The sequence below is a fragment of the Roseateles sp. GW821-FHT09H11 genome, from assembly GCF_059415845.1.
In genome coordinates, this window is the sequence record NZ_JBWKOA010000006.1 from 57,672 (window position 1) to 115,342 (window position 57,671).

Here is a 57,671-nt window from a genome sequence, read left to right on the forward strand (position 1 = left end):
GCTTGCACTGTTCTTGTCCTGCTGCTGGTTCGGCGGAGTCGCCGGTTCGGCTCGTTGGCGGTGCGTGGCGTGTGTCTGTCGCCGCGCCGGGGGCCGCCCCAATGGCGGCATCCGCGCAAGGTAGCAAAACTACACACATCGCACAAGAGCGAAGTCACCGGGTCGTCGCTCGCCCGCCGCACGATATCAGAGGACGGTTCGACTCCCGTCCGCAAGTGATTGTCAGGGATGGAGTTTTTATTCCACCCGATCCGGCCGCGACGTGTTTATATTGCTGTAGTCACACTACAGCACCGACCGATCCAAGCTGGCAAACCGCAGGCCTGCGGGCGCCTCGCCGCCGCTAGGGCGAACCCTTCCGATCCATCCAGGGCGGCGCGCCATAATCGCCTCCCGGTCACCGCCCCTCCTTCATGCGTGAATTCGACAGTCCCCGGTTGATCGCCGACATCGGCGGCACCTTCGCCCGCTTCGCCCTGGAGACCACCCCGGGGGAGTTCGAGCACATCGCGCTGCTGCGCTGCGCCGAGCACGCCGACTTCCACGCCGCGGTGCGCGCCTACATGGACCGGCTGCCGCGCCAGCTGAAGGTGGCCCACGCGGCGATCGCGATCGCCAACCCGGTCGAGGGCGACCTGGTGCGCATGACCAACTACCACTGGCAGTTCTCGATCGAGGAAGCCCGTCAGCGCCTGGGCCTGGACACGCTGGTGGTCGTCAACGACTTCACCGCGCTGGCGATGGCCCTGCCCCGGCTGCACGGCAGCGAGATCCGCCAGATCGGCGGCGGCGAGCCGCGCGCCCACAGCGTCATCGGCCTGCTGGGCTCGGGCTCCGGCCTGGGCGTCTCGGGCCTGATCCCCGCCGGCGACGGCTGGATCTCGCTCGGCTCCGAAGGCGGCCACACCAACTTCGCGCCGCGCGACGAGCGCGAGATCGCGCTGCTGCGCTTCGCCTGGAACGAGTACGAGCACGTCTCCTTCGAGCGCCTGCTGTCGGGGCCAGGTCTTGAGCTGATCCATCGCGCGATGGCGGACTACCTGAAACGTCCGTCGGAGCCGCTGAGCGCGCCCGACATCACCGCGCGCGCGCTCGAGGCCGCCGACCCGGTCTGCGAGGCGACGCTGGACCTCTTCTGCACGCTGCTGGGCACCGCCGCGGCCAACCTGGCGGTGACGCTGGGCGCGCTGGGCGGCATCTACATCGGCGGCGGCATCGTGCCGCGGCTGGGCGAGTACTTCGACCGCTCGCGTTTCCGCGAGCGCTTCGAGGACAAGGGCCGCTTCACCGACTACGTCGCCGCGATCCCGACCTTCGTGATCACGGCCGAACACGCGACCTTCAAGGGCGCCTCGGCGATCCTGGAAGCGCAGCTGCGCAGCCTGCAGACCAGCGGCGGCGCCTCGGCGATCGTCAGCCAGATCCGGCGCGCGCGCGACGGTCTCTCGCCGGCCGAGCAACGCGTCGCGGACCATGTGCTGGCGCATTCGCGCAAGGTGCTGAACGACCCGATCGCGGAGATCGCCCGCGCGGCCAGCGTCAGCCAGCCGACGGTGATCCGCTTCTGCCGCTCGCTGGGCTGCGAGGGCCTGTCCGACTTCAAGCTGCGCCTGGCCTCGGGCCTGACCGGCACGGTGCCGGTCAGCCACACGCAGGTCACGCAGGACGACTCGATGGTGGAGCTGGGCGAGAAGGTGCTGGGCAACACCGCCTCGGCGATCCTGCAGGTGCGCAGCCAGCTCAACCGCGACATGATCGACCGCAGCATCGAGCTGCTGCTCAAGGCCTCGCGCATCGAGTTCTTCGCCATCGGCCATTACGGCGTCGTGGCGCAGGACGCGCAGTTCAAGTTCCTGCGGCTGGGTGTCGCCTGCAATGCGTATGTCGAGCCGCGGCTGCAGCTGCTGGCCGCGCAGACGCTCAAGGCCGGCGACGTCGCCGTGCTGATCAGCAGCAGCGGCAAGCTGCCCGAGCTGATCGCGGTGGCGGATGCCGCGCGCGAACGCGGCGCGCATGTGCTGGCGATCACGGCGAGCCAATCGCCGCTGGCGAAGAAGGCCGACGCGGCGCTGATCGTCGACCACGTGGAGGATGTCGCCACGCATCTGCCGATGATCAGCCGCATCCTGCACCTGCTGGTGATCGACATGCTGGCGGTGGGCGTCGCGATGCGACGCGACAACGCCGGCGCGGCCGGACTGGCGCTCGGCGCGGCGCATCCGGAGCTCGACGAGACCGACGCGGACGGCCGCCCCAGCGCGCGCCGTGCCGCGCCCGGGATCAGCCTGGCCTCGCCGCTGGCGAAGCTGACGGCGCACAGCCGCTGAGCCTGCGCGGACGCCGCCGGCCGGGCGGCGGGGGTTGTCATGCCCCCTCGCAGGCGGTGCTCACTGAAGCGTCTCACTCCTTCGCGTGAGACGCCATGATTCCCTTCTTCCCTGCCTCCCACGATCACGCCGGCCCGTCAGCCGATGCGGACGGCCTGGCCGCCAGCAAGCAACGCGCGGCCGCCATGGCCCGGACGCTGCAGGGCGAGCTCCAGGACCCGCCGCTGCGGGACACGACGGCGGAGCAGATGCGTCGCCTCGGTGCCCCGCTCGGCACGATCGCCCGGCGGATCCTCGTCAGCGACAGGCCGGATCTGCTGGCCAAGGCGGCGGGACATGTCGCGGTCGGCATGCTGGACGGGTCCTTCGCGCAGCTCGCGCGGGCCTACGACGACCTGCTGGACGCCTTCACGCGCCCGGGTCTCTCGCTGTCCCAGATCGAAGCGCAAGCGCTGCGGGGGATCGAGCGCCTGAAGGACAAGCTGGTCGAAGGCCTGGACGACCTCCCCGCCCACGAGCGCGAAGCGTCGAATGCCCTGGCGGCGGCATTCCTCCGGCGGCTGCGTGAACCGGCGGCGCCGTCCGCGGGCGTCACGCCGCGGCGGTCGAGGTCCACGCCGCAGGACGATCCCGGGCGCGGGGCGGTGATCGCCGTCATGCTGGATCAGCTCACCGATGCATGGCCCGACGACGAGGCCCTGCTGCCGTCGCTGAGGATCGGGCTGCGCCAGGCCTTCGACCGCCTGCCGCTGTCCGGCATCGACTCGCCCCTGGGCTCCACCGACCTGCGAGCGTTGGCGGGGCGCTTGTTCGACGCGATCCTGGACGAGGGTCCACTGGGGCTGGGTCAGGTCTACACCGCGCTGCTCGAGGCCGAACGCCAGGACCAGGGAGACGCCGGCGCCGGCGCGCGCGCGACGAAGGTCTTCCAGACCCTGGTCGAGGAGGCGGGCGGGCTCCTGGTCGGCCATGCCGATCCGACGGCCCGGACAGGGACGGTCCGGGGCCGCGAGCTCGCGACCTTCTTCGGCGAACTGCTCGAGGCGAATGGTCCCGACCGACCGTTCACGGTCAGGCTCGATGACCTCCTCCGGGCGCGCCACCGCGGCGTGGCGCAGCCTTCGCGGTTCCGCGCGGGCCTGCGGCTGGCTGCACTGGACCGTCTGCGCCTGCTGGAGGCCACCGGCGTGATCGGCCCGCTGCGTTTCGTGGCGGCGCCGATCCTGCCCGGGACGCAGGCCGCGGGAATCGACTGGACCCGTGGCCCCGGCGGCTACGAGACCAGCCCCGCCGGCGCCGCGCGCGTGCTGGCGGGTCGCTTCTTCGATCCCGTCCGCGAGCGGATCACCCGGCTGAGCGATTCCGAACTCATCGCGATCCTGCGCGAGCCGTGGAAGAAGTTCGTCGCCTTCACCGACAGCATCGCCCCGCCGCCCGGCACACCCTCGCGGCAGGGACTGTCCCGACTGAGGGCCCTCGCGAAGGCGATCCTCGCCGACATCGACGGCCTGGACCGGCTCCCGCTGCTGCAGCGGGCCGTCGTCATGGGGCCGCAGGCCTGGGAGCGCCGGCAGGCCGAGGCGACGGAGCAGATCAACGCGCTGCGCGCCGAGCCCGCCGTGACGCCGGAGGTCCTCGCCCGCGCCGAGCGGCTGGAAGCGTTGATGACCGACTTCCCCGATCTCTGGCTGGGAGAGTGGGTGAGGCAGTCGGCGCTCGGCTGGCACGCGTTGGGCGCCCTGACGGACACGCAGCCCCTGCCCCTGTTGGCCGCGCTGGCGCCGCAGGTGGGCCAGCGGCTGGATCGGACCACGGGCACCCTCGAACTCGACCTGGGCGCGACCGGCACGCGGGTCTGGCAGGTGCGGGCCTTGAGCGATCCCGCCGACACCGCGGCCCGGGTGGCGCAGGACATGGCGCTGCGCCGGATGGATGCATCGATCATCCGTCGCCATTGGCGCGGCGACGCGGGATCGCTGCAGGACCTTCCCGCCGCGCTGCGCCTCGTCGACGACGCCCTGGAGGTCGACGGCGTCGTCATCGAGCGGTTCGCGCCCGTCGTCGACGCCACCATCCTGGCCGACGCGCTGCCGCCTGCCGATCCGACGCGTCCGCAAGAGGACGTATCGACGACAACGACCGAGTCGGAGTCGGAGTCGGAGTCGGAATCGGAATCGGAATCGGAATCGGGCTCAGGCTCAGGCTCGGGTTCGGGCTCAGGTTCGGGCTCAGGTTCGGGCTCCGACGCGGACTCCGCCTCCGAGGCCACCGGGATCGATCCGGCAGCCGACGGCCACACGACGCCGAGCGACGCCGATCGCGGGCGGGCCGGCGGGTCCGGCGTGCCGCGGCCGTTGTCGCGCTGGTCGCCGGATCCCACCGGCGCGCTGACGATCGAGCAGCGCGCCACCACGATCGCGGCGGCATTCCAGGCGGCCACCGCCGACTGGCACCTGGCACTTCCCCAGGCCGCCTCACTGCGCGATCCCCTGCTGAAGGCGCTGCGCGCCGCGGCGGCGGCCCAGCCCAAGGCCCTGCCGGCGGCCGTTCTGGACGCCGCGGCCGCGCACCTGCTGGACGCCCTGCTCCTGGGCTCGCCGCTGCGCTGCCGCGATGCCTACCTGACGCTGCTCGACGCCGTCGATCCGTCGCGACGCCGCGCGCCCGCCCAGCTGGCGGAGGCCTCTTCCCGTTTCGCCGCGCTCAAGCGCCTGGCCTGGGACCAGGTCGCGCAGGCGAGCCCGGCGTATCAGGCGTCGACCTCCCAGGCGCTGGCCGACCGCTACCTCTCGGCGATCGACGCCGGACCGGGCAAGCCGCTCAAGCTGGGCTTCGACGAGATGAACTTCTCCTCGATGGACAACCGGTCGCGCTCGAAGGACGTCGCCGCCGGCGTCGCCTTCGAGCTCTACGACGTGCTGCGCCAGCTGGAACACGCGGGGCTGATCGGACCGGTCACCTGGACCTCCGGCAAGCGGCAGGCCGAAGGGCATTGGCAGCCTGAGCCGCAGAGCACCCGCTTCCTGTCGACCGACGACATGCGCGGCCTGCGCAGCCGATGGCGTTTCGAGCCCACGGCCGGCCTGCTGGAACTGCTCGAGCGCCGGCCGCTCGAGCCCGTGCCGGTCGACGCCTCCCGACCGCTGCGCACCCTGGCCGCGCTGGCCCCCGACCTGCGGCAGACGCTGGACCGGGACGCGGGCACGGTGCGACTGGCCTGGACCTCCCGGGGCACGCGCGGCTACGCGCTGCTGGCCTTCGCCTGCAAGGATCCGCTCACCGCCGCCGAGGCGGATGCGCAGCTACGCCAGCTCGACCTGCTGGTCTCGGCCCACGTCGCACGCGCCGATGCCGCCGACCTGAACGCGCTGCCGGCCCGCCTGACCTTGTCGGACAGGCAGCTCGCCGACAGTACCCACGTCATCGCCCGCGGCACGCCGTCGGGGTGGACCTTCGAGCACGCGCCCGAATCGTCGGGAGCGAGCGGCGCCGCCAGACCGATGCCGGTGGACGGCGCCGGCCGCGTCGAGGTGATCGCCTCGCTGCTGCACGGGGCCACCGCCGCCTGGTCCGCGCCGGACGGCTGGACCGAGGACGGCAAGATCGGCCTCATCGACGCCTTCGGCCTGAGCGCCTTCGATGCCCCCGCCGGCAAGGACAGCCGCACGCTCTCGATGCGCCCCGTGGCCGAGACCCTGCTCGCCGGGATCCTCGACGCCTCCGTCCCCACGCTGCGCCGGGCCCATGACCTGATCATCGGTGCCGCCAGGCCCGGTCGGGATCCCGCGACCGTGCATCGGCAGGCGGCCCGGGTCTTCCGCGAACTGGTCGACCGCGCGACCCCCTTCCTGGCCGCCCAACCCGACAACGGGCAGGCGGCGATGCGCAGCCTCCCCGGGCGCACCCTGGCCGGCCTGTTCGCCGACCTGTTGACGTCCGCCGCCGGCGATGCGCCGCTCACGCTGGACTTCGAGGCGCTGAGGACCGCGCTGGAGCGCCCCTACCGCAACGATCCCGCGGCCACGCGGTACGCGGGCCTGGTGCTGTCCTTGCGCGACCAGCTCCGGCTGATGTCGGCCACCGGCGTCATCGGTCCGATCCGCTACGTCGCCGACAGGGTGCCTCACGACGACAACACGCCGGGCTGGACCTTCGAGGACGCTCGCTGGACGACGCGGCGCGACATGCTCGCCAAGTGGCCGACGGCCGTCGCCGATCCGGTCACCGCGGCGGTCGAGATCCTGCCCCGCGACGACCTGCGCGAGACCTGGCAGGACTTCGTCGCCGAGCTGGACAGCTGGTCGTACGAGGATGCCGACGACGCCGCGGCGGCCCTCCGGCTCACGGACTGGGCCGACGACCTCGGCGACGAGCTCCATGCCTTGTCCGCCAAGCCGGCGGCCGACCGGTCGGCCGCGATGGGCGCCGCCGCCTGGACCCGTCGCCTGGCCCGGGCGCGCGCGCTGCGCGACGAGATCCACGCGATGGACGTGGGCACGGAGATCTCCGGTTTCGCGAACCAGTTGGTGGAGGTCACGAAGGCCGCCGAGCGCCTCGCGGCGACGCCCACCCGGCAGGCCGCCTTCGGCCGCGGCACGCTGCCCGCGATCGACGAGGCCGCGCCGCTGCCGCTGCTGCGACGGATCGCGCCGGGGGTGTCGCAGCGGCTGGACCGCGCCGCCGGCGTCGTCCACCTGAGGGAGGGCGCGACGACCGTCACCTGGCGCCTGCCCGCGGCGCCCACGACGTCCGTGACGTCCGTGACGTCCGCGACGCCGGAGATCGACGTGGCCAGGACCTGGCAGCAGGACGAGGCCCTGCGCGAACTGGACGTCTTCGTCGCGGTCCGGCACTTTTCCCCCGCCGGCCCGCTGTCCCTGGACGGTCTGCCGCCGTCCCTGAGCTACGACGGCAGCGACCTGCGTTCCGGCACCGGCGACCTGCTCGCCCGACGCCAGGCCATCGATCCGGTGCGTCCGCCGCCGACGCGCACCGCCTTGCCCTCGCCCAACGACACCGGCGCCGAGGGCGACATCAGCATCGTGGAATCGACGCCGAGCCCGGACGTCATCAGGGTCGCGCGCCGCCGTCCTGCCCCCCGCGAGCGCCCCACCGTCGACAGCCCGTCCGGCAGCAGTCGCGACACGGCCATCGATGTCGACGCGGAGCCGGACGGACCGCGCGCGCCGACCGGCGACCAGGCCCCGCACCGATGGGGCCTCTCCGCGATGGATGTGCTGATCGAGGCGTGGCTCAACAAGCAGTGGCAGGTGGCCGCCAAGGTGCCGGGATGGAGCGCCATCAGCGGGGACGCCCCCCTCCCCCCGCTCCACAAGGTCGCGGCGGCGGCCAAGGACCTGGGCCTGGAAGGCGCGCCGAGGCTCTTCTCGGAGTGGGATGCGTTCACGGCCACCTCCAGCAGCCTGCTTGTCCTGGACGAGAGCCTGCGTCGGCTCGCCGTCGCGCGGCGACGCTCGCAGCCCTGGACGAGGGACGACACCGTCGCGCTGCTGGACGCCGTCTACGACACGCGCCGCTCGCCGTCCGCCCCGGGATCCAGCGCCGGCATGCGGGCCAGGATGCTGTTCGACGTCATCGACGCGGCGCGCCACCGCACGGCCCTGCGGATCGACGTCGACCGTCTGAGGCGATGGCATGACGAGGGCGGCCACCTCGGGCAGCAGATCGCCGCGCAGGTCGCCGACCTGGGCCCCGTCTTCAGGGAACTCTCGCGCCGCGGCGTCATCGGCGACGTGCTCTGCGTGTCGTCCGAGGCCGGCTCCCGGCAGCGCGGCCGCTGGCGCCAGGAGGGCGACCGCCAGGTCTCCGACAGCCCCTTGCATGAAGTCCTCGGCTTCGGCGAGGAGCTGCCCCACGTCTACAGCCGGGACGACGCGCTGCCCGGCGCCCACCTGACGTCGAAGATGGATTGGACGTCCCGCCAGGTCGGCTTTCCCCGCGCGCGGCTCCGGCCCTCGGGACTGCTGAGAATCCAGATCACCCGCACCGGGAAAGTCAGCGGATTCGACTTCGAGCCGCGGGACCGTGGCGACCTCGGCGCCTCGGCGATGGATCTCGACGTGGCGATCGCGCGCCTGATCGGCAACGGGCCGGCGACCCGGCGCCTGCCCCGCGCCTTGTCGTGGGACGGAGAGGATCTCCTGCCGGCGAGATCGGCGCAGCGGCGCGGGAACGCGCCCCCGCTGCTGAGGCGCCAGCACACCGGGGCCCTGGTGGCGGACGAGACCGCGATCCGGGGCTATCAGGCGTTCGCGGACGACACCGGCGCCCCGGTCGAGCTGCTCGCCCGCCCCGTCGCCCGATGGCGCGACGAACTGACGCCGGGCAAGCAGCTGTCCACCGCCTGGACCCTGCTGAAGCACGAGGTGATGTCGGCGGAGCCGGCGGCCAAGCAGGCCCGCCGCGATCTGAAGATCGTCGTGCTGCAGATGGACGATTCGCCGCAGGCCTTCGAGGCCAGCCTGCGGCATGCCGCGCAGTCCATCGAGCGCTGGCGCGGCGTGCTCTGGCTGCAGGTGGACCGCGAGGGCGGATCCCGGATCGTGACGGGCGAAGGCTTGACCCGGCCGACGACAGCGGGCGACGAGATCCAGCTGGTCGTCGTGGGTCAGGGGTCCACCGACGACGCTCAGTCGCGACGCCTGAGCGGCTACAGCGGCAGGCAGTTGTCGGAGCGCATCGACCAGGCCCTGCGCCGGCACCTCGACGGCCCGGCGGCCCCGGCCCGCAAGGTCACGCTGCTGGCCTGCGACCTGGAGTCGCCCTATGCGCGCCGTCGTTTCGTGGAGGACTTCGTCGACCACTTCCAGCCCGGCGCCACCTACGAGGTCACCACCTTCCGGGGCCGGGTGCTGTTCTCCGCCGACGACCCCGCCGACCCCGCGCTCACCCGGCGATGGACGCTGGGCTTCGGCGACAGCCAGGCGCTGAACCGCGCCAAGGACGGCGTCTTCGTCACCCGGGTCCTGTCCGATCCTGTCGGGCGGGCGGGCGACACGGTCGCCAAGTACGCGGGCAACACCCGGCCGGACCGGCTGTCGGAAGCGGAGACCATCGCCGCGCTCGAGTCGGCGCTGGACGTCGACCCGCAAGCCGCCGCGGAGCGGGCCGCCAACCGGCTGACGCCGCGCCAGCGGGCCCTCGAGGCCCGACGGGTGCGGCTGGTGCTGGAGGTCCTGGGGCAACTCCGGCCGGAAGAACTCCTGCGCTTCCAACGCGACCGCGGAGAGCGCGCCTTCGCCATGTCCGACGCGGTCCTGGCCCAGTTGTCGATGGTCTTCGGCAGCACCGACGAGGTGGCCGCGGCGCAGTTGCGCCGGGTGGCCGACCACATCACGCAAGGCCTGCTCAGCGACCCCGCCCGATTGCTGGACGCCTACGAACTCCTCGGTCATCTGAGCCCGCGCGACAGGGCCTCGGTCGCGTCGCGCGGCTGGCAGGCCCGCGCGCAAACCTCGCCGCACGTCGCGCGGACCTTGACCGAGATTGCCGGCGGCACGTCCAGCATCACCACCGCGTCCGCCCTGTTCATCCACGCGCTCATCGCGGCACGGGACGGCCTGATCGGGGGCAACCGGACCGGCACCGAGTCCACCAACAGGATCTACGGCCGCACCATCCTCTTCATCGCCGCCGTCGGGGCCGCGGCCTCGGACAGCGCCCTCTACGTCGACCTCTCGGCCCTCCCGCCGGGCGCCGACGGATCTCCGGCGCGGGACATCGATCTCCTGCGCGCCCGCGCGGCGCTTCGTCATCTGCGGGACCTCGGCGCGCTGCAGGAGGTCGTCGCCCTGTCCATCGATGCCCCGCACGCGACGCCGCGCCCGATCGCGCAGGGATGGGGAGAGCCGGACCTCGTCCATCTCCGTTCCCACGGCAATCTGGCCTCGCTCGCCGTCGCCGTCCAGGCCGCGCCCCTCACGGACGCGCTGATCGAGCAGGCCATGCCGCAGGTGACGAGGATCCTGCGGGACGGACAGATCACCTGGTCGGGCACCAGCGCCGCCACGCTCGCCCTCGCGGCAGGCAGGCTGGCGGAGCCGTTCTCGGAGGCCTTCGAACGCCTGCAGACCTGGCAGCGGGAGGCCGAGGGCGCCGCCGCGGACCGGACCGAGCAACTCATCCTCAAGACCATGACCGAGGACCTCGAAGCGAGGCTTCGACGGCAGCACGGCGCCAATGCGCGCGCGTTGACATTGGAGACGCTGCTCCGCGAGGTCCTCGATGCTCCCGGCGCCGAGCACCTGAGCGGCCAGGCGCTCACCGTGGCGGATGTGGCGACCTGGGTCGAGCAACTCGGATCCGACCGGAGCACGCGGATCAACCAGGCCCTGGAGACCTACCGGGACGCCGTGCGCGTGCACGGGGAGCGGGTCGAGCAGCTCCGGGAGGCGCTGGCCGGTCACCTGCCGGGCACGTCCGCCGACGCGATGGACCTGCTGCCCGACGACCGGCCGTTCGCGGCACTGGTGGACCAGGCGTCGAACATGCGCCAATCGCTGGACCGCGCCGCGGGCCTGATCCGGCTCGAGTACCCGAACACCCCGATCGACACGACGCTGCAGCTCGACCCGCTGAGCGCCTATCGATCGGACGGCCTGAGCGAGCACGCCGCCAAGGTCCGGCAGGACGTCGACATCCGGACCGCGGAAGCCCTGATCGTCCGGCTCCTGCAGACGTCTCCGCTGGCGCCGCTCGACCATCTGGAAGCGCTGGGGAACCTGCCGCGCCGCATGAGCCTGCGCAACGGCGAATTCAGCGTCAACGAGCAGGTGGTCGCCCGGCGACGCAGCGGCGCGCTGGCCGTCGACGACGCCTCGGGCCCGGCGGCGTGGATCCCCGATCCCGACGGCATCGCCTCGGCGCTGCGTCCGCTTCGATCCTCGGACGGCTGGACGGCGTCGTCGTTCGACAGGAACGACTTCGGCCTCGATCCGCTGCCCGATCCCGAGGTCCATGGCGTGCCCTCGAAGCTGAAGCTGATCGTCCAGGTGGGGGCCGACCGCGACAGCACCGTCGCGGCCTGGCTGCTGGCCCGCAAATACGCCGGGATCGCGGCCTGGGTGCAGATGGAAGAGAGCCGCGACCTGTTCCAGCGGCCCCACTTCTACAAGGGGGTCGGGCAGGCGCTGCTGGCAGCGGCCACGTCGGCCACGGAGATCGACATCCTCGTGGTCGGTCACTCCGGGATGCAGCTGGGCGGGCACCAGACCTTGAGCGGCTGGGACCCCTACACGCTGGCCAAGAGCCTGCGCACGGGCGTGTTCGACCACGACGAGGACCCCGCCCTCCTGCCCCGGCTGCGACGCGTCAGCCTGGTCGCCTGCGACATGCACGCCCCGTCGATGGAGACCTCCTTCGCCGCCGAGTTCCTGAAGCATCTGGTCCGCCATCCCGGCTGGACGGACCGCGCCGAAGTGACGGCGCGAACGGGCCACGTCCATGTGGCGGAGGTCGAGGTCGACGAGGGCCCGATGCGGATCATGAAGCTGACCGGGCGCCTGGACGCGCAGGAACGGCTGACCCTGCGGCATCAGATGCCGGGCGATACGAAGCTGCTCCGCATGGACCCGTCCGACGGCGGATTCACGGTCACCGACGTGCATCCCGACACGGACGACTACGACGTCCGGCAGTGGCAGCGGCCGGCGGACGAGCTCCACCTGATGTTCGACTCGGTCCTGCGCGACACGGTGCCGACGCCGCTGATCCGGCTCTTCACCGGCGCGGACGGCCAGGTCGACGAGGCCCGCATGCGCCGCGTGGCGGCCGACCCCGCCGAGGTCCGCGTGCTTGCGGACGACCTCGCGTCGGCCCTCGCGTCGCTGCCTGAACCGGCGCGTGACGCCGTCCAGGCGCACGAGCTGCTGTCGCACTCGCTCGCCGGACGTGTCGTCGCGCTCGACGGCCGGGACGTGTCGGCGACGGCCGTCCTGCGCGACGAGCGCCTGATGGACGAGCTCGCGCGCCAGACGCTGGACGAGGACACGCTCGGCCTGGACGCGATCTCGCGCACGACGACCGAAGGGGCCCTGCGCGCGCTGCGCGACAGCGGCCTCGTGGCGGTCGATGCGCACGGCCATGCGCGACTGGTCGAGCAGCGCCTGCAGGCGCTCGTGGCCGGTGACGACGACGCCGGACTGATGCGCGCGGGCGCCTCGCTGCTGCATCTGTCCGATGCGGAGTTCGAGGCCTTGCGCGTGGGCGCGGGCCCGGAGGGGGAGCGTCTGCTGGGCAAGGCCCGGGCGGTGCGCGCCGGCTTCGCGGGCCAGTTGGGCAGCGAGTTGGGTAGCGAGTCGGGCAGCCAGGCGGAGGCCGTCGCGGGGCACGGCGTGGGCCTGATGAACACCGTCATCGCCACCACGCAGCTCGTGCAGGGCTGGCGCCACATGGACGCGGCGATGAAGGGCCTGCTCGTCACGCAGACGGGCAGCATCGTGATCACGCCGATCACGGTGAAGGTGGGTCAGTGGTTGCGCGAGGCCGCCCGCTCCGCCTCGCTCTCCTCGACCTTGTCGGCCGGGAGCAAGGCCGCCTCGACCCTCGAGTCCGCGCTCTCCACCATCGGCACGGCGCTGGAAGGCGGGGCTGCCGACCTCGGCCTGTCCGCGCTCGGTCTGGTCGTGATCGGCCTGCAGTGGGACGAGTTCCGCAAGAGCGGCCAGGGCACGGACAGCTTCGCCTTCAGGAACCTGGTCGCGAACACGACCATCATGACCTTCTTCACCGCCACCTCGCTGGTGTCGGCCGGCATCCAGGTCGGCGCGGCCGTCGCCGGCGGCGCGGAGGCGATCGCCGGCACCGCGCTCGGCATGGCCGCCGGCGTGGCCGGGGCCGCCGCCCTGCCGCTGGCCTTGCTGATGATCGCGGTCAACGGCGCGGTCGGCAGCTTCATGTGGCTGGAGGAGTACGGCGACTACATCCGCCCGTCGACCGATCTGGGCGACCTGATCGGCGCGGGCATCGCCAAGTTCTTCGGCATCGAGACCGACGTCATGAAACGGGCGGAGGTCGAGAAGAGCGCCGTCGGCACCGCGTCGGCGCGCGAGCGGACGCTGGACCAGGACCGGCGGGCCTACATGGCCTTCCGCGGCGAGCAGCTCGCCAAGTCCGGCTACGGGTCGATCCGCTATCCCCATCTGGATCACGCCGTCGGCCATGCGACCTTCAGGGTGCCGAAGCAGGACCCCGACTACACCTTCGTCCTGCAGGACCGGGAGATCCCCTTCAAGGACCGGGTCCTGGCCGGGTATCTCGCCGGGCAGACCGACCGCTGGGAATCGCCGACGCCGGAAGGCGCCGGGGCCCGGTCCGGCACGGCCTGGCTCGATCTTCGCCACCACGTCGGCTACGGCCGGTCGGCGACCGCCGACCACGGGCCGCAGATGTTCGAGCTGCAAGGCGCCTGGGGCCAATTCAACGGCGGCGCCGACCGCGATGTCTTCCTGCTGGACGGGCACAGCCACGCGGACGTGCACGGCAACGGCGGGCACGACGAGGTCGACTTGGACGCCAGGGACCGTCTCGTGAGGATCCGCCATGACGACCGGCTCGGCGGCCTCCGGCTCGCCACCGACGACCCGGACCAGCCCGCGGACCCCTTCATGGACGACGTGCTGCTGGGCATCGAAAGCGTGACCATCCGCGATGCCCTCCGTGCGGAGGTGAGCGGCGGCCCCGGCGACGAGCGCTTCGACGTGACCGCCCTCCAGACCGCCATCACCGGCGGCGGTGGCCGCAACACCTACGTGCTGCGCGAGGGCAACCGCATCGCCAGTGCATCGGACGATGCCGCCCTCTGGTCCGGCGGCGTGAACGCGTTCATCGACGTCGGCGGCAATCGGCCCGGCAGCCTGCTGCTCAAGGTCGACGTACCGCACGAGGATCTGAGCTTCCGGCGCTACCACGGGCACCGCCTCGTCATCCGCAACGGCACGGGCGATGGCGCGGGTTCGCTGACGCTGGAGGGCTTCTTCCCCCGCGTGGCCGCCGGCGCGACGGCCTCGGCCCCCGGGACCGCCGCGGCCCCGGCCTCGCTCTTCATCGTCGATGCCCTCGGCACCCATCTGACGCTGGTCGACCCGCGCCGCCTGGACGAGCGCGAGTCCGCCTCCGCCACGCTCGACAAGCACCTGTTCTTCGACGCGTCGACGCCCGACGCCCGGCGGGCGCTGACCGGCGACCACGGTCACACGCGCCATCACCTCGCCTCGGGCAGCGGCGACTTCCTGCTGCGTCCCCGCACGTCCATGCCGATGGACGTCACGCTGGACGTGCCGCTCGACCGGCTGAGCTATCGCCGCGAGGGCGACGACCTGGTGCTCATCGAAACCCCGTCCGCGCAGGCCCCGGCGGACGTCACGCCCCTGCGACTGACGCTGCCCGGCTACGCCCGGCGCGACTGGGCCGCGTCGCACGGCCAGCTGGCCTTGTGGGCGCGTGGCACCGCGGACCCGGAGAACCGCGCCGTGGTCAAGCTGAGCCATCCGTCTCCCCAGGATCCGGACGAAGGCGTCCTGCGGGCTGCGGCGCCGGACGTCGCCCCGGGTGCGGCGTCGACCACGGCCGCCTCGGCGCCTGTGCCGTCCACGCCCACACCGATGTCCACATCGACGTCCACGCCGCCACGGGTGGCAGGGACCGAGGCCCTGACCGGCAGCGACGGCGTCGATACCTACGAGGTGGCGACGCAGCGGCACGTCGTGATCGACAACACCGCGATGACGACGACGCGGGACATCCTCCAGCTCGACGCGATGCCCCGGCGGCTGTGGCGTTCCGGCGCGGACCTGGTGATCGAGACCGAGGGCGGCAACATCACCGTGCGCCGCCATGCGGTGGAGCCGCTGGCCCGGCACCTCTCGATGGCGATCGACGGCAGGCGCTACGCGCTGCCGGTCATCCACGACAGCGGCGTCATGGTCTACGGTCCCGACGCCGACGACGGCGACATCCTCGCCACGCTGCCCGGCACGCACCTCGTGCTGGGCGCTCCGGACGCCGCGTGGGCGGCGGCCCCGGCCGCCCGGTCGGTGGTCGTGGCGTCGCCCTCGGCGGTGCACCGCATCGGTCGCAGCATCGATCTCCGGTCCACCGAGACGCGCAGCCGGGTGATCCTCAAGGATTTCCCGAGCTGGGCGAGAGAGGGAAGCGGCCTACAACTCCGCCTCCCGGACGGGTCGGCGCCGCAGCTCGCGCCTGCCCTGCTCGACGCGGCGTGGCGCGATGCGGTCGAGCGCCAACGGCGGGCCGGACTGCCCGACGACCTCTTCCTGGCCCGGGCATTCGCGGACGACGGCCTCTGGGACGCGGCGCTGATGACGGCGGTCGCCGCGCTGAGGCGGGACCTCGTCACCGACAGCACGCCCTCGGAGCGCGTCCATCCGGTCGAGGCCGTCCAGGCTCTCCTGCGCATGAGCGGACTCCCGGTCGACATCGCCGACGCCGTCCGCGCGACGACGATCGGTCAGGTCCGACGGATCCGGTCGCTGCTCGCGGCGCTCGGCGATGGCAAGACCTGGCCCTCGGCGGCGCTGCTGGACGACTACGCGACGAGCACTTCCGTGCTGGCGCTGTCGGCGTCTCGCCACGGTGCGATGCTGCGCCGTCTCGTGGCCGCTCAACGGCCCTGGGCCTACCAGGAGGTGGTGCTGGGCGGCGACCTGTCGCCGCAGGCGCTGGACGCGTTCGAGACCTGGGCCACGACCCGGCCGGCCGGCATGCCGGACGACGACGCGCTGCTGGACGACCTGAAGGAATTCAACCGCTTGCTCCTCGGCAGGCCCGATGCCGACGAGGTGATCTCGGCCGACACGCGGGAGCTGCTGCGGATCGCGCTGCGGGTGAAGGGCCGTCCCGACGAGGTGGCGGACCAGATGGCCCGCGCGATGATCGCCGTGACGATGGACGAAGCCTGGATCGACGGCATGCTCCAGGCAGGCGTCGTCGACCACGCGGTGCTGCGGGCGTTGTGGGACGCGAAGATCCCAGTGCGGGACGTGCTGCTCGCCAACGCCAACCGCCTGGCCTACGAGGGCACGGGCAATCGCTCCGGCCTGATCGAGGTCCGCGCGGCGGACGCCTTCAGGACACCCGAGACCACCGTGTCGCGCTACGTCGTGAACCGCTACCTGAAGCTCGACGACAACGGCAACGACTTCATCGTCCATGACCGGCCCCGCCGCGGGGTCACCTACGACCTGCTGCCCGGCACGGTGCTCGACGCGGCGGGGCAATCGCCCGCCGCGCTCTCGCCCGCGGAGCGGGCGCGCTTCGAGCAGTCCGTGAGGAGGGACTTCGACCGGGATTGGGACAAGGCCGAAGACCGGACGCCCCGGTCGCCCTGGGACTCCGCGCTCACCTTCAGCCACCTGACGCCCAAGCCTGCCTCCCGGCGCGAGGAGCACTGGCCGGCGACCCGATTCGCCGCCTTCGCCAAACGCTCGTCGCTGTACGCGATGCTGGAGAAGGGCCTGGTCACCGTGACGCAGGAGACGCTGCCGGGCCGCGACAGCGACGGACGCAGCAGCCCCGCCAACCTGGTGGACGGCGTCGCCCGGGCAGGCGAAGCGACGGCCTGGCGGCCGCCCGCGGACCTTCAGCGGGTGTCGTCGTCCGCGGACGGGAGCGAGGCGCTTCGCGCCCTCGAGTTCGACTTCAAGGACCCCGTCGCCGTGTCCGGATGGCGTCTTGCCCTCCAGCACGAGGGTCAGCTCGCCGGCGGCGGCCCCGTCATGGAACGCTGGACGCTGCAGGCGCAGAACCGGCAAGGCGACTGGGTGCATGTCGACGACGGCATTCCGTACCGTCGCTACCGGATCGTCGGCATCCAGGAGGATCTCCCGGCCGGCACCTGGTTCACCGAGGTGAGCTTCACGACGGCCGAGGTCGGCGCCAGCCCGCTGGTCGCGCGACTCCAGTCGGGCGGCTACGACCGGCGGGACGCGCAGGCCCTGCTGGCGCTGGGCCTGCAGACCGACAAGGCGGTGGACCGGGCGATCGAGCTGCGCCGGCTCGGCGGCCCGTTGCGGCCGGACGTGGTCGCGCGGCAGGTGCTGGACAAACGGGTACATGTCTCCGTGCTCATCCAGCGGGCCACGGCCTTGATCGGCCACCTGTCCTACGGCGACTGGAGCAACGGCCGGATCCGCGATCGCGAGCTCGCCCCCTTCCGGTCCGATGTGATGCGGTCGCTGACGGAGACCCTGCTCGCGGGCGTCGACGCGCCGCCGTCGGCGCCGGTCGACGAGGGTCTGGGGCGCCTGTCCGATCTGGTCCTCCGAGCGGCGACCTGCGATCGCGATGCGCTCCTCGAGGCGATCCCTCTGGCCAGCGGCCTGGCCCACCAGGCGCGCACCGGCGACGCGGACGACACGCAAGCCGGTCATGAGATCGAAGCCATCGCGCTGTCGTCCTTGAGCCGGGCCCTCCGCGTCGTGCTGGGATTCTGGGAATCCCGGCGGGAGCACCTGAGCCTGCAGATTCAGACGGCCAAGACCATCGCGCCGTCGATGGTCGCGGACATGCTCTCCGCCCTCGCCTCGGGCACGCCGTACGAGTTCCGGCTGCCGTCCCTCGATCTCGCCGAGACACCGTTCACGCGCGTCCATTCGGGCTCCGGCATCCGCCTTCCCCTCGAGCTGCAGACGAACAACCTCGTGATCGTCACGCGGCAACGCAGTGCCGCCGACATCCAGGCCGCCCGCGACGCCGGTCTGCTGGCGGTGGCCGTGACATCGGAAGAAAAACCCGCGTTCGGCGCGCTGGACTGGCGGCAGCGCGGCGAATCGACGGGCTGGACCACCGACGCGCCCCTGCCGGCGGTGTTCAACGAGCCCGGCCTGTACATGCTTTCGCACGGCATCGCGGCGACGCGGATCGATGGGATGTTCGCCGCGGGCATTCGGACGCCCGCGCAGCTCGACCGGGCCATCGAGTTCCAGCACGCACTCCACGACCAGGATCTCGGCATCGCCTGGGCGCTGAGCGATCCGCGTCCGCCGCTCGATGCCGACACCGTCGCCTGGATGCGCCGCATGCGCCAGGAGGGTCTGGGGCCGACGGACGTCCTGCGGATCCTGGCCAACGGCGTGCCGGCGAGGGACCAAGGGAGCGATGGGACGAGCACGACACGCCCGCCAGGCCCTCAGGGGGACGAGCCCTTCCCGGCGCTTCGACTCGCCGCCGGGCTGGTCCAGGCGATGGCCGCATCGGACGAGCACCCGCTCGGCGTGGCAGGTGCGGTCGCGATGTCCGCGTTGCGACCGGACGCGCTGTCGCCGTTGTCGCCGTCACCCGCCTGATCGATCGACGACACGGAGTCCCGGTCGTCTGCACTCACGCGTCTTTCCCGAGACCGTGAGTCCCGATGGCCGATACGACCCTTCCCCTTCGCCTGCCGCCTCCCGGCCCGACGCCGCCGCGGGTCTCCCCGCTGGCGGCGCTGTGCCTGGTGGCCGCCTTCCATGAGATCGCCGCCGAACCCGACGCGCTGGCGCACCAGCTCGGCCTCGGTCCGAACGATCCCGTCGAGCCGGACGACCTGCTGCGCGCCGCACGACTGCTCGGCCTGAAGGCGCGCCGCCTGCGCGGCGACGCGGCCCGGCTGGCGCGCGTGCCGTTGCCCACGGTGATCTGGCTGCGCGACAAGGGCAGCGATCCCGACGAGCCCGACGCCCCGGTGCGTCCGGTCGTGCTGGGCCGTTTCGGCACCAGCGAGGCCCTGATCGCCGATCCCGCCGTGGAGGGCGGCCGCCCCGCCAAACTCACGCGCGACGCATTGCTGGCGCGCTGGAACGGCGAGCTGATGCTCGTCGCCAGCCGCGCCAGCCTCGTCGGCGAGATGGCCCACTTCGACTTCTCGTGGTTCATCCCGGCCCTGGTCAAGCACCGGCGCCTGCTCGGCGAGGTGCTGCTGATCTCGTTCGTGCTGCAGGGCTTCGCGCTCGCGCACCCGCTGTTCTTCCAGGTCGTGATGGACAAGGTGCTGGTGCATCGCGGGCTGTCCACGCTGCACGTCATCGTCGTGGGCCTCGTCGTGGTGATGCTGTTCGAGAGCCTGCTCTCCGGCCTGCGCCACTACATCCTCAGCCACACGACCAGCCGCATCGACGTGGAGCTCGGCGCGCGGCTGTTCCGTCACCTGGCCGCGCTGCCGCTGGCCTACTTCCAGGCGCGGCGCGTGGGCGACTCGGTGGCCCGCGTGCGCGAGCTGGAGCACATCCGCGCCTTCCTCACCGGCCAGGCGCTCACCGTGGTGCTGGACCTGTTCTTCTCGATCGTCTTCCTCGCGGTGATGTTCCTCTACAGCGTGCCGCTGACGCTGATCGTGCTGGCGAGCCTGCCCGGCTACGTGCTGCTGAGCGTGCTGATCGTGCCGGTGCTGCGACGGCGGCTGGACGAGAAGTTCGCGCGCGGCGCCGAGAACCAGGCCATGCTGGTCGAGTCCGTCACCGCGATCCAGACCGTGAAGGCCGGCGCGCTCGAACCCGCCTTCGCGCGCCGCTGGGACAAGCAGCTGGCAGCCTACGTGTCGGCCAGCTTCCGCACGCAGAACCTCGCGGCCTGGGGCCATGAGGGCGTCGGTCTGGTCGGCAAGCTGACGCAGGCCGCGACGCTCTGGTGGGGCGCGCAGGAGGTGATGGACGGCGCGCTGACGGTGGGCCAGTTCGTCGCCTTCAACATGTTCGCGCAGCACGTCGCGCAACCGGTGATGCGCATGGCCAACCTGTGGACGGACTTCCAGCAGACGGGCCTGTCGATGGCGCGGCTGGGCGACATCCTGAACACGCGCACCGAGGCGCCGCCCGCCAGCGCCGCGCAACTGCCCGCGCTGCGCGGCGCGGTGGCGCTGCGCGACGTGACCTTCCGCTACCGGCCCGAGGCCGCCCCGGCGCTGCGCGGCGTGGACCTGACGATCCGCGCCGGCGAGGTGGTCGGCATCGTCGGCCGCTCCGGCAGCGGCAAGAGCACGCTGACGACGCTGGTGCAACGCCTGCACCTGCCGCAGGAGGGCCGCGTGCTGATCGACGAGGTCGACAGCGGGCTGATCGACGCGGCGCAACTGCGCCGCCAGATCGGCGTGGTGCTGCAGGACAACGTGCTCTTCAACCGCACGCTGCGGGAGAACATCGCCATCGCCGATCCGGCGGCGCCGATCGAGGCGGTGGTCCGCGCGGCGCGCCTGGCCGGCGCGCACGACTTCATCAGCGAACTGCCGGAAGGCTACGACACGATCGTCGGCGAACAGGGCGGCTCCCTCTCCGGCGGCCAGCGCCAGCGCGTGGCGATCGCGCGGGCGCTGTTCACCGACCCGCGCATCCTGATCCTCGACGAGGCCACCAGCGCCCTCGACTACGAAAGCGAAGCCGTGCTGCACAGGAACATGACGCAGATCTGCCGCGACCGCACCGTGCTGATCATTGCGCACCGGCTCAGCGCGGTGCGCCACGCCGACCGCATCATCGTGATGGAACGCGGTCGCGTCGTCGAAGAGGGACCGCACGACGCGTTGCTGGCCTTGCGGGACGGCCTGTACCGGCGCTTGTGGTCGATGCAGGACGGACCGGGAGCACGCGCATGAACGGCCGTTGGAACGCTCGCTGGAACGCCCGGGCCGGGGTCCGGATCAGGCGACTGAAGCGATTGCAGGAGCTCGGCGCCGCGCTCAGCCACCGCTTCGGCGCGCCGGTGGAGATGCTGCGTCGCCATCGCGAGGTGTTGGCCGCCGCGTGGGCGGCGCGCCGCGACCTCGTCGGACCGGCGCGCCACGCCGAGGAGGCCGCCTTCCTGCCCGCGGCGCTGGCGGTGCGCGACACGCCGCTGCATCCGGCGCCGCGGCGCACGGCCTTCGTGCTGATCGGGCTGGCGGCGATCGCGCTGGTGTGGTCCCTGGTGGGTCGCGTGGACATCGTCGCCGTGGCCGAAGGCAAGCTCGTCGTCAGCGAGCGCAGCAAGGTCGTGCAGCCGCTGGAGCGCTCCGTGGTCCATCGCGTGCGGGTGCGCGACGGCGAGCATGTCACGGCGGGCCAGACGCTGGTCGAGCTCGATCCGACGGCGCCCGCCGCGGACCGCGAGAGCCTGGACGAGCAGCGCCTGGCGGCCCTGGCCGAAGGCTGGCGCGCGGAGCGGCTGCTGGCGTCGCTCCAGGCGCCCCCGCAGGCGCCACCGTCGCCGCCGGACGATTGGCCCGTTGCGCGACAGCGCGAGACGCTGGCGATGCTGCGCGCCGAGTGGGGCGATCTGCAGGCCCGCCTGGAGCGGCTCGACGCCGAGGCCGACCGCCGCCGCGCCGAACGCGACACCGCCCTGGCCGCGGCGACGCGGCTGGCATCGGCGCTGCCGCTGGCCGCGCGGCGCGAAGACGACCTGCGCGCGCTCGCGGGCGAGGGATTCGCCTCCACGCATGCCTGGGAGGATCGGCGGCGCGAGCGGCTCGACCTCAGCGGCGAGCTCGACACCCAGCGCGCGCGATCGCGCGAGACCGACGCCGCGTTGACCGAGACCCGGGCGACCCGCGCCGCGCTGATCGCCGAGGTCCGCCAGCGCTGGCACACGACGCGCGAGCAGGCCGCCGCGCGGCTGGCGCAGATCGAGGCGGAGCGCCGCAAGGCGGGCCGACGCGAGGAGCTGACGCGGCTCGTCGCGCCGGTGGACGGCACGGTGCAGCAGCTGGCGATCCACACGCCGGGCGGCATCGTGACCGAGGCGCAGGCGCTGATGGTGATCGTGCCCGACGACGCGCCGGTGACGGCGGAGGTCATGCTCCAGAACAAGGACATCGGCTTCGTGCGCGTCGGCGACGCGGCGGCGATCAAGCTGGAGGCCTTCCCGTTCACGCGTCACGGCACGCTGCCGGCGACGGTCACGCGGGTGAGCCCCGACGCGATCGACCATGAGCAACTGGGACCGCGCTTCGCCGTGACGCTGACGCTGGACGCGCGCGACATCGAGGTCGATGGCGCGCGCGTGCCGCTGCGACCCGGCATGGCGCTCAGCGCCGAGGTGCGCACCGGGAGCCGACGCGTCATCGGATTCCTGCTGAGCCCGCTCGAACGCGTCAGGAGCGAGAGCCTGAAGGAACGCTGAGGCGCCGTGCGGAACTCCCTCTCCCGCTTGCGGGAGAGGCGCCGTGCGGGACTCCCTCTCCCGCTTGCGGGAGAGGGCCGGGGTGAGGGCCAGCGGCGGTGGAAGTACTGAAGCCCCTACCAGTCTGCGAGGACCTCTTCCGCCAATCCGAACGCGGTGCTGGCGCCCGTGCCGCTGGTGACCATCACGAGCCGCGTTCGCTCGTCCGGCGCCTCGACGAGGCACGGTGCGGCCGCGCTGACCGGATAGACACCGGTCCAGCGCTCGACCACCTCCACCGAAGGCAGCGCCAGCTGGCGATGCAGTTCGTCGAGGATCAGCCGGTCCACCGCCTCGCTCGCGAACGGTGGCAGCACTGGACCGTAGTGATGCGAGTCGCCGACGACCAGCGTGCCGTCGGCGCTCTGCACCACGATCAGGTGGATGCCGTGCGCCAGCGCGTCGTGCCGCTGCGCCGACAGACGCCGCAGCAGCGGCTGCGCCTCGGGCAGCGCGGCGTAGCCTTCATAGCGCACCAGGCTCAGGTCGGCCATCAACGCGGCATTCAGGCGGAAGCCCGACGGCGGCCGCACACGCAGCATCTGCAGCTGGCACAGCGACAAGGCATGCGGCGTCCAGCGATCGGCGAAGAGCCCGTGCAGCTCCGCGCCCGAACACACGGCGACGCGCTCGGCGCGGTAGCTCGCGCGGGACGTGCGCACGTGCGGGGCCTCGACCTCGAGCACCGATTCGCCGAAGCGGAACTCGACGCCATGCCGCTCCGCCAGCCAGGCGGCGAGGCGCGGGATCGCGTCGCGCGATTCGACGCGCAACTCGTGCGGGCTCACCAGCGCGCCGATCAGGCCGTCCTCGCGCAGGCCGGGTTGGCGCGCCGCCGCGTCCGCGGCGCCGAGCCACGCGCAGCCCTCGCCCATCTCGGTGGCGAGGAAGGCCTCGAGCAAGGCTTCCGATTCGGCGCAGCGCGCGGCCAGCAGCAGGCCGGCGTGCTCGATGCGCAGGCCGGCCTGCGGCGCGAGCTCGGCCCAGAGATCGCGCGATCGTCGCGCCCGGCGCCAGTGCGCACCGCGCTGCTGACCGGTCACGGTCACGAAGCCGAAGTTGCGGATCGACGCGCCGATGCAGGCCGCGTCGCGCTCGACGACGACGACGCGCCAGCCGCGCTTCGCGCCGGCCCAGGCATGGGCCAGGCCGACGATGCCGGCGCCGACCACGAGGAGGTCACAGTTCATGAGAATGCCTATCGAAGGAAAGAAGCTCGCCGCTCATTGCTCCCCGCTTCCTCTCCAGCAGTGCGGGAGAGGACGCAGGAGGGCTTCAGCACTTCCACGGCCGCTGGCCCTCACCCCTGCCCTCTCCCGCAAGCGGGAGAGGGAGAAAGAGGCGCCAGCGCCGCGAGCAGAGCCGGTCGAACTCCCTCTCCCGCTTGCGGGAGAGGGTGGGGGTGAGGGCCAGCGGCGGTGGCAGTACGGCAGCTCTCTGGCCAGGGCTATCGGGCTCGCCACCGTTGGGTCCGTTGCACAAGGACGTGGCCGACCAGGCCGATGACACCTCGCCCGATCGCCGCGGTCACGAACAACAACGTCGCCATCGCGGCGGCCGGCGCGGTGTCGCCGGCGTCGTCCATCGCGAGCACCGCGATCGCGGCCAGCGTGGTGTCGGGCGAGTACAGGAACACCACCGCCGACACCGTCGTCAGCGCGCTGACGAAGAAGTAGCCCGCCACCTGCACCAGCGTCGGGATCGCGATGGGCAGGTGCACGCGGCGCAGGTGCGTCCAGAACGGCAGGCCGAGCGACTCGGCGACGCGTTCGTACTCGGGATCGAGCTGCCGCAGCGCGCCGAGCTGCGTCAGGTGCGCGACCGAGTAGTAATGCGCCACCGTGCACAGCACCAGCAGGCCGAGCCCGCCGTACCAGCCGCGCAGCGGATTCCACGGCGCGTTGAAGAACAGGATGTAGCCCAGCCCCAGGGCAAGACCCGGCACCGCCATCGGCAGCGTCGCCAGCGCGTTGAGCACGCCGCGCGCGGCCGCGAAACCGCGCGGCTTGTCCACGAGCCAGGCCAGCACGAAGCTCAGGCCCGCGCCGGCGAGCGCGGTCCACGCGGCCAGCCGCAGCGAGTTCCCATAGCTGGCCCAGCCGCCGCCGTCACTCATGTCGAACTGGTAATGCGTCAGCGTCGGCGCGAGCTGGTACGGCCAGTACTGCGCGAACGATGCGTACACCGCGATGCCGAAGACGCCGACCAGTGCCGCCGCGACCAGCGCGCAGTACAGCAGCGCGGCGAGGTCACGCCCCGCGCGCGGCGACGGCACGTGCGGGACGGCGCGCAGGCTCAGCACCGCGCGCTGGCGGGCGCGCAGGCGCTGCTCCAGCACGAAGGCGCCCAGCGCCGGCAACAGCAGCAGCATCGCGACGACGGCGCCGCGGTCCAGGCGCTGCTGGCCGACGACTTCCTTGTAGATGTCGGTGGCCAGCATCGCGGTCTGCCCGCCGACGACCTTGGGCACGCCGAAGTCGGTCAGCACCAGCACGAACACCACGACCAGCGAGATCAGCAGCCCATAGCGGCTGGCCGGCAGCGTCACCGTGCGGAACACGCGCCAGCCGCTGGCGCCCAGGCAGCGCGCGGCTTCGATCGTCCGCGCATCGCTGCTGGACAGGGTGGTGACGAGGATCAGCATCGCGTGCGGGAAGGTCCACAGCACCGAGCCCAGCACGATGCCGGCGGGGCCGTAGATGCTGTCGATCCCCAGCGCCTGCATCGGGCCCTTCAGCAGGCCCTGGTTGCCGAAGGCGTAGACCAGCCCGATGGCCGCCAGCAGCGAGGGCGCGAGCAGCGGCAACAACGCGAGCGCGCGCCACAGGCCCTTGGCCGGCAGCGCCGTGTGCGTCAGCGCCCAGGCGTAGCCGTAGGCGAGCGCGACGCAGACGACGGCCGAGACTGCCGACAGCGCGACGCTGTTCCACAGCGCGCTCCATCGGCCGGTCGAGAAATACGCGATGAAGTGCGACGCGCCGACGAAGTGGCCCTGCCCGTCGAGCACGCTCTGCGCGAGCAGTGCCACCAGCGGCAGCAGGATGATCACGGTCAACGCGACGAGCCCGGCAGCCAGCAGCGCGCGCAGCATCCACGATTCGAGGCGGCGTCCCCGCCGGCGCGGCAGCGGCACCTGAGGTGCCCGCGATGCCTGATCGAACACCAGGCTCACGCGGCTCTCCGCATCGACAACGGCGCGTCGAAAAGCTGGAGCGCTGCGGCGGGCAATCTCAGGCCGCGGACTTCCCCTTCACTGAGACCGGCGGCTTCGCCGCTGGGGATCTCGAGCATCAGCGCCCCGCCGACGCCCGCACCGGTGCCAGCGCCCAGCGCCTCGCAACGCAGCAGCACCTGCGTGACCGCGCCATGGAACTGCAGCGTCTCGATGCGGGCGCGGAGCATCGCGCCCTCCCCGTCGATCAGGCGGATCGCTTCCGGGCGGATGCCCACGCGCACGACGCTGCCGGTCTTGTAGAGGCGGCTGTCGCAATCGAGCAGCGTCGTGCCGACGCGCACGCGTCCCTCGGCGACGACCTGCCCGTCCATCCAGTTCATCCGGCCGACGAATCCTGCCACCAGCGCGCTGGCCGGCTGGTCGTAGAGCTGCCGCGGCGCGCCCTGCTGCGCGATCTGTCCCTTGGCCAGCAGGACCACGCGGTCGGACATCGCCAGCGCCTCGTCCTGGTCGTGCGTGACCATCAGCGTCGTGATGCCCAGCCGCTGCTGCAGCGCGCGGATCTCGGTGCGCAGCTCCTGCCGGACCTGTGCGTCCAGCGCCGACAGCGGCTCGTCGAGCAGCAGCAGCTTCGGTCCCGGCGCCAGCGCGCGGGCCAGGGCGACGCGCTGCTGCTGACCGCCGGACAGCTGCGCGGGGAACTTGCCGGCCTGCTCCAGCAGGCCCACCAGCGCGAGCATCTCGTCGGCGCGGGCGGCGGCCTCGCGCCGGGGCAGTTCGTTCAGGCCGTAGCGGACGTTCTCGCGCGCCGTCATGTTGGGGAACAGCGCATAGGACTGGAACACCACGCCGAAGCGGCGCTGCGACGCCGGCCAGGCGGTGATGTCCTGGCCGTGCATCAGCACCTGGCCGGCCTCGGGCGTCTCGATGCCGCAGACGATGCGCAGCAGCGTCGTCTTGCCGCAGCCCGACGGGCCGAGCAGCGACACGAACTCGCCCGGGCCCAGGTCGAGGTCGATGCCCTGCAGCACCGTCTGCGGGCCGAAGCGCTTGGTGATCTGGCGCAGATGCAGCATGGGAGGTCCGGATTACTTCTTCTCGGCCTTGGCCTCGTAGCGGCGCGACCACTCGGCGAGGATGCGATCGCGGTTCGCGGCGGCCCAGTTGAAGTCGTTCTTCGCCAGCAGCTTGTCGAGGTCGGAGGGCACGTACTCCAGCTGTTCCTGCACCGAGGGCAGCGCCAGCACGGCGAAGTTCTTCGCGTAGAGCTCGTTGGCCTTGCGGGTCACGGACCAGTCCGCCAGCGCCCGGGCGGCTTCCGGCTTCTTCGTCGTCTTCATGACGGCGGTGGCCTCGACGTCCCAGCCCAGGCCCTCCTTCGGGAAGACGATGTCGATGGGCGCGCCTTCCTTCTTGGTCTTGTTGGCGCGGTACTCGAAGGACAGGCCGACCGGGAACTCGCCGGCGCCGGCCTGGCGGCAGGGCTTGGAGCCGCTGTGCGTGTAGACGCCCATGTTCTGGTGCAGCGCGTCCATGAAGGCCCAGCCCTTGGCCTCGCCCATCATCTGCAGCCAGGCGGAGACCATCAGGTAGCCGGTACCGCTGGAGGCCGGATGCGGCATCGTCAGCAGGCCCTTGTAGACGGGCTGGGTCAGGTCGGCCCAGGAGGCGGGCTTGGGCAGGTTGTGCTTCGCGGCCTCGGCGGTGTTGAAGCAGACGGCCGACGACCACAGGTCCATGCCGACCCAGGTCGGCTGCGGACGCGGGTCGCGCATCGTGGCGCGGACCTGCTCCAGGCCCTTGGGCGCGTAGGCCGCGAGCATGCCCTCCTTGTCCAGCAGCATCAGCGAGGTCGCGGCCAGCCCCCAGACGACGTCGGCCTGCGGGTTGGCCTTCTCGGCCAGCAGCCGGGCGGTGACGATGCCGGTGGACTCGCGGACGAACTTCAGCTCGATGGCGGGATGGTCCTGCTCGAAGGCGGTCTTGTAGGCCTTGATCTGGTCAGCCTCGAGCGCGCTGTAGACCAGCAGCTCGGTCTTGCCCTGAGGGCCCTGGGCGCCCTGGGCATGGACCTCGGGGCTGGTGAACGCGGCGATCGCGGCCAGGGCCAGCGCCGCGGCGGCGTGGAGGACGGTCGAGAGGGAGGTCGACCGCGAGGTCGGCAGGGGAGAGATCGTCATGGGCGCTCCATCGGGGGAATCGATGGGGGACACTGTAGGAATGGCATATGTCATTGACGCGTCAAACGCCCCAAGTTCGCGGAAACCGGTATTAGCCGTTTTTGGAGATCCGGGAGATCCGGGAGAGTTGCCGTGCTCGTGAACCAGCTGAAGGCCTTCTTCGCCGTGGCGCGGCTGGGGTCCATCACCGGCGCGGCCAAGCAGCTGGGGCTGTCGCAGCCGACGGTGACGACGCAGATCCGCGCGCTGGAGGAGCAGTACGGGGTGGAGCTGTTCCACCGCGGCGGCGGCCGCCTGAGCTTGAGCGACGCGGGCCGGCGGCTGATGCCGCAGGTGGACGCCCTGCTGCAGCAGGAGCTGGACATCGAGTTCGCGCTGCGCGATTCCGCCGAGCTGCGCGGCGGCGCGCTGCGGCTGGGCGCGACCGCGCCGTACTACACGCTGACGCTGGCGCAGCGGTTCCGGACGCGGCACCCGCGGGTGGACCTCAGCATCGCGGCCGGCAATTCACGGCAGATGGTGGACGCGCTGCTGGCCTACGAAGTGGACCTGGCGACCTCCAGCCACCTGGTGGACGACGCGCGGCTGCACCGCGTCGAGCTGGGTGCCGACCCGCTGGTGCTGCTGCTGCCGCGCGGCCATGCGCTGGCGCGGCGCACGGCGGTGTCGCTGACGGCGCTGGCGGAGGAGACGCTGCTGGTGCGGGAGCGCGGCTCGATGACGCGGACCTTGAGCGAGCAGGCGCTGGACGCAGCCGGCGTGCGCCCGAAGGCGCAGATGGAGATCGCCAGCCGGGAGGCATTGCGCGAGGCGGTGGTGCGCGGGCTGGGGCTCAGCATCTTCGCGGCGCACGAGACCGGGCGACACCCGGACCTGATCGCCCTGCCCTTCGAGCAGGACGTGCCGCTGGTGCGGGAGTACCTCTACTGCCTGCGGGAGCGGCAGGGGGCGACGCTGGTGGCGGCGATGCTGGCCTGCGCGCCGACGGAAGACTGAAGTCGGATCGAGTCTTCCGCCGCTCGCGATGACGCGGGCGCGGGCGCGGGCGCGGCGGCTTACTGCCCGCCTGGTGGGGTGCCTTGCCCGTCCTTCAGGTGCTTGGCGAGGAAGACCTCGACGCGCTTGGCGAAGTCGACCCTGTTGTCGAGGTTGGTGAAGCTGTGGCCCTCGCCGCGATAGGCGATCCATTCGGCCGGATGTCCGGCCTTCGTCAGCGCGTCGCGCATGCGTTCGCCGTGCTCCAGGGGGACGCGACGATCGCGCTCGCCGTGGGCCAGCAGCAGCGGCGCACGGATGCGCTCGGCCAGCAGCAGCGGGGAGTTGGCCTTGAGCATGTCGGCGTCCTTGGCCGGGTCACCGATCTCGACCGGGGCCAGATAGCTGCGATACACGCTGCCGGCGTCGTCGTCGACCCAGCGATCGCCCTTGAGGATCAGCATCAGGTCGGTCGGCGCCGCCGCGGCGACGCCGCAGCGGTACAGGGCTCCGTCCTTGGCCAGGCCCATCAGCGTGCTGTAGCCGCCATAGCTGATGCCCATGATGCAGGCGCGATCGGTCGCGAGCTTCTGCCCCTGGGCCCAACGCAATGCGTCCGCGACGTCGTCCTGCATGGCCTGACCCCACTGCTTGTAGCCCGAGCGGAAGTGCGTGTCGCCGTAGCCCTTGCTGCCACGGAACTCGGGCTCGATGACCAGGTAGCCGCGCGAGGCGAGGAACTGCGCCCAGCCGTTCCATTCCCAGGTGCGCCCGCGCATGAACGGACCGCCGTGGACCAGCACCACGGCCGGCGCCGGCTTGCCGGGTGCGACGCCGCGCGGCAAGGTCAGCCACACCGGCAGATCGACGCCGTCGCGGGCCTTGATGCGGTGCAGCTCCTGTCCCGCCATGGCGCGCGGATCGACGTCCGGACGCTGGCGGCCGACCGGCTGCCAACGGTCCGCCTCCGGCGCGGAGGCGCGGTAGATCCAGTATTCGCCGGGCTCGCGATCGGAGAAATTGCGCACCAGCGCGACCATGTCGGGCTTGCCGCAACGCCGGCACTGGATCTCGTTGATGCCTTCAGTGAAACGGGCGTCGACCTGCTTCTGGAAGTCGCGCATCGCCGGATCGAACCAGGCGGTCGACAGGCCATCGGTCTGATAACGCACGCCGACGGTGCGCCCCGCATCGAGGATCACGCCCACCTCGTCGTACTCCGCGACGCCGCCCAGGGCGTCGAAACCGGGCGTGGCGAGCAGCGCGCGTGGCTCGGGCTGCTTCTTCTCGAAGTCGAAACGGGTCAGCACCTGATAGCCCTGCGGGCCCTCGAGGCGTGTCACGAACAGTCGACCGCCGTCGTCCACCGATCGGGGCACGAAGGGCAAGCCCTGCTGATCTCCGCGGGTCATTTCCGTCCAGGTCTTTTCGCCCGGCGCCCGCCAGTGCGCGACGACGACGTTCTCCTGTTCCGTGACGACGACGCGGGCCTCGCCATGGCTGTCGAAGAGGAAGCTCGTCGCGCCGCGAGGTTCGTCGTAGGTGGCGGGCAGCGCGCGTCCGGTGTCGACGTTGAGCCAGAACGGCGTGTACGCGCTGGCGTTGTTGGACCGGTTGAGTCCGTACTTGCCGACCAGCACGCGGTTGCCGGGCTCGCCCGGATGGGGGTACGGCACGCTGAGCAGGACATGGTTGAAGGTCAGCGCGCCGCCGAAGGCCTTGCGCTCGCCTTCGCTGTCGCTGTCGCGCTGGACGATCTGGCGCACGCCGGAGCCGTCGGCCGCGACCGAGAAGAGCCCTTGGGCCTGGTAGTGGGTCCCGGAGGCAACGCGCCGATCGGTCGCGGAGAAGACCAGCTTGTCGTCGTTGACCCAGTAGAAGTCGCCGACGTCGTCATTGCTGAACTGGACGACGCGACGGGCCTCGATCTTGGCCCCCAGTTCGAACACGTAGAGGCCGACGCGCAGGCCGGGGCCGCCCGGCGCGGCGACGGCCAGGCGCTTGCCGTTCGGCGAGAGCTTGGCCTCATTGAGCTCGGCGTTCTTGAAGAACACCTCCGGCGGCACGGAGGCCGGCACGGGCGCCGGCTGCGCATGGGCGACGCCCTGCAGGCCGGCCAGCGCAAGGGCGAGCGACAGCGCGCAGCGGCGCGCGATGGAGATCGGTGTCATCGGGAACTCCCTGTTGCGCCGCGCCGCGCAGGCGACCGGCGATGGTCTTTTCTTGGCGGGGGATGCTAGCCGCGTCGCGAGGGGCGATGTCTGGGGGATGTCCCGGAGCGACTTCTCTCCACTTTCAGTAGCCCTATCCCCCGAGAGGCGCAAAAGATCCCCCGGTTTCGGCTGCATTCCCCTCCAAGGTCTGATGCGTTTTGCTTTTGATCTTCCACAGGCACAGATACCCGGAGCTCGGCAACCATCCAGTCCTCCCAGCTCTGCTCACTGCGCGGACTCGTGCTGTTCCTCAACGCCCAGCCGCTGGTCCGACCGAAGGCGGCGGCCGCAGCGGCTGCAGCCGCAGCGTAGATACTCGGCGCCTGCGGTCGACAGTGCCGCGCGCCAGCTACACGAATCGAACGCCACCGATGTCCATTGAACTGCGCCACCCGATGAGCTCACTCGTGATCGGCACGATCAGCGCGGCGTTCTTCTTCTGGCTCGCCGCCGTGTCCTTCATGACCGGCACGCACCCCGCGGCCACGTTCGGCACCGCGCTCTGCTTCGGCGTGCTCGGGCTGATGGCGCTGCCCATGGTGGCGGACTACTTCTTCGCCCGCCACCATGTGTCCGAGGACAGCATCGATTTCGGGCGCCGATTCGGCGGCCGGGGCGTGATGCGATGGTCCGACGTGCGGCGCATCCGCTTCTCGCCGACGATGAAGTGGTTTGTGCTGGAGGACGTGTCGCGACGCAAGGCCCGCATCGCCACGTCGTTGATCGGGCTGCCGGACTTCGCGCGGATCGCGCTGGCCCAGGCCGCCCCGGACGCCCTGGATCCGAAGACGCGTCGCCTGCTCAGCGAGGCCAGCCTCGGTCGCCGGCCGAGGGTCTGGCTCTGAGCCGCAGCGACGCCGTGCGCGGCAATTTCCGGCGCGTGACAAATGGACGCTCGCCGGCGCCGTGACGGGGGAGTCCGGCGGGCATCGCCCTCGCCTCGACACAGAATCCGACCGCGCCGCCACAGAGCGGCGTTTTCATTTGTCGAATCCGCCGCCGATCATGACCCTGTTCCGCTTCCTGCCGCTGCTCGTGGCCGCCCTGCTCGCCACGCAGGCGCAAGCACAGACCTCGTCCCCCGCGTCGCCCCGATCGCCCGCCTCCGCGGCCTGGATCGACGACTCGCCGCCCTCGCCCCGTCCCGGCTGGTCGCCGGAAGTCGCCGCGAAGCTCGCCGGGATGGCCGTGACCATCTTCCAGCAACAGCAGATCAAGCTGGACTATTCGCCGGAGAGCCTCCGGCAGGTCGACGCGCTGATCCTGAAGTGGCGCGCCGAAGGCAACACCGCCGAATCGATGCAGAAGACGCTGCTCATCCTGGGCTGCTATGTCGGCGAGGTGATGGTCCGCAACCTGCCCGGCGCGCGCTGGGACCACCCCACCGAGAAGGAGCGTGCGCTCGTCCTCGGCGACCTGCCCATGGGCATGCGCACGCTGCCCAGTGGCTTCAGCAACCCGATGGGCAAGGTCTTCAAGCGCATGGCCAACGGCGAGGAAGACAGCGTCTTCTTCTTCTACGAGGTCTTCGGCCGCCACGCCGCGGAACTCCAGACCACGCCGATCTCGTCGGCCAAGCCGGCCGCGACCGCCGCGTCGAAGGCGCGCTGACGTACGAGCGGGGCGACGGCGCGGCGCCCAAACCGAGGCGACCCGTCCGCGGTGATCAATCCGCGGTGATCCCCCGCTCCTTCACCAGCTTCGCCCATTGCGGCAGTTCCTTCTCCAGCCGTGCGCGCGCCTGCGCCGGCGTCGACGGCGTGGCCTCGAAACCTTCCTTCGCCATCCGGTCCTTGACCGCCTGGGCGGTGAGCACCGCGTGCAGCGACGCGTTCAGCTTGTCGATCACGGGCCGGGGCGTGCCTGCCGGCGCGAAGACCATGAACCAGGTCTCGAAGGAATAACCCGGGACGCCGGCCTCCGCGATCGTCGGCACGTCCGGCATCAGCGGCGAGCGCTTCGGTCCGGTCACACCCAGCGCTCGCAGCTTGCCCGACTGCACGTGGCCCTGCGCCGCCGACAGCACCGGGAAGGACATCTCGACCTGCCCGCCGATCGTGTCGCTCAACGCGGGACCGCCGCCGCGATACGGGATGTGGACGATGCTCACGCCCGCGACCGCCTTGAACAGCTCCGCCGACATGTGGAAGGTGCTGCCCGTGCCGGCCGACGCATAGGAGAGCTTGCCGGGCCGGCTCTTCGCCAGCGCGATCAGCTCCTTGACCGACTTCGCCGGCACCTGTTCGTTGACGACGAGCACGTGCTGCGAGCTCGCGACCATGCCGATCGGCGCCAAGTCCTTGAGCGTGTCGTAGGGCATCTTCGGCGTCAGCGCCGGATTGATCGCGAGCGAGACCGTCTGCAGGCCGATGGTGTAGCCGTCGCCGGCGGACTTCGCGACCTCGGCCACGCCGACGTTGCCGCCCGCGCCGGCCTTGTTCTCGACCACCAGCGGTTTGCCGAGCGCCTTGCCCCATTCGTCCGAGATCAGGCGCGCGACGATGTCCGCGCTGCCGCCGGGTGCGTACGGCACGACCAGCCGCACGGGGCGGTCCGGGTAGGTCTGCGCAAAGGCGGTCGCCGGCAGCATCATCGCGGCCAGCGCCGCCGAACCCGCCGCGATCAGGGATCTGCGAATCATCTTGTCTCCTGTGAAGCCCCGGTCGTGCGCCGGAGTCGGCCCATGCTAGGCGGGGGAAGACCGTCCGGCATGTCGACCCGGATCATTCTTTCGTTCCTGGGGGTTATGAAACTCGCCGCCTGCCGCGCGGCTGTCGATCACCGCTGGCCGAAGCTCTTCCGATAGGCGCTCGGGCTGACACTGGCGATGCGCGCCCTGCCCGGCCTGGATCCCCATGCGCCGGTCATCGCGATCGTCGGCATCAGCGCGATCGCGCTGCTGGCGGCGATCAAGCCGTGAGGACGATCCTGCTGGCGGAAGGACAATGCGCTTCGTCGGGGCGAATGCGCCTCTCCTGTCTGGGAAGAAGCACACATGGCGCAACGGGAGCGCTGGGAAGTCATTGAACGATGGATCTTCGTCACGCTGGGCATCGGCATGGCGTGCGCTGCGTTGTGGTTGCTGATCGCTCACCGCGGCCAGCCCGGACGGATCGCCGGCGGGATCCTGCTCATCCCCTGCACATTCTGGGTGTTCTGGCAGCTGTTCCACGAGGACAAGCTCGGCACTGACGCGCGCGTCGGCGGCTCAGAGCGAGTCCTGTATCAGGGCTGGCTGTGGGGGCGGCGCCTGGTGCTCGGCGCGGTGGCGCTCATTTGCGCGCTCGGCGCGATCGCCGTCGCGATCCTGGGCGGACCGCTCGGTGCCGCGGCAGCGCTGGCGGTGTTCGCCGCGATCGCCGGATGGGTCGCCGCCTTCGGCGGTGGGCGGGTCCAATCGTTCGACGATGACATCGCCGTCCATCGGGAGCGCGCCAGGCGCTACGACAGATAGGCGCGTCTCAGACGCTGCTGCTTCACACGTCGAAGCCGGGACACTGCCGCCTCGCCTGCCGCAGCAGCGTCGGCCACACGAACGCCCCGCCCAGGCCGCCGGTCTGCACGCGCATCGATTCGGCGGTCCCGCGGATGATCGCGTCGTGGACGGGCGTCAGTTCGACGCCGCCGGCCTGCGCCGCGATCTGGATCTGGCAGGCGCTCTCGAAGGTGTACATCGACAGGAAGGCATCGCCGATCGTCTTGCCGACGGTCAGCAGCCCGTGGTTGCGCAGGCAGTAGAAGATCTTGTCGCCGAGGTCGTTCTGCAGCCGCGGTTGTTCGTCGGGGCGGATCGCGACGCCCTCGTAGTCGTGGTACGCGAGCGAGGCCAGCACGAAGGTCGATTGCTGCGAGATCGGTAGCACCCCGCCCTTCTGCGCCGACACCGCCACGCCGGCCCGCGTGTGCGTGTGCAGCACGCAGCCCACGTCCGGCCGCGCCGCGTGGATGGCGGAATGGATGATGAAGCCGGCCTGGTTCACCGGGAACGGCGTCTCCTGCAGCTTGTTGCCCGACGCGTCGACCTTGATCAGGCTGGAGGCGGTGATCTCGTCGAACATCAGCCCGTAGGGATTGATCAGGAACTCATGCGCGTCACCGGGCAGGCGCGCGCTGATGTGCGTGAAGATCAGGTCGCTCCAGCCGTAGCGCGCGACGAGCCGGTAGCACGCGGCGAGGTCCACGCGCAGCTGCCATTCGGCGTCGCTGACCTGGCCCTTGAGCGAGGGAATGCGGGCGGTGATGTCGTCCATGATCGTCTCCTGATCGCGCCGGACCATCGAACGGGGCCGGTCAGCGGGGGATCGTGCTACCGGAGCTTCGGTATCGCTGTCGCATTCACGACAGAGCGGCGGTCGCCTCGTCGTGCTTGCTCAGGCAATTCATGAAGCGGTTCTCTTGACCCTCCAGCCACCGCCCGAGGGCATTGTTTGCGGCCTTCTGGATGTCATCGCGGCTGGGCATCAGCGCGTGCACTTCAGGCGATGGCTCACGGTCGCGCCCGCGAGCCATCAACCGCTGACTCGCGCGCCTGATGGTGTGCACGGTGATGGACTTGCGAGCGGCCGATGACTTCATGTTCATGATGCGATTTGCCGGGCACGAGATCGATTCCGGCATCATCGGATCAGATGGCGTCACACTCAATGACATCAATGAGCTAGCTAATCTGAGTTCTATTCAGGCGACAACCTTCTTCGCAGAATGGACCGCGATGTTGCCCTGAAGCGGGCACCCAAGACGCCTCAGATCGGCGTCATGGCGCGCGTTCACCTGCAATGTCGCAGGTAGCCACAGGCCGAGTGCTTTCGGCCAATCGAGAGAAAGAATCAATGACCGATGTCGTTGGTTGGGTCGAGTTGACCGATGACGAGATTGATCAGGTTGCTGGCGGCTTCTGGAAGAGCCTCGTGGCCTCCGCAGCCTGGGACGCCATCAAGGGGTTCGGCTCCTGGGTAGGCGAGAAGGCTCCCGGTGGCGCAGACGACGGGACCTGGGAGCAGATTGGCCGCTCGCAGATGACTGCATAAGGTGACGACGCGCCAGCGCGGTCGTCGATCGCTCGCTGGCGCGTCCCGCACTTCTCGACAACTCATGAGCCTGAATCCAATGAGTGCCGAACAGAATGCGCGACCGCTCCGCCCACTCGATTCGCGGCGCTTTACTCTGGACGTCACGGGACCGCTATTCATCTATTGCTTGAAGGTCTTGGTCCTCTCGCTGCTGGCGGCGACAGGACTGCAGGGACTCGCGACCATCGTCGCGCAAGCGACCGGCTTGCCAGCGCCGCCCATGCCGAACATGGCGATCCAGTTCATCGACTGGGTCGGCGCGGTGCTTCTGTCACCACTCATGGAGTCGCTACTCCTCTGGGCCGTCGGATCAGTGGCCCGTAGCATCACGCGGGCGGTATGGGCGCCCAGCATGGTGATCGGCCTGATCGCAGGCGCTGCCCACGGTGCGCTTCACTCCATGTGGTTCTTCGGCCCCGCCGCATCGTTCGCTGTCTTCGCATGGGCGTGGCTGCGATGGAGAGACGCCGGGCGCTCGCATCACTTCCTGATCCTTCTTGTCCCACACATGCTTCAGAACATCGTCGCGATGTCTCTGCAGGCCCTCGTCGAGCGCTTCTGACCGGGATCGTCACGATTCGCCCGGAGACCTCGATGGAAAGGAACCCCCAACGATTTTCACCCGCCCAAACCATATGCAGAACGATGCAAAACTGCGGTGTTCTGCATATGACTTGGGCAAAGTGGTCCGAGCAGCTACACGCCTTCGAGCAGGCGCGGAAACTTGCGGACGCGAAACTCGTCCAGCACGTCGGAGGTCCGCTTCCATGCATCGCCAGGGAGATGGGCGATCACCTTGCGCCAGACGTTCTCAAACGCAGCGATCGCATCCGCCTCCTCGAATCGCATGCCCGCCGGCAGCAGTGGCCCGATGTCGTCGGTCAGACTGGCGATCAGCGTCTTGAGCATGCGCTCTTCGGCATGGGCTCGAGTGATCGCTGTTCCTTCCAGGCCGAGGTAATGGTCGAAGGCCATGATGACCATGCGCGCGTCGAGATCGAGAGACTCCAGACCGTGATGCAGATCGAAGAGGTCACGATTCTTCCGGCGCTGGAGCAGCGCGCGCAACTTCGTCCCGAAGAGCTCCTCCGGCGCGAAGGTGGTGATGTCGCATGCGCCGCTGTACCAGCCGTTTCGCACGTCGAAAGGCATCTCGCGCAGCCCCATCAGATTCGCGTGCTCCCGGGTGTTCATCTCGACCTTGAGCAGCAGTCGCTCGTCCAGCGCCCCTTCCGGATTGAACCTGTAGACGAGGTGCATCGAGTGCGCGGCCACCTTTCGCGACGGCACGCCGAGCCACGCCAACGCCTCCCGGATGGCGTCAATGGTGCTGCCAATCGGCTCCGGCCGCGTCTGCACCAGATCAATGTCCTCCGAGTAGCGCAGCGGCTCGGGGAACAGCAGCTTGTTGATGGCGGTACCGCCACGAAAGGCGATCCGGCCCTTCAGGGCCGGCGAGTTGAACAGGTCACACAGCGCGCGGCAGATGATGAGGTCTTGTTCAACCTGTCGTTCATCCACCCAAGGGGCAGTCTGCGCCCAGGCTTCCAGGTACTTCCGAGTAATCAAAGATCGATCTCCACCTCCTGGTTCAACAGGAGTTTCCATTTGGCGTTCTTCTCGAAGTCTTCTGCCAACGAAGGGATCACGGGCTTGGCCACCGGATCCAGCAACACCGTTGTCTTCGCGCCAGCGGCGAAAGGCTCCAGAGCCCTCGCCTGCTTGTCGTGATGAAAGTGCTCGAAAAGAAAACCGAGTCTTCGCACACACGGCGTCTCGTAATGGGAGGCCAACTGCGCCAAGCGCCCTGATCTGGCCTTGTCGCCGAACGTCATCACCAGCTGCGCGACGCCGTTGATGCCGCCCGCCTTCTCTGAATAGCGAGCTGCATCGAGGAGCGTCAATTCGACCCCCGCCGCTTTCGCAAAGCCAGCCCGCGTCTTGATCGTTGTCAGAAAATCAGCTTGATTCACCGCAAAAAAATCTTCCGCCCCCTGCGTCAGGAACTGGATCCTGCTGCGCCCGATCTCGAAGCTGCGAAGTTGCCTTGGGACGATCACCTGGAAGACCATCGCGGCCTGGTGCGAAGAGCCATGGAGCGCGGCGGCCCGATACAGCGACACGCGATAGTCCAGGTCCAGGTAGGCCATGAGCGGACCGATCCACTGGGCCGGATCAGGAATGCCATAAGCCCGGTCCTCGGGCCGCATGACGACATAGAAGCCCTTGTGGACGTTGACGATCCGTCCGCGCTTTCCCAAGCGCACAAGGGCTGCATCGAGCCCCGCCTTCGTCAAACCCAACGCCTGCTCCGCTTCTTCCCGCGAAAACGTCGCCTCCCCGACGGTGAGGCGCTGATCCACGAAAAGGTCGAGTGCAGACATTCCCAAACCATATGCAGAAACTTGCAGATTTGCAAGTTTCTGCATACAACTTGGGAACGAAAAAGGGCGCCGCAGCGCCCTTCCTTCCGGGGGAAACCCAGCCTCAGAACGCCGCGATCCCCGTCTGCGCGCGCCCCAGGATCAGCGCATGGATGTCGTGCGTGCCCTCGTAGGTGTTGACCACCTCCAGGTTGACCAGGTGTCTGGCGATCCCGAACTCGTCGCTGATGCCGTTGCCGCCCAGCATGTCCCGCGCCGTGCGCGCAATGTCCAGCGACTTGCCGCAGCTGTTGCGCTTCATGATGGACGTGATCTCCACCGCCGCCGTGCCCTCGTCCTTCATGCGGCCCAGCCGCAGGCAGCCCTGCAGGCCCAGCGTGATCTCGGTCTGCATGTCCGCCAGCTTCTTCTGCACCAGCTGGTTGGCCGCCAGCGGCTTGCCGAATTGCTGGCGGTCCATCGTGTACTGCCGCGCCGTGTGCCAGCAGAATTCCGCCGCGCCCAGCGCGCCCCACGCGATGCCGTAACGCGCGCTGTTCAGGCAGGTGAACGGGCCCTTGAGACCGCGCACGTCGGGGAAGGCGTTCTCCTCCGGGCAGAAGACCTCGTCCATCACGATCTCGCCGGTGATCGACGCCCTCAGGCCCACCTTGCCGTGGATCGCCGGCGCGCTCAGGCCCTTCCAGCCCTTCTCCAGCACGAAGCCGCGGATCTGGCCGCCGTCGTCCTTGGCCCAGACGACGAACACGTCGGCGATCGGACTGTTGGTGATCCACATCTTGCTGCCGCTCAGCGAATAGCCGCCGTCGACCTTGCGCGCGCGCGTCACCATCGAGCCCGGGTCCGAGCCGTGATTCGGCTCCGTCAGGCCGAAGCAGCCGATCCATTCGCCGCTGGCCAGCTTGGGCAGGTACTTGCGCTTGGTCGCCTCATTGCCGAATTCATTGATCGGTACCATCACCAGCGAGCTCTGCACGCTCATCATCGAGCGGTAGCCGCTGTCCACGCGCTCCACCTCGCGCGCGATCAGGCCGTAGCAGACGTAGTTCAGGCCGGCACCGCCGTATTCCTCGGGGATCGTCGGGCCGAGCAGGCCCAGCTCGCCCATCTCGCGGAAGATCGCCGCGTCGGTCTTCTCGTGCCGGAAGGCCTCCAGCACGCGCGGCGCCAGCCGGTCCTGGCAGTAGGCCGCCGCGGCGTCGCGCACGGCGCGTTCGTCGTCGGTCAGCTGCTGTTCCAGCAGCAGCGGATCGTCCCAGTGGAATGCGGCCTTCGCGGCCTTGGATGCGTGGCTCATGTGTCTCTTCCGTTCTTGAATGCGTGGAGGCCGGCGGTGCGCGCTGGCCGGAGGCCGTCGTTCGCGGCGGGTCGATGTCGATCCTAGTCCCGCGCCGGCACCACCGCTGTCACCTCGATTTCAACCTTCGCACGGTCCTCGATCAGACCCGCGACCTGGACGGCGGTCATCGCGATGCCGTACTCGCTGCCCAGCACCTCGCGGTAGGCCTGCCCGACCTCGCGGCCCCGGGCGACGTACTCGCGCTTGTCGAGCAAATACCAGGTCATCCGCACGATGTGCCGCGGCTCCGCGCCGGCTTCGGCCAGCACCGCCTTGATGTTGACCAGCGCCTGGCGGCACTGGTCGATGAAGTCGTCGCTCTCGAACTGGCAGTGGCCGTTCCAGCCGATCTGCCCGGCCACGCTGACCACCGTGCCGGTCGCGGCCACGCCGTTCGCGTAACCGCGCGGTGGCGCCCAGCCCGCGGGCTGCAGCACGCGCTTGGTGGCGCCTGTCATTTCGTTGTCGTTGTTGTTGTTGTTGTCGTTGTTGTTGCTCATCGTCGTGACTCCTCTACTGCTCTGACGATTGATGGGATTGCTGCTGCTGGACCGCCCGCACCAGCGCGGCGCGGACGTCCTCGGGGAAAGGTTGCGACTGGTGCGTCTCGAGCGAGGTGCACACCAGCACCTGCCCGAAGCTGACGCGCGGACCGTCCGCGCCGTCGAAGCTCACGCGCAACGACAGCGAGCTGCGCCCGACGCGCTCGATCCACAACCGCTGCGTCAGCCGCTCGCCCTGGCGGCTGATGCGCTCGAAATTGGTCTGCAGCTGCACCGTCGGCAGGCCGACGCGGCGCGGGCCGAGCAGCTCCGCGTACGGCACGACCAGCCCCTCGTTGAACCAGTCCTCGACGAAGGCGTTCAGCATCTCGAAATAGCGCGGGAAGAACACGATCCCCGCCGGGTCGCAATGCCCGAAGCGGATCAGCACCTCGCGCTCGAAAGCAGCCGTCATGTCGTCCTCCTCGTCATGTCGTTCGGTCTCGGCTCACACACCCAGGTGCCGGTGCCACAGCCCCTGATCGGCCGCCAGCGCCGCGGAGTCGCCACGCCACACGACCTGACCCCGTTCCAGGATGCTGTGCCGGTCCGCCAGCCTGATCAGCCGCTTGACGTACTTGTCGACCACCAGGATCGTCTGCCCAGCCTGCCGGAGCGTGTCCAGGCAGCGCCAGATGTCCTCGCGGATCAATGGGGCGAGGCCTTCGGTGGCCTCGTCCAGCACCAGCAGCCGCGGATTGGTCACCAGCGCGCGGCCGATGGCGAGCATCTGCTGCTCGCCGCCCGACAGCTGCTGGCCCATGTTGCTCTCGCGCTCCTTCAGCCGCGGGAAGAGCGCGAAGACGCGCTCGACGGTCCACGGCTCCGTCGCGCGGCAACGGTTGGCCTCGAAGGCCCGCAGGTGCTCCAGCACGCTGAGGTTGGGGAAGATCTGCCGGCCTTCAGGCACGATCGCCAACCCCAGGCGCGCGATGCGGTCGGCGCGCCAGCCGGTGACGTCCTCGCCCGCGAAGCGGATGCGGCCGCCGTTCGGCGCCAGCCAGCCGGTCAGGCAGCGCAGCGTCGTGCTCTTGCCCATGCCGTTGCGGCCCAGCAGCGTCGCGACCTCGCCCGGGGCGATGCGCAGGTCCAGGCCGAACAGCACCTGGCTGTCGCCGTAGCCGGCGCGCAGGCCTTCGATCTCGAGCAGCGCGTCGCTCATGGCGCCACCTCCGCGTCCGCTTCGTCGCCGAGGTAGGCCAGCTTCACCGCCGCATCGTTGCGGATCTCGTCCGGCGAGCCGGTCGCGATCACGCGACCGCTCACCAGCACCGAGACCCGGTCGGCGAGCTTGAACACCGCGTCCATGTCGTGCTCGACCAGCAGCAGGGTCAGGTGTTGCACCTTCAGCGCGGACAGCAGCTCGACCATCCGCGCCGATTCGTCCGGGCCCATGCCGGCCATCGGCTCATCGAGCAGCAACAGCCGCGGCCGCGCGGCCAGCGCCAGTGCCAGTTCCAGCTGACGCTGCTCGCCATGCGCCAGGCTGCCCGCGACGCGGTCGGCCATCGCCGCGAGACCGACCAGCGTCAGCATCGCCTCGGCGTCGGCATAGGCGGCCTCGTCCGCGCGCGCCGCGCGCCACCACGGTGGTGCCGACGGCCGCCGCGCGAGCACCGCCAGCACGACGTTGTCCAGCACGGTGAAGCGGCGGTAGATGCTGGTGATCTGGAACGAACGCACCAGGCCCTCGCGCACGCGGCGCGGCATCGGCAGCGCGGTCACGTCCTCGCCGTCGAAGAAGATGCCGCCGCCGTCGGGCGCCAGCGCGCCGGAGATCTGGTGGATCAGCGTGGTCTTGCCGGCGCCGTTCGGGCCGATCAGCGCGTGGGTCTCGCCGGCGCGGACGTCGAAGCTGGCCTCGTCCGTCGCCGTCAGCGCGCCGAAACGCTTCACCAGCCGATGGACCTGGAGCAGCGAGAGCTCCGGCAGCGGCGATGAAGACGATGACAAGGGCGCCGTCGTGGTGTCACGCATGCGCGGCTCCCTTGGACTTCGACGGCGCCGTCGAGGACGTCGCCTGCTTCACACCGAAGCGGTCGAAGATCCCCGCCAGTCCACGCGGCGCGAAGAGCACCACGACGAGCAGGATCGCGCCGAGCGCAAACTGCCAGTGAATGGTCACGCCGGACAGCAGTTCCTCGAGCAGCAGGAACACCGCCGCGCCGATCGGTCCGCCCCACAGCGCGCCGGCGCCGCCGAGGATCACCATCACCATCAGCTGCCCCGACTGCGACCAGTGCATCAGGTGCGGCGAGACCAGTCCGTTGAGATTCGCGAGCAGCGCGCCGGCGAGCCCCGCGATCGCGCCCGCGACGACGAAGGCCGTCCACTGCACCGCGAAGACGCGGCCGCCGGTCGCGGCGACGCGGGTCTCGTTCTCGCGCGCGGCCTGCAGCAGCCAGCCCAGCGGCGAATTGACCAGCCGCCGCAGTCCCGCGAAGACCAGCGCGAACAGCCCCAGCGCGACCCAGTAAAAGGACGCGTCGTCGGCGAGGTTCACCGGCAGGCCGTTCAGCGCGGACCGCGCCGGCACCGGCAGGCCGTCGTCGCCGCCGTAGGCCTTCAGCGAGACGGCCAGGTAATGGAACATCTGCGCGAAGGCCAGCGTGATCATGATGAAGTAGACGCCCCGCGTGCGCAGGCTGATGGCGCCGATGAGCGCCGCCGCCGCACCGGACAGGCCCATCGCCGCTGGCCAGGCGATCCAGGCCGAGGTCACGCCCGCGTCCGCCAGCACGCCCACCGTGTAGGCGCCGATCCCGACGAAGGCCGCATGGCCGAAGCTCACCAGGCCGCCGAAGCCGAGGATCAGGTTCAGGCTCGCCGCCGCGATCGCGAAGATCAACACGCGGGTCGCGACCACCGTGTAGAACTCCAGGCCCAGCGCCTGCAGCAGCGGCGGAAGCGCCGCGAGCGCGACGAACAGCGCCCAGATCCAGGCACCGCCGGCGCGGTGGTGCAGCAGCGTGCGCCGGGGACGCAACGGGCCGGTGGGGCGGGTGATCGGATCGGTCATCGGATCAGCCTCTCGCGGGGAACAGGCCGCGCGGTTTCCAGAACAGCACCGCCGCCATCAGCACGTAGATGAGGATGGCCGCGAGCGACGGGCCCAGCGTGGACGCCACCTCCGGCGACGCGACCTGCCGCAGCACCGCCGGCAGCAGCGTGCGCGAGCCGGTGTCCACCAGCCCCACCAGCAGCGCGCCGACCAGCGCGCCGCGGATCGAGCCGATGCCGCCGATGACGATCACGACGAAGGCCAGGATGAGGATGCTTTCGCCCATGCCGACCTGCACCGCCAGCAGCGGCCCCAGCAGCGATCCGGCCAGCGCGCACAGCGCCGCGCCGATGCCGAAGACCGCCGTGAACAGCCGGTCCGCGGGCACGCCCATCGCCGTGGTCATCGCGCGGTTGGACGCGCCGGCGCGCACCCACATGCCCCACCGCGTGCGTGTCACCAGCAGGTAGAGCCCGACGGCCACCGCCAGCCCCACGCCGATAATCAGCAGCCGGTAGGCCGGGTACATCAGGCCGGGCAGCAACTCGACGGGGCCGGACAACGCCGCCGGCGTGTTGAGCAGCAGCGGCTGCTCGCCCCAGATCATGCGCACGCCCTCGTTGAGCATCAGGATCAGCGCGAAGGTCGCCAGCACCTGGCTGAGGTGATCGCGCTGGTAGAGCCGGCGCAGCAGCGTCACTTCCAGCAGCATGCCGAACAGCGCCGTGCCCGCGACCGCGGCCAGGACCGCCACCCCGAAGGATGCGCCCGCCGCGATCGCCGCGGCGGCCAGGTAGGCGCCGACCATGTACAGCGAGCCATGCGCCAGGTTGATCAGGTCCATGATGCCGAAGACCAGCGTCAGGCCGGCCGCCAGCAGGAACAGCATCAGCCCGAACTGCAGGCCGTTGAGGGCCTGCTCGGCGATCAGGATCGCGTCCATCTCGGTGGGCTCCCGCTCGTCACTTCAGTCACTTCAGTCACTTCAGTCACTTCAGTCACTTCATCTTGCACTGCGGCGCGTACGCGTCCGCGTGCTGCTCGAAGATCTTGCCCAGCGTCCGGTTGGTCACGCGGCCCTGCGGGTCCTTGGTGATCACGCGCAGGTAGTAGTCCTGCACCGGATACTGGTTGTGGTTGAAGCGGAAGGGGCCGCGGACCGACTCGAACTTCGCGGCCTTCAGCGCCTTCAGCAGCGCGGGCTTGTCCTCGATCTTCCCCTTCACGTCGCGCACCGCCGCGCCGATCAGTTGCGCCGCGTCGTAACCCTGGCTCGCGTACAGCGAGGGCAGCCGGCCGTAGGCCTTGACGAAGTCCGCGACGAAGCGCTTGTTGGCCGGGTTGTCCAGGTCATGCGCCCAGTGCGAGCTGTTGAACATGCCCAGCATCGGCTCGCCGACGGCCTTGATCACGTCCTCGTCCGCGGAGAAGCCCGGCCCGAACAGCGTGATGTCCTTGGACAACCCCGCGCCGACGAACTGCTTGATGAAGTTGATGCCCATGCCGCCGGGCAGGAAGATGTACATCGCGTCGGGCTTGGCCGCGCGCGCCTGCGCCAGCTCCGCCGAGTAGTCGAGCTGGCCGAGCTTGGTGTAGATCTCGTCGGCGACCGCGCCCTTGTAGTAGCGCCGGAAGCCCGCCACCGCGTCCTTGCCCGCCGGGTAGTTGGGCGCGAGCACGACGACCTTCTTGAAGCCCTTGTCCATCACCGTCTTGCCGATGGCCTCGTGCAGGTTGTCGTTCTGCCAAGCGACGTTGAAGAAGTAGGGGTTGCACTGCTCGCCCGCGTACTGCGACGGGCCGGCGTTGGCGCTGACGTAGGGCACCTGCGCGGCAAAGACGCTCGGGCCGACCGCCAGCATCACGTTGGAGAACACGATGCCGGTCATGACGTCGACCTTGTCGCGCTTGAGCAGCCGCTCGGCGGACTGCTTGGCGACCTCGGGGTTCTGCTGGTCGTCGGCGGTGACGGTCTCCACCGTCAGGCCGCCGAGCTTGCCGCCGTTGTGCTGCACCGCGAGCGCGAAGCCGTCGCGGATGTCGACGCCCAGGCCGGCGCCCGCGCCGGACAAGGTGCTCAGCATGCCGACCTTGAGCTTGTCAGCCGCTTGCGCGGCGGGGACGGTCACGGCCAGCGCGGTGAACGCGACGAGCGCCGCGGACGCGGTGCGGGCGACGGTCGGGGCGGGCAGGAACGCGGGGGACTTCGACGGCTTCTTCATCGGCTTCTCCGGGGAGGAAAGGGGACGGTCGGTCGGAAGACTGCGGTTACTGCTCACGCAGGCGGAAGCGCTGCAGCTTGCCCGTTTCGGTGCGGGGCAGACTGGCGCGGAACTCTATCGCACGGGGGTACTTGTACGGGGCGATCGTGGCCTTGACGAAGTCCTGCATGGCCTTGATCAGCGCGGCTTCGTCGGTCCCGCCGAGCGAGCCCGGCTTGAGCACCACGAAAGCCTTCACGACCTGGCCGCGCTCGTCGTCGGGCACGCCGACCACCGCGCACTCGGCGACCGCCGGATGCGCGAGCAGCGCGGACTCGACCTCGGGGCCGGCGATGTTGTAGCCGCCGGAGATGATCATGTCGTCGGTCCGCGCCTGGTAGACGAAGTAGCCGTCGGCGTCGATGAGGTAGGCGTCGCCGGTGAGGTTCCAGCCGCGCTGCACGTACTTGAGCTGCCGGTCGTCCGCCAGGTAGCGGCAGCCGGTCGGGCCCTGCACCGCGAGCTTGCCGACGCTGCCCTGCGGCACATCGTTGCCCTCGTCGTCGACGACGCGGGCGCGATAGCCGGGCACCGGCTTGCCGGTCGCGCCGGGGCGTGCCGTCTCCTCGGTGTGCGAAACGAAGATGTGCAGCATCTCGGTCGCGCCGATGCCGTCGATCATCTCGATGTCCGTCGTGTCCTTCCACAGCTGACGCGTCGCGGCGGGCAGCGCCTCGCCGGCGCTGACGCACTTGCGCAGCGAGGACAGATCGTGCGCCCGGACCGCGCCGGTGCCTGCCGCGGCGATCGCCGCGGCCATCGCGCGATAGGACGTCGGCGCGGTGAAGCACACCGTCGCACGGTACCGGGCGATGGCCGGCAGCAGGGCATCGGGCGAGGCCTTCTCCAGCAGCACCGCCGTCGCGCCGACGCTCAGCGGGAACAGCAGGAGGCCGCCGAGGCCGAAGGTGAAGGCCAGCGGCGGGCTGCCGATGAAGACGTCGTCGGCCTGGGCGCGCAGGCAGTGCACCGGCCAGCACCGGCAGATCGCGAGCACGTCGCGGTGGAAGTGCATCGTGCCCTTGGGCTGTCCCGTCGTGCCGGAGGTGAAAGCGATCAGCGCGCAGTCGTCGGAGGCGGTGTCGACGTTCTCGAAGCTGGCCGACTGGCGCTCGGCCAGCGCTTCCAGCCCGTCCGGCGCATCGCTGCGGAACAGGCACACCCGCGCCAGCACGGGACACTGCGCGCGCGCGGTCTCCAGTTCGTCGGCCAGCGCCGCGTCGCACAACGCATGCGAGACACGGGCCTTGTCGATGACCTGGCCCAGTTCCTTGGCCCGCAGCAGCGGCATCGTCGCCACCGCGATCGCGCCGGCCTTCATCACCGCGAACCAGCACGCCGCCATCTGCGGCGTGTTGGCGCCGCGCAGCAGCACGCGGTTGCCGGGCACCACGCCCAGCTCGTTCACCAGCACGTTGGCGATGCGGTTGGCCTGCGCCTGCAGCTCGGCGTAGGTCCAGCGGATCTCGCCGCCGCGACCGTCGCCGCCGATCACGCACGTCCGACCGCCCTGCCCTTCGGCCACCCAGCGGTCCAGCAGATCCCACGAGCAATTCATCCGCTCCGGAAACTGCAGCTCCGGCAAATCGAAGACCAGCGCCGGCCACTGGTCCTGCGGCGGCAGGTGGTCGCGAGCAAAGGTGTCCTGGTGGGCGGTGCGGTGCATGAGCGCGTCCTTATCCGTTCTTCAACAGGTCTCGTCCGATGATCAGTTGCTGGACCTCGCTGGCCCCTTCGTAGATGCGCAGCGCGCGGATCTCGCGGTACAGGGACTCGACGATCTCGCCGCGCCGCACGCCGCGGCCGCCGTGCAGCTGCACCGCCGCGTCGATGACGCGCTGCGCGCCTTCGGTGGCCATCAGCTTGGCCATCGCCGCCTCGCGCGTGATCGTGCGGCCCTGGTCGCGCTCCCACGCGGCGCGATAGACCAGCAGCGCGCTGCTGTCGACGGTGCAGGCCATGTCGGCCAGCTTGGCCTGCGTCAGCGGCAGGTCGGCCAGCGTGGCGCCGAACATGGCGCGCTCCTTGGCCTGGTTCAGCCCTTCCTCGAGCGCCCGCCGCGCGAAGCCCAGCGAGGCCGCGGCGACCGAGGTGCGGAACACGTCCAGCGTGCGCATCGCCACCTTGAAGCCCTCGCCCGGCGCGCCAACCATGGCGGTCTTCGGCACGCGGCAGCCGGTGAAGCGCAGGCGCGCCAGCGGATGCGGCGCGATCACGTCGATGCGCTCGGCGATCTCGAAGCCCGGCGTGCCGGCGTCGACGATGAACGCGCTGATGCCGCGTGATCCGGGCGCTTCGCCCGTGCGTGCGAACACGACGTAGAAGTCCGCGATCCCGCCGTTGGAGATCCAGGTCTTCTCGCCGTCGATGACGTAGTGCTCGCCGTCCTCGCGCGCCGCGCATTGCATCGCGGCGACGTCCGACCCGGCCTCCGGCTCGGAGAGCGCGAACGCCGCCAGCGCCTCGCCACGCGCGACGCGCGGCAGATAGGCCTCGCGCTGCGCCGGTGTGCCCATCAACGAGATCGCGCCCGATCCCAGGCCCTGCATCGCAAAGGCGAAATCCGCCAGTCCGTCGTGCCGCGCCAGCGTCTCGCGCAGCAGGCAGATGGCGCGCGTGTCGATGGCCTCGCCCTCGCCCGCCACCGCGTGCCGCAGCCAGCCGCCGGCGCCGAGCGCCTTCACCAGCGATTTGCAGCTCGTGTCGACGTCGTCGTGATCGACCGCGCCATGCGCCAGATTGCGCGCGCACCAACCGTCCAGCTCGCTGGCGAGCGCGCGGTGCCTGTCCTCGAAGAACGGCCAGTCCAGATGCTTCTGATGATTCATGGCCGTCCTCAATCGCCCTTGAACTCGGGCCGCTGCTTCTCGACGAACGCGTGGTACGCGCGGTGGAAGTCCTGCGTCATCATGCAGATCGCCTGCGCCTGGGCCTCGGCCTCGATGGCCTCGTCGACGCCCATCGTCCACTCCTGGTGCAGCATCCGCTTGGTCATCGCATGCGCGAAGTTCGGACCGGCGGCGATCTCCGCGGCCCAGGCCACGGCCTGAGCCTCCAGCGCGTCCGGCTCGGCGATGCGGTTGAGGAACCCCCACTGGTGCGCCTCTTCGCCGCCCAGGCTGCGGCCCGTGTAGAGCAGGTCCGACGCGCGCCCCTGCCCGACGATGCGCGGCAACAGCGCGCAGGCGCCCATGTCGCAGCCGGCCAGGCCGACGCGGGTGAACAGGAAGGCGGTCTTGCTGCGCGCCGTGCCGACGCGCAGGTCCGAGGCCATCGCCATGATCGCGCCCGCGCCGGCGCAGACGCCGTCGATCGCGGCGACCACCGGCTGCGGGCAGGCGCGCATCGCCTTGACCAGGTCACCCGTCATGCGCGTGAACGCCAGCAGGTCCGGCATCGCCATCTTCGTCAGCGGGCCGATGATCTCGTGCACGTCGCCGCCGGAGCAGAAGTTGCCGCCCGCGCCCTGCACGACGATCGCGTTCACCTCGTCCACGTAGGCCAGCGTGCGGAACAGGTCGCGCAGCTCGGCATAGGACTCGAAGGTCAGCGGGTTCTTGCGCTCGGGCCGGTTCAGCGTGATGACGCCGACGGCGCCTTCCTGGCGCCATGCGAAGTGTTGGGGCTCGAAGCCCGTCAGGCTGCGCGTGTTGCCGCTGATGAGATGGCTGTCCATCGATGGGTACTCCTGTTTTTCCCGGGTTCGCCGCGGCGATCAGTCGCTGGTGGCGGTCATTGCCCGGTGAGGTTCATTTGCGGGCGGCGTCGAGCTGCGCGAGGTGGCCCTTCAACCCCGCGAGCAGTTCGTACACCTGCGTCTTCTGTTCGGGCGGCCAGCCGGCCAGCAGCTCGACGATCCAGCCCTCGTGCGTCGCGGCCATGCGCTTGAACTGGCGTCGCCCGGCCGGCGTCAGCCGCACCGTGACGCTGCGCCGGTCCGACGGATGCGGCTCGCGCACGACGTGGCCCTCGGCCTCGAGCTGGTCGGTGATGCCGGTGACGTTGCCGCCGGTGACCATCAGGCGCTGCGACAACTCGCGCATCGTCAGGCCATCGGGACTGCGCTCGAGCTGCGCAAGCAGGTCGAAACGCGGCAGCGTCGTGCCGAAGTCGTTGCGCAGGCGCTGACGGATCTGGTCCTCGATGCGCGTCGTGCAGGCCAGCAGACGCAGCCAGAGCCGCAGCGCCTGGTGATCGCCGTCGTGCATGCGCGATTCCAGGTCGGGGCCGAACTCCGCGCCCGGATCGTCGTCGACCTCCGGACCCGCCCCTTTCGTCGCGGCGCGCGTCGCACCGTGGGTGGCATCTCGTGCAGCATCGCGCATCACATCACCTCCCCGCCGGCGACCGCGATCGCCTGTCCCGTGATCGAGCCGCTGTCGCGGCGCGCCAGCCACGCCACCGACGCGGCGACCTCCGCCGGATCGATCAGCCGCCCTTGTGGATTGGCCGAGGCCAACTCGGCGCGCGCTTCATCCGGCGTGCGGCCGGTCTTGGCGACGATGGTGTCGATCGCGCCGGCGACGATGTCAGTCTCGGTATAGCCCGGGCAGACCGCGTTGACGGTCACGCCCTTGCGCGCCGTCTCCAGCGCCAGCGCGCGCGTGAGGCCGAGCACGCCGTGCTTGGCCGCGCAGTAGGCCGCGACGTAGGCGTAACCCTTCAGCGCCGCGGTGCTCGCGACGTTGACGATGCGGCCGAAGCGGCGCTCGGTCATCGCGGGAAGCACCTCGCGGCTGCACAGGAAGCTGCCGGTGAGGTTCACGTTGAGCAGGCGCTGCCAGGTGTCGAGCGAGGTCTTCGCGAGCGGCGCCGTCTCGACCTGGCCGGCGTTGTTGACCAGGAGGTCGATCGGCCCGGCCGCGGCCACCGCCGCCGCGAAGGCCTGGCGCACGCTGGCCTCGTCGCCGACGTCGCAGACCTGCAGCTCGACGGACGGGCCGCCGTCGATGTTCAGCCTGTCGCGCTGTTCCTTCAGCTTGTCGATGCGCCGGCCCATCAGCGTGACGCGCGCGCCGTCGGCGATCAGCGCCTGCGCGATCGCCGCGCCGATGCCGGAGCCGCCGCCGGTGACGACGGCGTGCAGGCCTTCGAGCGGGTACTTGTTGCTCATGTCGGTGGTTCCCGTCTCAGACGCCGAGCGCCCGGTTGGCCTGCTCCTGCGCGGCCGCCCCGCCGCCCGTCGCGCGCTGGCGTTCGAACTCGCGCTCCATCTGGCTCTTGCCGGAGAGGTACTGCGCCGGCCAGTCGAGGCCCGGGCCCGACAGGTAGCCGATCCTCGCCGCCTCGGTCAGTGTCCACGCCGGGTTGGCCAGGTGCGGCCGCGCGATCGCGCAGAGGTCCGCGCGGCCGGCCGCGATGATGCTGTTGACGTGGTCCGCCTCCGAGATCGCCCCCACCGCGATCGTTGCGATGCCGGCGCGGTTGCGCACGCTCTCGCTGAAGGGCGTCTGCCACATGCGGCCGTAGAGGGGCTTCTCCTGTTTGCTCACCTGGCCCGAGGAGACATCGATCAGATCGGCCCCCGCGGCCTTGAAGGCCTCGGCCATGGCGACCGCGTCCTCGGTCGTCGTGCCGCCGGGCACCCAGTCGTTCGCGGAGATCCGCACCGACATCGGCCGGTCCTGCGGCCATGCCGCGCGCATCGCGGCGAAGACCTCCAGCGGATAACGCAGGCGGTTCTCCAGCGAGCCGCCGAACGCATCGCCGCGCTGATTCGTCAACGGCGACAGGAAACTCGACAGCAGGTAGCCGTGCGCGCAGTGCAGTTCCAGCCAGTCGAAACCGGCCTCGGCGGCCCGGCGCGTCGCGGCGACGAAGTCCGCCTTGACGCGGTCCATGTCCGCGCGGGTCATCTCGCGCGACCACTGGCTGACGCCGTCCAGATACTGCTGCGGCGAGGCCGAGATCAACGGCCAGTTGCCCTCGTCCAGCGGTTGGTCGATGCCGTCCCAGGCCACGCGCGTCGAGCCCTTCGCGCCGGCGTGGCCGAGCTGCATCGCGATCTTCGCGGTCGAGCTGCGATGCACGTGGTCGACGATGCGCCGCCAGCCGTCGCGCTGCGCGTCGTTCCACAGGCCCGGGCATCCCGGCGTGATGCGGGCGTCCGGCGAGACACAGGTCATCTCGACGAACACCAGCCCCGCGCCGCCCATCGCGCGGGCGCCGAGGTGGGCCAGATGGTAGTCGCCGGGCTGGCCGTCCTCGCAGGAGTACTGCGCCATCGGCGACACGACGACGCGGTTCTTCAAGCTCACGCCGCGCAGCGTGAACGGCGTGAACATCGGGGGCGCCGCGCGGTCCAGGCCCGCGCGCCGCGAGAGCCACGTCTCGTACTCGCCGACGTAGCGCGCATCGCGCAGCCGCAGGTTCTCGTGCGAGATCCGCTGCGAGCGCGTCAGCAGCGAGTACGCGAACTGCTCCGGCGCCAGCCGCGCGTGGCGCTCGACGTTCTCGAACCACTCCGTCGAGTTGCGCGCGGCGTTCTGGATGCGCAGCACGTCGATCGACCGCGTGGCTTCGTATTCCTCCAGCGCCGCGGTCAGGCTGTCGACGCCGCCGCCGTGACGCTCGATGTCGCGCGCCAGCGCGATGGCGTCCTCCAGCGCGAGCTTGGTGCCCGAGCCGATCGAGAAATGCGCCGTGTGTGCCGCGTCGCCCATCAGCACCACGGGCGCGCGACCGTTGTGATGCACCCAGCGCCTGCAGACGACGCGAGGGAAACGGATCCACTGCGCCGAGCCGCGCAGGTGCGCCGCGTTCGAGATCAGCGGATGGCCGTCGAGCACTTTGGCGAAGAGCTTCTCGCAGAAGGCGATGCCCTCTTCCTTGCTCATGCCCTCGAGGCCTGCGGCCTGCCAGACCGACTCCGGCGTCTCGACGATGAAGGTCGAGTGCGTGTCGTCGTAGCGGTAGGCATGCGCCTGGAACCAGCCCCACTCCGTCTTCTGGAAGTCGAAGGTGAAGGCGTCGAAGAGCTTGGTCGTGCCCAGCCAGACGAAGCGGCAGTGCCGCAGGTCGATGTCGGGCTGGTAGGTCGCGGCGTACTTCTGGCGCAGGCGGCTGTTGAGCCCGTCGGCGGCGATGATCAGGTCGGCGTCGATGTCCGCGTCGTCGGCGACATCCGTCTCGTAGCGCAGGACCACGCCCAGTTCCTCGCAGCGCTCGCGCAGGATGTCCAGCAGCTTGCGCCGGCCGATGCCGCAGAAGCCGTGGCCGCCGGACACCATCGTGCGTCCGTCGATGTGGACGGCGATGTCGTCCCAGTGGTTGAAGGACTGCAGGATCTGCTCGGCCGTCTTCGGGTCGGCCTCGCGCAGCGCGGCCAGCGTCTGGTCCGAGAACACCACGCCCCAGCCGAAGGTGTCGCCGGCGCGGTTGCGCTCCAGCACCGTCACGTCGTGCGCCGGGTTCTGCCGCTTCATCAGCAGCGCGAAGTACAGGCCGGCGGGACCGCCGCCGATGCAGGTGATACGCATGGTGGGAAACCCGGCGAGCGTCGGGCGAGGACTGCTTGACGGGATCACTTTAGGCATTGATAGTTGAAGTGTCAACGATCAGGGGCCGCTAGATAACCCTGAGTCGATCGACGTCGTCGGACCGGGCGGCTTGCGCAAACGCTCCGGCCTTGTTGGAATTAACCGACACCACGGCCCAGGACGCCGCGCTAAGGTGCGCGCCGTCGTGCCGCAAGCCCGGCAGGAGCAGCAGATGAAGTCAACCAGTCCTTCCCCTCGGCGATCGCTGTGGGACATCTCGCCGGTGGTGGCGCCCGACGCGCCGATCTTTCCCGGCGACGAGCCTTACGCGTTGAAGTGGACCGCCCGCCTGTCGCCGGACTGTCCGGTGAACCTGAGCGCGATCACGATGTCGCCGCACGTGGGCGCGCATGCCGATGCGCCCTTGCATTACGCCGACGGCGTCGCGAGCGCGGCGGAGGTCGCGCTCGATCCCTACCTCGGGCCCTGCCGCGTGATCCATGCGATCGGCTGCGGACCGCTGATCCGCATCGAGCATCTGGAACACGCCGGGCAGGACCTGCCGGCGCGCGTGCTGGTGCGCTGCAACGAGCGCGCGGACACGGTCTGGAATCCCGACTTCAGCGCCTATGCGCCGGAGACCGTCGAGTGGCTCGCCGCGCGCGGCGTGAAACTGATCGGACTCGACACGCCGAGCGTCGATCCCGCGACCAGCAAGACGCTGGACAGTCATCAGCGGCTGCTGCGTCTGGATCTGCGCGTGCTGGAGAACCTCGTGCTCGACGAGGTGCCCGAGGGCGACTATGAGCTGATCGCGCTGCCGCTGAAGCTGGCCGGCGCGTGCGCGTCGCCGGTGCGCGCGGTGCTGCGGTCGCTGTGACTCCTCTTCCCAATTCATCTGGACCATTGATGACGACAAGACAAGACTGCCTGGCCCTGGACGCCGCCGATCCGCTGGCGCCGTTGAAGGACCAGTTCTCGCTGCCCGCGGGCACGCTCTACCTGGACGGCAATTCGCTCGGCGCGATGCCCAAGGCGACCGCCGCGCGCGTGCAGCAGGTCATCGCCGAGGAATGGGGCCGCGACCTGATCAAGAGCTGGAACACCGCCGGCTGGATCGACCTGCCCTCGCGCATCGGCGACAAGATCGGTCGCCTGATCGGCGCAAAGCCTGGCGAGACCATCGTCGCGGATTCGACCTCGCTCAACCTCTACAAGGTGCTGAGCGCGGCGCTGCGCATCGTCAAGGCGGACGAGACCGACACGGGCGGCCATCGCCGCACGGTCGTCGTCTCGGAACGCAGCAACTTCCCGACCGACCTCTACATCGCGGAAAGCCTGGCCGAGCAGTTCGGCATGACGCTCCACCTGGTCGACCACGTCGATGAGATTCCTTCGCTGCTGAACGATCGGCTCGCGGTGCTGATGCTCACCGAGGTCAACTACCGCACCGGCCGCAAGCACGACATGAAGGCGGTGACCGCCGCGGCCCACGCGGCCGGCGCGCTGACGGTGTGGGACCTCGCGCACTCGGCGGGCGCGGTCCCGGTCGACCTGAACGGCGCGGATGCGGACTTCGCCATCGGCTGCGGCTACAAGTACCTCAACGGCGGTCCGGGCGCTGCCGCCTTCGTCTGGGCGCATCCACGCCACGCGGACCGCTTCTGGCAGCCCCTGTCGGGCTGGCTGGGTCACGCATCGCCGTTCCAGTTCACGTCGAACTACGCGCCCGCGCCAGGCATCAAGCGCTACATCTGCGGCACGCCCGCGATCCTCTCGACGGCGGCGCTGGAGTGCGGCGTGGACACGCTGCTCGCGGCAGAGCCCTTCGGCGGGATGGCGGCGTTGCGCGAGAAGTCGATCGCGCTGACCGAGCTGTTCGCGCGTCTGGCCGAGCAACGCTGCGGCGAGCAAGGCATCTACGTCGTCTCGCCGCGTGACGCCGTGCTGCGCGGCAGCCAGGTCTGCCTGGCGCTGAAAGCACCGCTGCACGAGACCACCGGCTATGCGGTCGTGCAGGCGCTGATCGAGCGCGGCGTGATCGGCGATTTCCGCGCGGGCGACCCGACGCGCCTCGACGAGGTGCCGCACATCCTGCGCTTCGGCTTCACGCCGCTGTACATCGGCTTCGCCGACGCGTGGGACGCGGTCGAGCACCTGCACCAGGTGCTGGCCACCGAGGAATGGCGCGAGGCGCGCTTCAACAAGAAGGCGGCAGTGACATGAGTTGCCCGATGGGACATGGCTCCGGCGCGGCCTCGGACGGCGTCGACAAGGGCGCACCGGGCGCCGGGAAAGAAGCCGGGCAAGGCGGCGAAGCGATCGTTCGCGAGGAAGGCGCGCAGCTCGATTTCTCCAAGGACATGAGCTACGGCGACTACCTGCGCCTGGATCAGGTGCTGAGCGCGCAGCACCCGCTCTCGCCCGACCACAACGAGATGCTCTTCATCATCCAGCACCAGACCTCGGAGCTGTGGATGAAGCTGATGCTGCACGAGCTGCACGGCGCGGTGACGCACGTGGCCTCGGACCAGTTGCCCGAAGCCTTCAAGATGCTGGCGCGGGTGTCGCGGATCATGGAGCAGCTCGTCCACGCCTGGGACGTGCTCAGCACCATGACGCCGCCGGAATACTCGGCCATCCGGCCCTACCTCTCCAACAGCAGCGGCTTCCAGAGCGCGCAGTACCGGCGCATCGAGTTCATGCTCGGCAACAAGAACGCCGCAATGCTCAAGCCGCACGCGCATCGCGCCGATCTGCTGGCCGATGTGCAGGCGGCTTACGAAGCGCCCTCGCTGTATGACGAAGTCCTGCGGCTGCTGAAGCGCCGCGGCATCGACGTGCCGGCCGCCGCGCTCGATCGCGACTGGACGCAGCCGCGCTCCGCCGACGACGGCGTCAAGGCCGCGTGGCTCGAGGTCTACCGCGATCCGAAAGCACACTGGGACCTCTACCAGATGGGCGAAGAACTCGTCGACCTCGAAGACGCCTTCCGGCTTTGGCGGTTCCGCCACGTCACGACCGTGGAGCGCGTCATCGGCTTCAAGCGAGGCACCGGCGGGACGGGCGGCGTCAGCTACCTGCGCAAGATGCTCGACGTCGTGCTGTTTCCCGAGCTGTGGGCGTTGCGGACGGAGCTCTGAATTCAGGGACCGAGCGCTCGCGGGGCAACCAGGCCCCCTTGACTCCATCTCCCTCCTTTGGCGGCCGCCCCGGCCGCCAAATTCCCTCCTTAAGTTCCGTCAAGGGGGCCTGGCCGCCCCGCTCCGGTACACCTCGCACGCGCGTTGGAGGGGGCGGGACGGTCGCTTCTACAATTCGGGGACTTCGAAGTGGGGATCTATCCGGTCACCCACGGTCCGCTCGCCAACCCGCCGAGGCCCGCCATGGATACCCGCCTTTCCCAGATCAAGCTGCGCATCTCCAGATTGCGCGACGCACTGCGCAACGCCGGCGCCCACGCCATCCTCGTCCCCTCGGCCGATCCGCATCTCTCCGAATACCTGCCGCGTCGCTGGCAAGCCCGCGAAGTGTTCTCCGGGTTCACCGGGTCGATGGGCACGCTGGTCGTCACGCTGGATGACGCCCAACTCTTTGCCGACAGCCGCTACTGGACCTCGGCCGAACGCGAACTCGCCAACAGCGGCATCAACCTCTTCAAGATCCCCACCGGCGCCTCCAGCCAGCACATCACCTGGATCGCGGACAAGCTCCAGAACGGCCAGACCCTGGTCGTCGACGGCCAGGTGCTCGGCCTTGCAGTGGCCCAGCAGCTGCGCGCCGCGCTCGGCGCCAAGGGCGTGCTGATCAACACCGCCATCGACCTGATCGACCAGGCCTGGGACGACCGCCCCGGACTGCCCGACGCCCCCATCTACGAACACGCCTCGCCGCAAGCCACCGTCAGTCGCGCCGACAAGCTCCAGCAGGTCCGCGAAGGCATGGCCAGGCACGGCGCCTCGCACCACCTGATCTCCAGCGTCGACGACGTCGCCTGGCTGTTCAACCTGCGCGGCTCGGACGTCACCTACAACCCGGTGTTCCTGGCGCATGCGCTGCTCGACAAGAACGGCGCGACGCTGTTCGTGCAACCCGGCAAGATCGACGCGGCCCTCGAGCAGCGTCTCTCGGCCGACGGCGTGCGCCTTGCGCCTTATGCCGACGCCCGCGCTTCGCTGGGCGCCCTGCCCGCGGATGCCAAGGTGCTGATCGATCCGCGCCGCGTCACGCTCGGCCTGCGCGAGGCGCTGCCCGCGTCGGCGACCGTCATCGAGGCCATCAACCCCAGCACCCTGCTGAAGAGCCGCAAGAACGCGGCCGAAGCGCAGTTCATCCGTCAGGCGATGGAGCAGGACGGCGCCGCGATGTGCGCGTTCTACGCCTGGTTCGAAGCGGCGATGGCACGCGGCGAGGCAATCTCCGAACTCACCATCGACGAACGCCTGACCGCCGAGCGCGCCAAGCGCCCCGGCTTCGTCGGCCTGTCGTTCTCGACGATCGCCGGCTTCAACGCCAATGGCGCGATGCCGCATTACCGCGCGGTGCCGGAGTCCTTCTCCCAGATCGACGGCAACGGCCTGCT

At 70.4% G+C, this 57,671-nt stretch carries 40 protein-coding genes (2 of these 40 cut by a window edge); 15 read left to right on the plus strand and 25 right to left on the minus strand.

Features of this window, described 5'->3' with window-relative positions; translation table 11 throughout:
* Positions 1 to 8: the beginning of a glucokinase gene (gene glk, locus AC07PR_RS19795; protein WP_431102548.1), read on the minus strand. 1,012 nt of this gene lie to the left of the window's left edge; 8 of the gene's 1,020 nt are visible here — the first part of the coding sequence; it begins with the start codon at positions 6 to 8; the stop codon falls past the left edge of the window.
* A 405-nt stretch (positions 9 to 413) separates the two neighbouring features.
* Here glk and AC07PR_RS19800 point away from each other — a divergent pair, with 405 nt between their 5' ends.
* The 4 genes from AC07PR_RS19800 to AC07PR_RS19815 all read left to right on the plus strand — a co-directional run bounded on the left by AC07PR_RS19800 (position 414) and on the right by AC07PR_RS19815 (position 22,433).
* Entirely contained in the window at positions 414 to 2,327 is a 1,914-nt protein-coding gene (locus tag AC07PR_RS19800; protein ID WP_431102547.1) for a glucokinase, read from the plus strand.
* Between the two features lie 95 nt (positions 2,328 to 2,422).
* Positions 2,423 to 18,649 (plus strand): C80 family cysteine peptidase, encoded by a 16,227-nt coding sequence (locus tag AC07PR_RS19805; RefSeq protein WP_495136304.1) that lies wholly within the window; start codon positions 2,423 to 2,425, stop codon positions 18,647 to 18,649.
* 65 nt (positions 18,650 to 18,714) lie between these two features.
* Complete coding sequence (locus AC07PR_RS19810) at positions 18,715 to 20,928, plus strand: type I secretion system permease/ATPase (protein WP_495136305.1); 2,214 nt, start codon at positions 18,715 to 18,717, stop codon at positions 20,926 to 20,928.
* On the plus strand, positions 20,925 to 22,433 hold the full coding sequence (locus tag AC07PR_RS19815; protein ID WP_495136306.1) for an HlyD family type I secretion periplasmic adaptor subunit: 1,509 nt from the start codon (positions 20,925 to 20,927) through the stop codon (positions 22,431 to 22,433). The genes AC07PR_RS19810 and AC07PR_RS19815 overlap by 4 nt, the downstream gene beginning before the upstream one ends.
* Before the next feature lie 116 nt (positions 22,434 to 22,549).
* Here the strand turns inward: AC07PR_RS19815 and AC07PR_RS19820 are convergent, their stop codons facing one another.
* The 4 genes from AC07PR_RS19820 to AC07PR_RS19835 form a co-directional block, all read right to left on the minus strand.
* Positions 22,550 to 23,662: a TIGR03364 family FAD-dependent oxidoreductase gene (locus AC07PR_RS19820; protein WP_495136307.1), complete on the minus strand. Its 1,113-nt coding sequence runs from the start codon at positions 23,660 to 23,662 to the stop codon at positions 22,550 to 22,552.
* A 257-nt stretch (positions 23,663 to 23,919) separates the two neighbouring features.
* The gene (locus tag AC07PR_RS19825) at positions 23,920 to 25,563 is read right to left on the minus strand and encodes a putative 2-aminoethylphosphonate ABC transporter permease subunit (RefSeq protein WP_495136552.1); all 1,644 of its coding nucleotides are present in this window, start codon (positions 25,561 to 25,563) and stop codon (positions 23,920 to 23,922) included.
* Between the two features lie 77 nt (positions 25,564 to 25,640).
* Positions 25,641 to 26,723: an ABC transporter ATP-binding protein gene (locus tag AC07PR_RS19830; RefSeq protein ID WP_431102541.1), complete on the minus strand. Its 1,083-nt coding sequence runs from the start codon at positions 26,721 to 26,723 to the stop codon at positions 25,641 to 25,643.
* 12 nt (positions 26,724 to 26,735) lie between these two features.
* Complete coding sequence (locus AC07PR_RS19835; RefSeq protein WP_495136308.1) at positions 26,736 to 27,827, minus strand: putative 2-aminoethylphosphonate ABC transporter substrate-binding protein; 1,092 nt, start codon at positions 27,825 to 27,827, stop codon at positions 26,736 to 26,738.
* A gap of 132 nt (positions 27,828 to 27,959) precedes the next feature.
* Between AC07PR_RS19835 and AC07PR_RS19840 the strand changes: the two genes are divergently transcribed.
* Entirely contained in the window at positions 27,960 to 28,823 is an 864-nt protein-coding gene (locus AC07PR_RS19840; RefSeq protein WP_495136309.1) for a LysR substrate-binding domain-containing protein, read from the plus strand.
* Positions 28,824 to 28,882: 59 nt separating this feature from the next.
* Here AC07PR_RS19840 and AC07PR_RS19845 read toward each other — a convergent pair whose 3' ends face one another.
* Positions 28,883 to 30,973, minus strand: a complete 2,091-nt coding sequence (locus AC07PR_RS19845) for an alpha/beta hydrolase family protein (RefSeq protein ID WP_495136310.1) — start codon at positions 30,971 to 30,973, stop codon at positions 28,883 to 28,885.
* 413 nt (positions 30,974 to 31,386) lie between these two features.
* Here AC07PR_RS19845 and AC07PR_RS19850 point away from each other — a divergent pair, with 413 nt between their 5' ends.
* Together AC07PR_RS19850 and AC07PR_RS19855 are read left to right on the plus strand one after the other, a co-directional pair.
* On the plus strand, positions 31,387 to 31,860 hold the full coding sequence (locus AC07PR_RS19850; RefSeq protein ID WP_495136311.1) for a hypothetical protein: 474 nt from the start codon (positions 31,387 to 31,389) through the stop codon (positions 31,858 to 31,860).
* 160 nt (positions 31,861 to 32,020) lie between these two features.
* Complete coding sequence (locus tag AC07PR_RS19855; RefSeq protein WP_495136312.1) at positions 32,021 to 32,626, plus strand: DUF6278 family protein; 606 nt, start codon at positions 32,021 to 32,023, stop codon at positions 32,624 to 32,626.
* Positions 32,627 to 32,681: 55 nt separating this feature from the next.
* Here AC07PR_RS19855 and AC07PR_RS19860 read toward each other — a convergent pair whose 3' ends face one another.
* Positions 32,682 to 33,656 (minus strand): tripartite tricarboxylate transporter substrate binding protein, encoded by a 975-nt coding sequence (locus AC07PR_RS19860; RefSeq protein WP_495136313.1) that lies wholly within the window; start codon positions 33,654 to 33,656, stop codon positions 32,682 to 32,684.
* Between the two features lie 354 nt (positions 33,657 to 34,010).
* On the opposite strand from AC07PR_RS19860, the gene AC07PR_RS19865 reads away from it, so the two are divergent.
* A complete protein-coding gene (locus AC07PR_RS19865; protein ID WP_495136314.1) occupies positions 34,011 to 34,469 on the plus strand; it encodes a hypothetical protein in 459 nt (152 codons plus the stop codon).
* Positions 34,470 to 34,491: 22 nt separating this feature from the next.
* On the opposite strand, the gene AC07PR_RS19870 is transcribed toward AC07PR_RS19865, so the two are convergent.
* The gene (locus tag AC07PR_RS19870; RefSeq protein WP_495136315.1) at positions 34,492 to 35,265 is read right to left on the minus strand and encodes a class II aldolase/adducin family protein; all 774 of its coding nucleotides are present in this window, start codon (positions 35,263 to 35,265) and stop codon (positions 34,492 to 34,494) included.
* 85 nt (positions 35,266 to 35,350) lie between these two features.
* On the minus strand, positions 35,351 to 35,596 hold the full coding sequence (locus AC07PR_RS19875; protein ID WP_483105709.1) for a hypothetical protein: 246 nt from the start codon (positions 35,594 to 35,596) through the stop codon (positions 35,351 to 35,353).
* On the opposite strand from AC07PR_RS19875, the gene AC07PR_RS19880 reads away from it, so the two are divergent.
* The 3 genes from AC07PR_RS19880 (at position 35,589) to AC07PR_RS19890 (ending at position 36,646) form a co-directional block, all read left to right on the plus strand.
* Positions 35,589 to 35,738: a hypothetical protein gene (locus AC07PR_RS19880; RefSeq protein ID WP_483105708.1), complete on the plus strand. Its 150-nt coding sequence runs from the start codon at positions 35,589 to 35,591 to the stop codon at positions 35,736 to 35,738. The genes AC07PR_RS19875 and AC07PR_RS19880 overlap by 8 nt on opposite strands.
* A gap of 106 nt (positions 35,739 to 35,844) precedes the next feature.
* Positions 35,845 to 36,042: a hypothetical protein gene (locus AC07PR_RS19885; RefSeq protein ID WP_495136316.1), complete on the plus strand. Its 198-nt coding sequence runs from the start codon at positions 35,845 to 35,847 to the stop codon at positions 36,040 to 36,042.
* Between the two features lie 64 nt (positions 36,043 to 36,106).
* Positions 36,107 to 36,646 carry a hypothetical protein gene (locus tag AC07PR_RS19890; protein ID WP_377156187.1) on the plus strand — a complete coding sequence of 180 codons (540 nt, stop codon included), beginning with the start codon at positions 36,107 to 36,109 and terminating at the stop codon, positions 36,644 to 36,646.
* A 134-nt stretch (positions 36,647 to 36,780) separates the two neighbouring features.
* On the opposite strand, the gene AC07PR_RS19895 is transcribed toward AC07PR_RS19890, so the two are convergent.
* From AC07PR_RS19895 to AC07PR_RS19970, 16 genes are all read right to left on the minus strand, one after another.
* The gene (locus tag AC07PR_RS19895; RefSeq protein ID WP_495136317.1) at positions 36,781 to 37,605 is read right to left on the minus strand and encodes a nucleotidyl transferase AbiEii/AbiGii toxin family protein; all 825 of its coding nucleotides are present in this window, start codon (positions 37,603 to 37,605) and stop codon (positions 36,781 to 36,783) included.
* A 44-nt stretch (positions 37,606 to 37,649) separates the two neighbouring features.
* Positions 37,650 to 38,468 (minus strand): type IV toxin-antitoxin system AbiEi family antitoxin domain-containing protein, encoded by an 819-nt coding sequence (locus AC07PR_RS19900; RefSeq protein WP_431102529.1) that lies wholly within the window; start codon positions 38,466 to 38,468, stop codon positions 37,650 to 37,652.
* 103 nt (positions 38,469 to 38,571) lie between these two features.
* A complete protein-coding gene (locus tag AC07PR_RS19905) occupies positions 38,572 to 39,765 on the minus strand; it encodes an acyl-CoA dehydrogenase (protein WP_377156193.1) in 1,194 nt (397 codons plus the stop codon).
* 83 nt (positions 39,766 to 39,848) lie between these two features.
* Positions 39,849 to 40,265: a RidA family protein gene (locus AC07PR_RS19910; RefSeq protein WP_495136553.1), complete on the minus strand. Its 417-nt coding sequence runs from the start codon at positions 40,263 to 40,265 to the stop codon at positions 39,849 to 39,851.
* A gap of 55 nt (positions 40,266 to 40,320) precedes the next feature.
* On the minus strand, positions 40,321 to 40,764 hold the full coding sequence (locus AC07PR_RS19915; RefSeq protein WP_377156195.1) for an acyl-CoA thioesterase: 444 nt from the start codon (positions 40,762 to 40,764) through the stop codon (positions 40,321 to 40,323).
* Positions 40,765 to 40,797: 33 nt separating this feature from the next.
* On the minus strand, positions 40,798 to 41,511 hold the full coding sequence (locus AC07PR_RS19920) for an ABC transporter ATP-binding protein (protein WP_495136318.1): 714 nt from the start codon (positions 41,509 to 41,511) through the stop codon (positions 40,798 to 40,800).
* A complete protein-coding gene (locus AC07PR_RS19925; protein WP_495136319.1) occupies positions 41,508 to 42,326 on the minus strand; it encodes an ABC transporter ATP-binding protein in 819 nt (272 codons plus the stop codon). Before AC07PR_RS19925 ends, AC07PR_RS19920 begins: the two co-directional genes overlap by 4 nt.
* Complete coding sequence (locus AC07PR_RS19930) at positions 42,319 to 43,368, minus strand: branched-chain amino acid ABC transporter permease (RefSeq protein WP_495136320.1); 1,050 nt, start codon at positions 43,366 to 43,368, stop codon at positions 42,319 to 42,321. The genes AC07PR_RS19925 and AC07PR_RS19930 overlap by 8 nt, the downstream gene beginning before the upstream one ends.
* 4 nt (positions 43,369 to 43,372) lie before the next feature.
* A complete protein-coding gene (locus AC07PR_RS19935; protein ID WP_431102524.1) occupies positions 43,373 to 44,293 on the minus strand; it encodes a branched-chain amino acid ABC transporter permease in 921 nt (306 codons plus the stop codon).
* Between the two features lie 55 nt (positions 44,294 to 44,348).
* Positions 44,349 to 45,572 (minus strand): ABC transporter substrate-binding protein, encoded by a 1,224-nt coding sequence (locus AC07PR_RS19940; RefSeq protein ID WP_495136321.1) that lies wholly within the window; start codon positions 45,570 to 45,572, stop codon positions 44,349 to 44,351.
* Between the two features lie 46 nt (positions 45,573 to 45,618).
* Positions 45,619 to 47,277, minus strand: coding sequence for a benzoate-CoA ligase family protein (locus AC07PR_RS19945; protein WP_495136322.1), 1,659 nt, complete (start codon positions 47,275 to 47,277; stop codon positions 45,619 to 45,621).
* A 10-nt stretch (positions 47,278 to 47,287) separates the two neighbouring features.
* Entirely contained in the window at positions 47,288 to 48,439 is a 1,152-nt protein-coding gene (locus tag AC07PR_RS19950) for an acyl-CoA dehydrogenase family protein (RefSeq protein WP_495136323.1), read from the minus strand.
* An 8-nt stretch (positions 48,440 to 48,447) separates the two neighbouring features.
* Positions 48,448 to 49,287, minus strand: coding sequence for an enoyl-CoA hydratase family protein (locus AC07PR_RS19955; RefSeq protein ID WP_495136324.1), 840 nt, complete (start codon positions 49,285 to 49,287; stop codon positions 48,448 to 48,450).
* A 73-nt stretch (positions 49,288 to 49,360) separates the two neighbouring features.
* Positions 49,361 to 49,936 (minus strand): MarR family winged helix-turn-helix transcriptional regulator, encoded by a 576-nt coding sequence (locus AC07PR_RS19960; protein ID WP_495136325.1) that lies wholly within the window; start codon positions 49,934 to 49,936, stop codon positions 49,361 to 49,363.
* The gene (locus AC07PR_RS19965) at positions 49,936 to 50,724 is read right to left on the minus strand and encodes an SDR family NAD(P)-dependent oxidoreductase (RefSeq protein WP_377156212.1); all 789 of its coding nucleotides are present in this window, start codon (positions 50,722 to 50,724) and stop codon (positions 49,936 to 49,938) included. The genes AC07PR_RS19960 and AC07PR_RS19965 overlap by 1 nt, the downstream gene beginning before the upstream one ends.
* Before the next feature lie 16 nt (positions 50,725 to 50,740).
* Entirely contained in the window at positions 50,741 to 53,089 is a 2,349-nt protein-coding gene (locus AC07PR_RS19970; protein WP_495136326.1) for a bifunctional salicylyl-CoA 5-hydroxylase/oxidoreductase, read from the minus strand.
* A 232-nt stretch (positions 53,090 to 53,321) separates the two neighbouring features.
* Here AC07PR_RS19970 and kynB point away from each other — a divergent pair, with 232 nt between their 5' ends.
* The 4 genes from kynB to AC07PR_RS19990 form a co-directional block, all read left to right on the plus strand.
* A complete protein-coding gene (kynB, locus tag AC07PR_RS19975) occupies positions 53,322 to 53,969 on the plus strand; it encodes an arylformamidase (RefSeq protein WP_483105696.1) in 648 nt (215 codons plus the stop codon).
* Between the two features lie 29 nt (positions 53,970 to 53,998).
* Positions 53,999 to 55,315: a kynureninase gene (gene kynU, locus AC07PR_RS19980; protein ID WP_495136327.1), complete on the plus strand. Its 1,317-nt coding sequence runs from the start codon at positions 53,999 to 54,001 to the stop codon at positions 55,313 to 55,315.
* An 8-nt stretch (positions 55,316 to 55,323) separates the two neighbouring features.
* Positions 55,324 to 56,232 (plus strand): tryptophan 2,3-dioxygenase, encoded by a 909-nt coding sequence (gene kynA / locus AC07PR_RS19985; protein ID WP_495136328.1) that lies wholly within the window; start codon positions 55,324 to 55,326, stop codon positions 56,230 to 56,232.
* A gap of 243 nt (positions 56,233 to 56,475) precedes the next feature.
* A protein-coding gene (locus AC07PR_RS19990) for a M24 family metallopeptidase (protein ID WP_495136329.1) crosses the window boundary here: on the plus strand, positions 56,476 to 57,671 show its 5' portion. 622 nt of this gene lie beyond the right edge of the window; only the first 1,196 of its 1,818 coding nucleotides appear in the window; it begins with the start codon at positions 56,476 to 56,478; its stop codon lies beyond the right edge, outside the window.

What these genes read in the sequence shown, in the direction of transcription:
- AC07PR_RS19800 (WP_431102547.1), top strand. Translation starts at nt 414, where the DNA reads ATGCGTGAATTCGACAGTCCCCGGTTGATCGCCGACATCGGCGGCACC.
- AC07PR_RS19805 (WP_495136304.1), top strand. Translation starts at nt 2,423, where the DNA reads ATGATTCCCTTCTTCCCTGCCTCCCACGATCACGCCGGCCCGTCAGCC.
- AC07PR_RS19810 (WP_495136305.1), top strand. Translation starts at nt 18,715, where the DNA reads ATGGCCGATACGACCCTTCCCCTTCGCCTGCCGCCTCCCGGCCCGACG.
- AC07PR_RS19815 (WP_495136306.1), top strand. Translation starts at nt 20,925, where the DNA reads ATGAACGGCCGTTGGAACGCTCGCTGGAACGCCCGGGCCGGGGTCCGG.
- AC07PR_RS19820 (WP_495136307.1), bottom strand. Translation starts at nt 23,662, where the DNA reads ATGAACTGTGACCTCCTCGTGGTCGGCGCCGGCATCGTCGGCCTGGCC.
- AC07PR_RS19825 (WP_495136552.1), bottom strand. Translation starts at nt 25,563, where the DNA reads ATGCTGCGCGCGCTGCTGGCTGCCGGGCTCGTCGCGTTGACCGTGATC.
- AC07PR_RS19830 (WP_431102541.1), bottom strand. Translation starts at nt 26,723, where the DNA reads ATGCTGCATCTGCGCCAGATCACCAAGCGCTTCGGCCCGCAGACGGTG.
- AC07PR_RS19835 (WP_495136308.1), bottom strand. Translation starts at nt 27,827, where the DNA reads ATGACGATCTCTCCCCTGCCGACCTCGCGGTCGACCTCCCTCTCGACC.
- AC07PR_RS19845 (WP_495136310.1), bottom strand. Translation starts at nt 30,973, where the DNA reads ATGACACCGATCTCCATCGCGCGCCGCTGCGCGCTGTCGCTCGCCCTT.
- AC07PR_RS19850 (WP_495136311.1), top strand. Translation starts at nt 31,387, where the DNA reads ATGTCCATTGAACTGCGCCACCCGATGAGCTCACTCGTGATCGGCACG.
- AC07PR_RS19855 (WP_495136312.1), top strand. Translation starts at nt 32,021, where the DNA reads ATGACCCTGTTCCGCTTCCTGCCGCTGCTCGTGGCCGCCCTGCTCGCC.
- AC07PR_RS19860 (WP_495136313.1), bottom strand. Translation starts at nt 33,656, where the DNA reads ATGATTCGCAGATCCCTGATCGCGGCGGGTTCGGCGGCGCTGGCCGCG.
- AC07PR_RS19865 (WP_495136314.1), top strand. Translation starts at nt 34,011, where the DNA reads ATGGCGCAACGGGAGCGCTGGGAAGTCATTGAACGATGGATCTTCGTC.
- AC07PR_RS19870 (WP_495136315.1), bottom strand. Translation starts at nt 35,265, where the DNA reads ATGGACGACATCACCGCCCGCATTCCCTCGCTCAAGGGCCAGGTCAGC.
- AC07PR_RS19880 (WP_483105708.1), top strand. Translation starts at nt 35,589, where the DNA reads ATGTTCATGATGCGATTTGCCGGGCACGAGATCGATTCCGGCATCATC.
- AC07PR_RS19875 (WP_483105709.1), bottom strand. Translation starts at nt 35,596, where the DNA reads ATGAACATGAAGTCATCGGCCGCTCGCAAGTCCATCACCGTGCACACC.
- AC07PR_RS19885 (WP_495136316.1), top strand. Translation starts at nt 35,845, where the DNA reads ATGACCGATGTCGTTGGTTGGGTCGAGTTGACCGATGACGAGATTGAT.
- AC07PR_RS19890 (WP_377156187.1), top strand. Translation starts at nt 36,107, where the DNA reads ATGAGCCTGAATCCAATGAGTGCCGAACAGAATGCGCGACCGCTCCGC.
- AC07PR_RS19900 (WP_431102529.1), bottom strand. Translation starts at nt 38,468, where the DNA reads ATGTCTGCACTCGACCTTTTCGTGGATCAGCGCCTCACCGTCGGGGAG.
- AC07PR_RS19905 (WP_377156193.1), bottom strand. Translation starts at nt 39,765, where the DNA reads ATGAGCCACGCATCCAAGGCCGCGAAGGCCGCATTCCACTGGGACGAT.
- AC07PR_RS19910 (WP_495136553.1), bottom strand. Translation starts at nt 40,265, where the DNA reads ATGACAGGCGCCACCAAGCGCGTGCTGCAGCCCGCGGGCTGGGCGCCA.
- AC07PR_RS19915 (WP_377156195.1), bottom strand. Translation starts at nt 40,764, where the DNA reads ATGACGGCTGCTTTCGAGCGCGAGGTGCTGATCCGCTTCGGGCATTGC.
- AC07PR_RS19920 (WP_495136318.1), bottom strand. Translation starts at nt 41,511, where the DNA reads ATGAGCGACGCGCTGCTCGAGATCGAAGGCCTGCGCGCCGGCTACGGC.
- AC07PR_RS19925 (WP_495136319.1), bottom strand. Translation starts at nt 42,326, where the DNA reads ATGCGTGACACCACGACGGCGCCCTTGTCATCGTCTTCATCGCCGCTG.
- AC07PR_RS19930 (WP_495136320.1), bottom strand. Translation starts at nt 43,368, where the DNA reads ATGACCGATCCGATCACCCGCCCCACCGGCCCGTTGCGTCCCCGGCGC.
- AC07PR_RS19935 (WP_431102524.1), bottom strand. Translation starts at nt 44,293, where the DNA reads ATGGACGCGATCCTGATCGCCGAGCAGGCCCTCAACGGCCTGCAGTTC.
- AC07PR_RS19940 (WP_495136321.1), bottom strand. Translation starts at nt 45,572, where the DNA reads ATGAAGAAGCCGTCGAAGTCCCCCGCGTTCCTGCCCGCCCCGACCGTC.
- AC07PR_RS19945 (WP_495136322.1), bottom strand. Translation starts at nt 47,277, where the DNA reads ATGCACCGCACCGCCCACCAGGACACCTTTGCTCGCGACCACCTGCCG.
- AC07PR_RS19950 (WP_495136323.1), bottom strand. Translation starts at nt 48,439, where the DNA reads ATGAATCATCAGAAGCATCTGGACTGGCCGTTCTTCGAGGACAGGCAC.
- AC07PR_RS19955 (WP_495136324.1), bottom strand. Translation starts at nt 49,287, where the DNA reads ATGGACAGCCATCTCATCAGCGGCAACACGCGCAGCCTGACGGGCTTC.
- AC07PR_RS19960 (WP_495136325.1), bottom strand. Translation starts at nt 49,936, where the DNA reads ATGCGCGATGCTGCACGAGATGCCACCCACGGTGCGACGCGCGCCGCG.
- AC07PR_RS19965 (WP_377156212.1), bottom strand. Translation starts at nt 50,724, where the DNA reads ATGAGCAACAAGTACCCGCTCGAAGGCCTGCACGCCGTCGTCACCGGC.
- AC07PR_RS19970 (WP_495136326.1), bottom strand. Translation starts at nt 53,089, where the DNA reads ATGCGTATCACCTGCATCGGCGGCGGTCCCGCCGGCCTGTACTTCGCG.
- kynB (WP_483105696.1), top strand. Translation starts at nt 53,322, where the DNA reads ATGAAGTCAACCAGTCCTTCCCCTCGGCGATCGCTGTGGGACATCTCG.
- kynU (WP_495136327.1), top strand. Translation starts at nt 53,999, where the DNA reads ATGACGACAAGACAAGACTGCCTGGCCCTGGACGCCGCCGATCCGCTG.
- kynA (WP_495136328.1), top strand. Translation starts at nt 55,324, where the DNA reads ATGGGACATGGCTCCGGCGCGGCCTCGGACGGCGTCGACAAGGGCGCA.